General features: G+C 69.6%; 43 protein-coding genes (1 of these 43 running past the window's edge). 14 read left to right on the forward strand and 29 right to left on the reverse strand.

Features of this window, described 5'->3' with window-relative positions:
- Positions 1 to 227 precede the first annotated feature (227 nt).
- A complete protein-coding gene (locus HUA74_RS42350; protein ID WP_174459126.1) occupies positions 228 to 755 on the reverse strand; it encodes a DinB family protein in 528 nt (175 codons plus the stop codon).
- Positions 756 to 929: 174 nt separating this feature from the next.
- Between HUA74_RS42350 and HUA74_RS42355 the strand changes: the two genes are divergently transcribed.
- Together HUA74_RS42355 and HUA74_RS42360 are read left to right on the forward strand one after the other, a co-directional pair.
- On the forward strand, positions 930 to 3368 hold the full coding sequence (locus HUA74_RS42355) for a helicase-related protein (RefSeq protein ID WP_174459127.1): 2439 nt from the start codon (positions 930 to 932) through the stop codon (positions 3366 to 3368).
- Positions 3369 to 3572: 204 nt separating this feature from the next.
- A complete protein-coding gene (locus tag HUA74_RS42360) occupies positions 3573 to 4106 on the forward strand; it encodes a hypothetical protein (protein ID WP_174459128.1) in 534 nt (177 codons plus the stop codon).
- A 60-nt stretch (positions 4107 to 4166) separates the two neighbouring features.
- Here the strand turns inward: HUA74_RS42360 and HUA74_RS42365 are convergent, their stop codons facing one another.
- The gene (locus HUA74_RS42365) at positions 4167 to 5129 is read right to left on the reverse strand and encodes a TIGR03885 family FMN-dependent LLM class oxidoreductase (RefSeq protein WP_174459129.1); all 963 of its coding nucleotides are present in this window, start codon (positions 5127 to 5129) and stop codon (positions 4167 to 4169) included.
- 133 nt (positions 5130 to 5262) lie between these two features.
- On the opposite strand from HUA74_RS42365, the gene HUA74_RS42370 reads away from it, so the two are divergent.
- A complete protein-coding gene (locus HUA74_RS42370) occupies positions 5263 to 6912 on the forward strand; it encodes an alpha-amylase family protein (protein WP_174459130.1) in 1650 nt (549 codons plus the stop codon).
- A 51-nt stretch (positions 6913 to 6963) separates the two neighbouring features.
- Positions 6964 to 7644, forward strand: a complete 681-nt coding sequence (locus tag HUA74_RS42375; protein ID WP_174459131.1) for a lysoplasmalogenase — start codon at positions 6964 to 6966, stop codon at positions 7642 to 7644.
- Between the two features lie 39 nt (positions 7645 to 7683).
- Here HUA74_RS42375 and HUA74_RS42380 read toward each other — a convergent pair whose 3' ends face one another.
- The 3 genes from HUA74_RS42380 to HUA74_RS42390 form a co-directional block, all read right to left on the reverse strand.
- Positions 7684 to 9252 (reverse strand): leucyl aminopeptidase, encoded by a 1569-nt coding sequence (locus HUA74_RS42380; RefSeq protein WP_254625503.1) that lies wholly within the window; start codon positions 9250 to 9252, stop codon positions 7684 to 7686.
- Positions 9253 to 9390: 138 nt separating this feature from the next.
- The gene (gene glsA / locus HUA74_RS42385; protein ID WP_174459132.1) at positions 9391 to 10377 is read right to left on the reverse strand and encodes a glutaminase A; all 987 of its coding nucleotides are present in this window, start codon (positions 10375 to 10377) and stop codon (positions 9391 to 9393) included.
- Between the two features lie 129 nt (positions 10378 to 10506).
- Positions 10507 to 11910: a hypothetical protein gene (locus HUA74_RS42390; protein ID WP_141646457.1), complete on the reverse strand. Its 1404-nt coding sequence runs from the start codon at positions 11908 to 11910 to the stop codon at positions 10507 to 10509.
- 308 nt (positions 11911 to 12218) lie between these two features.
- Between HUA74_RS42390 and HUA74_RS42395 the strand changes: the two genes are divergently transcribed.
- Positions 12219 to 13133 carry a hypothetical protein gene (locus tag HUA74_RS42395; protein ID WP_174459133.1) on the forward strand — a complete coding sequence of 305 codons (915 nt, stop codon included), beginning with the start codon at positions 12219 to 12221 and terminating at the stop codon, positions 13131 to 13133.
- A gap of 118 nt (positions 13134 to 13251) precedes the next feature.
- On the forward strand, positions 13252 to 14325 hold the full coding sequence (locus HUA74_RS42400) for a type IV pilus twitching motility protein PilT (RefSeq protein WP_174459169.1): 1074 nt from the start codon (positions 13252 to 13254) through the stop codon (positions 14323 to 14325).
- 51 nt (positions 14326 to 14376) lie between these two features.
- Here HUA74_RS42400 and HUA74_RS42405 read toward each other — a convergent pair whose 3' ends face one another.
- A complete protein-coding gene (locus HUA74_RS42405; protein WP_174459134.1) occupies positions 14377 to 14964 on the reverse strand; it encodes a hypothetical protein in 588 nt (195 codons plus the stop codon).
- A 110-nt stretch (positions 14965 to 15074) separates the two neighbouring features.
- A complete protein-coding gene (locus HUA74_RS42410) occupies positions 15075 to 16691 on the reverse strand; it encodes an NADP-dependent glyceraldehyde-3-phosphate dehydrogenase (RefSeq protein ID WP_174459135.1) in 1617 nt (538 codons plus the stop codon).
- A 95-nt stretch (positions 16692 to 16786) separates the two neighbouring features.
- On the opposite strand from HUA74_RS42410, the gene HUA74_RS42415 reads away from it, so the two are divergent.
- From HUA74_RS42415 to HUA74_RS42425, 3 genes are all read left to right on the forward strand, one after another.
- A complete protein-coding gene (locus HUA74_RS42415; RefSeq protein ID WP_174459125.1) occupies positions 16787 to 16978 on the forward strand; it encodes a hypothetical protein in 192 nt (63 codons plus the stop codon).
- 263 nt (positions 16979 to 17241) lie between these two features.
- Positions 17242 to 19305 (forward strand): ATP-binding protein, encoded by a 2064-nt coding sequence (locus HUA74_RS42420; protein ID WP_254625507.1) that lies wholly within the window; start codon positions 17242 to 17244, stop codon positions 19303 to 19305.
- Complete coding sequence (locus HUA74_RS42425; RefSeq protein WP_217443717.1) at positions 19302 to 20186, forward strand: hypothetical protein; 885 nt, start codon at positions 19302 to 19304, stop codon at positions 20184 to 20186. Before HUA74_RS42420 ends, HUA74_RS42425 begins: the two co-directional genes overlap by 4 nt.
- A 70-nt stretch (positions 20187 to 20256) precedes the next feature.
- Here the strand turns inward: HUA74_RS42425 and HUA74_RS42430 are convergent, their stop codons facing one another.
- On the reverse strand, positions 20257 to 22131 hold the full coding sequence (locus HUA74_RS42430) for an EGF domain-containing protein (protein ID WP_174459137.1): 1875 nt from the start codon (positions 22129 to 22131) through the stop codon (positions 20257 to 20259).
- A gap of 253 nt (positions 22132 to 22384) precedes the next feature.
- Positions 22385 to 23212, reverse strand: a complete 828-nt coding sequence (locus tag HUA74_RS42435) for a PPK2 family polyphosphate kinase (protein WP_141646447.1) — start codon at positions 23210 to 23212, stop codon at positions 22385 to 22387.
- A gap of 269 nt (positions 23213 to 23481) precedes the next feature.
- Here HUA74_RS42435 and HUA74_RS42440 point away from each other — a divergent pair, with 269 nt between their 5' ends.
- Entirely contained in the window at positions 23482 to 24069 is a 588-nt protein-coding gene (locus HUA74_RS42440; protein ID WP_141646446.1) for a 2OG-Fe(II) oxygenase, read from the forward strand.
- Between the two features lie 88 nt (positions 24070 to 24157).
- Here HUA74_RS42440 and HUA74_RS42445 read toward each other — a convergent pair whose 3' ends face one another.
- The gene (locus tag HUA74_RS42445; RefSeq protein WP_254625504.1) at positions 24158 to 25747 is read right to left on the reverse strand and encodes a DUF4215 domain-containing protein; all 1590 of its coding nucleotides are present in this window, start codon (positions 25745 to 25747) and stop codon (positions 24158 to 24160) included.
- Positions 25748 to 26544: 797 nt separating this feature from the next.
- Between HUA74_RS42445 and HUA74_RS42450 the strand changes: the two genes are divergently transcribed.
- On the forward strand, positions 26545 to 27993 hold the full coding sequence (locus HUA74_RS42450) for a chondroitinase-B domain-containing protein (protein WP_174459139.1): 1449 nt from the start codon (positions 26545 to 26547) through the stop codon (positions 27991 to 27993).
- Between the two features lie 54 nt (positions 27994 to 28047).
- On the opposite strand, the gene HUA74_RS42455 is transcribed toward HUA74_RS42450, so the two are convergent.
- The 4 genes from HUA74_RS42455 to HUA74_RS42470 form a co-directional block, all read right to left on the reverse strand.
- Positions 28048 to 29631 (reverse strand): SDR family NAD(P)-dependent oxidoreductase, encoded by a 1584-nt coding sequence (locus HUA74_RS42455; RefSeq protein ID WP_174459140.1) that lies wholly within the window; start codon positions 29629 to 29631, stop codon positions 28048 to 28050.
- Positions 29632 to 29769: 138 nt separating this feature from the next.
- A complete protein-coding gene (locus HUA74_RS42460) occupies positions 29770 to 30612 on the reverse strand; it encodes a GIN domain-containing protein (RefSeq protein WP_174459141.1) in 843 nt (280 codons plus the stop codon).
- A 72-nt stretch (positions 30613 to 30684) separates the two neighbouring features.
- Positions 30685 to 32061 (reverse strand): hypothetical protein, encoded by a 1377-nt coding sequence (locus tag HUA74_RS42465; RefSeq protein ID WP_174459142.1) that lies wholly within the window; start codon positions 32059 to 32061, stop codon positions 30685 to 30687.
- 66 nt (positions 32062 to 32127) lie between these two features.
- Complete coding sequence (locus tag HUA74_RS42470; RefSeq protein ID WP_174459143.1) at positions 32128 to 33363, reverse strand: GAF domain-containing sensor histidine kinase; 1236 nt, start codon at positions 33361 to 33363, stop codon at positions 32128 to 32130.
- 290 nt (positions 33364 to 33653) lie between these two features.
- On the opposite strand from HUA74_RS42470, the gene HUA74_RS42475 reads away from it, so the two are divergent.
- The 3 genes from HUA74_RS42475 to HUA74_RS42485 all read left to right on the forward strand — a co-directional run bounded on the left by HUA74_RS42475 (position 33654) and on the right by HUA74_RS42485 (position 37681).
- Positions 33654 to 35441: a HEAT repeat domain-containing protein gene (locus HUA74_RS42475; RefSeq protein WP_174459144.1), complete on the forward strand. Its 1788-nt coding sequence runs from the start codon at positions 33654 to 33656 to the stop codon at positions 35439 to 35441.
- 42 nt (positions 35442 to 35483) lie between these two features.
- On the forward strand, positions 35484 to 36203 hold the full coding sequence (locus HUA74_RS42480) for a hypothetical protein (RefSeq protein WP_174459145.1): 720 nt from the start codon (positions 35484 to 35486) through the stop codon (positions 36201 to 36203).
- Between the two features lie 110 nt (positions 36204 to 36313).
- Positions 36314 to 37681, forward strand: coding sequence for a tail fiber domain-containing protein (locus tag HUA74_RS42485; RefSeq protein WP_174459146.1), 1368 nt, complete (start codon positions 36314 to 36316; stop codon positions 37679 to 37681).
- A 50-nt stretch (positions 37682 to 37731) separates the two neighbouring features.
- Here HUA74_RS42485 and HUA74_RS42490 read toward each other — a convergent pair whose 3' ends face one another.
- The 15 genes from HUA74_RS42490 to HUA74_RS42560 form a co-directional block, all read right to left on the reverse strand.
- Positions 37732 to 38718: a DUF2278 family protein gene (locus tag HUA74_RS42490; RefSeq protein ID WP_141646209.1), complete on the reverse strand. Its 987-nt coding sequence runs from the start codon at positions 38716 to 38718 to the stop codon at positions 37732 to 37734.
- 123 nt (positions 38719 to 38841) lie between these two features.
- The gene (locus tag HUA74_RS42495) at positions 38842 to 42918 is read right to left on the reverse strand and encodes a DUF6519 domain-containing protein (protein WP_174459147.1); all 4077 of its coding nucleotides are present in this window, start codon (positions 42916 to 42918) and stop codon (positions 38842 to 38844) included.
- Between the two features lie 9 nt (positions 42919 to 42927).
- A complete protein-coding gene (locus HUA74_RS42500; protein WP_141646211.1) occupies positions 42928 to 45120 on the reverse strand; it encodes a hypothetical protein in 2193 nt (730 codons plus the stop codon).
- Positions 45117 to 47699: a putative baseplate assembly protein gene (locus HUA74_RS46995; protein WP_174459148.1), complete on the reverse strand. Its 2583-nt coding sequence runs from the start codon at positions 47697 to 47699 to the stop codon at positions 45117 to 45119. The genes HUA74_RS42500 and HUA74_RS46995 overlap by 4 nt, the downstream gene beginning before the upstream one ends.
- Positions 47696 to 50299: a putative baseplate assembly protein gene (locus HUA74_RS42510; RefSeq protein ID WP_174459149.1), complete on the reverse strand. Its 2604-nt coding sequence runs from the start codon at positions 50297 to 50299 to the stop codon at positions 47696 to 47698. The genes HUA74_RS46995 and HUA74_RS42510 overlap by 4 nt, the downstream gene beginning before the upstream one ends.
- Before the next feature lies 1 nt (position 50300).
- The gene (locus HUA74_RS42515) at positions 50301 to 50657 is read right to left on the reverse strand and encodes a GPW/gp25 family protein (RefSeq protein WP_141646214.1); all 357 of its coding nucleotides are present in this window, start codon (positions 50655 to 50657) and stop codon (positions 50301 to 50303) included.
- A 3-nt stretch (positions 50658 to 50660) separates the two neighbouring features.
- Positions 50661 to 50984 (reverse strand): hypothetical protein, encoded by a 324-nt coding sequence (locus HUA74_RS42520; RefSeq protein WP_141646215.1) that lies wholly within the window; start codon positions 50982 to 50984, stop codon positions 50661 to 50663.
- A gap of 2 nt (positions 50985 to 50986) precedes the next feature.
- Positions 50987 to 51535 (reverse strand): phage baseplate assembly protein V, encoded by a 549-nt coding sequence (locus HUA74_RS42525; protein WP_141646216.1) that lies wholly within the window; start codon positions 51533 to 51535, stop codon positions 50987 to 50989.
- Positions 51532 to 52674, reverse strand: a complete 1143-nt coding sequence (locus HUA74_RS42530) for a hypothetical protein (protein ID WP_174459150.1) — start codon at positions 52672 to 52674, stop codon at positions 51532 to 51534. Before HUA74_RS42530 ends, HUA74_RS42525 begins: the two co-directional genes overlap by 4 nt.
- A gap of 7 nt (positions 52675 to 52681) precedes the next feature.
- Positions 52682 to 52972: a hypothetical protein gene (locus HUA74_RS42535; protein ID WP_141646218.1), complete on the reverse strand. Its 291-nt coding sequence runs from the start codon at positions 52970 to 52972 to the stop codon at positions 52682 to 52684.
- Positions 52973 to 52996: 24 nt separating this feature from the next.
- Positions 52997 to 53641 carry a hypothetical protein gene (locus tag HUA74_RS42540; protein WP_141646219.1) on the reverse strand — a complete coding sequence of 215 codons (645 nt, stop codon included), beginning with the start codon at positions 53639 to 53641 and terminating at the stop codon, positions 52997 to 52999.
- 4 nt (positions 53642 to 53645) lie between these two features.
- Positions 53646 to 53909, reverse strand: a complete 264-nt coding sequence (locus HUA74_RS42545; protein ID WP_174459151.1) for a hypothetical protein — start codon at positions 53907 to 53909, stop codon at positions 53646 to 53648.
- Positions 53906 to 55900 carry an ATP-binding protein gene (locus HUA74_RS42550; protein ID WP_174459152.1) on the reverse strand — a complete coding sequence of 665 codons (1995 nt, stop codon included), beginning with the start codon at positions 55898 to 55900 and terminating at the stop codon, positions 53906 to 53908. Before HUA74_RS42550 ends, HUA74_RS42545 begins: the two co-directional genes overlap by 4 nt.
- Positions 55897 to 57099: a DUF4255 domain-containing protein gene (locus tag HUA74_RS42555; RefSeq protein WP_174459153.1), complete on the reverse strand. Its 1203-nt coding sequence runs from the start codon at positions 57097 to 57099 to the stop codon at positions 55897 to 55899. The genes HUA74_RS42550 and HUA74_RS42555 overlap by 4 nt, the downstream gene beginning before the upstream one ends.
- Positions 57096 to 57671, reverse strand: partial view of a hypothetical protein gene (locus HUA74_RS42560; protein WP_174459154.1) — the 3' portion only. 573 nt of this gene lie beyond the right edge of the window; the window shows 576 of its 1149 coding nt (coding positions 574-1149); the start codon falls outside the window, past its right edge; the stop codon is at positions 57096 to 57098. Before HUA74_RS42560 ends, HUA74_RS42555 begins: the two co-directional genes overlap by 4 nt.

Consider the following 57671-nt stretch of genomic DNA (forward strand, 5'->3'; position numbering starts at 1 on the left):
AAGGCGGTGACGGAGTACGTGGAGCTCAAGGGCCGCTCGCACTACACCGTGGCGCAGCCGGGCTGGGAGGCCGTCGCGGACCTCGCCCTCAACTGGGCCACCGAGCACGCCACCGTCCGGAGCTGAGCATGGCGCGGCCCCCAGCGCCCCGGTCCTCGCCGAGCAGAGGGCCGGGACGCGAGAGCGGCCCGCCAGGATGAAGGCAGCAATGACAGACGGTGGCCTGGCTAGGACGCCTTGGAAACCGCCAGGACGAACCGCGCGTAGCCGAGTTCCGCCGCGTTCTTCATCAATTCGAGCGAGGCCCAGGCCACGATGTCTCCGAAGGGCTTGCCCTGCAGCGGCCAGCGCGTGCGCTCCGTCGAGCGCAGGTCTTCGTCGCCGAGTCGTTCGATGTGGGCCCGCCATTCTCCGTGCAGTCGATGGACCCACTCGCGCACGCCGTCGGCGGTGCCGGGCCAGTACACGGCCTCTTTGGTCAGGGTCGCATCCGCGAACGAGTGGTTGAGCACCATGGCCCACCAGAAGCCCAGATGCCATGTCAGCCAGGCGACGCTCGCGGGCCCCAAGTCATAGCCCTCGTGTTCGGGCCAGTCCGCGCGCCAGTGTCCGTCCGCGCCTTGTTGAACGTGAAGGCCCACCCGGCCCGGGCGGCGCAGGCACTCCTCCGTGGTCAATCCCTCGAGATGGTACTGGGTGAGCGCCCAGGCGATGTCGAGCTGCCCGAGGAGGGTGTCTCTGACGGGATGGGTCATGGGCCCCACGCTAGAGGGCACCCCCAGGCGCCGTCCATGGCGCGTGGCGCGCGTCAAGTCACCCACGTTCCGGGACGTCACGTGCCCCTGCTCGTGGAGCCGAGCGCCCAGCCATGCCCGCGAGGACCGCGCGGCCTGCGGCGCAGGGCCCCTCCCGCGGTTAGACTGCCGCCAATGAACTCCAGTCCATCCAGCCGCTCGGCCATCGTCGTGGCGGAGCTGGGGCCGACGAACACTGGAAAGACCCACCGGGCCATCGAGCGCATGCTCGAGCACGACACGGGGATGATGGGGTTGCCGCTTCGCCTGCTCGCCCGCGAGGTCTACGACCGGGTGACCGCCCGGGTGGGCGAGGGGCGGGTGGCCCTGATGACAGGGGAGGAGAAGCGGCTGCCTCCGCGCCCCGACTACTGGATTTGCACCGTCGAGGCGATGCCTCTGGACCGCACGGTCGACTTCCTCGCGGTGGACGAAATCCAGCTCGCCGCCCACCGTGAGCGCGGGCACGTCTTCACGGACCGTCTGCTGCATGCGCGAGGGCGCAAGGAGACCTGGTTCCTGGGCGCGGACACGATGCGGCCGATGCTCCAGTCGCTCATCCCCCACGCCTCGGTGAAGCGCGCCACGCGCCTGTCCCAGCTGCGCTACTCCGGGCGGCGCTCCCTGAAGAGCCTGCCTCCGCGCTCGGCCGTGGTCGCCTTCTCCGCGGACCGGGTGTACGAGCTGGCCGAGTCGCTTCGGCGCCTGCGCGGCGGGGTCGCCGTGGTGCTGGGCGCGCTGTCGCCCCGGACGCGCAATGCCCAGGTGGCGATGTATCAGTCCGGCGAAGTGCAGTACCTGGTGGCCACCGATGCCATCGGCATGGGGTTGAACCTGGACCTCAACCACGTGGCCTTCGCGGCGCTGTCCAAGTACGACGGTGCCGAGCAGCGAGACCTCTTCTCGGATGAGCTGGCGCAGATCGCCGGCCGCGCGGGCCGTCACCTCAATGACGGCAGCTTCGGCACCCTGAACACGCTGTCCGAGCTGTCCCCCCGGGTGGTCTCTTCCATCGAGTCACACCAGTTCCCCGCCGTGCGCAGCCTCATCTGGCGCAACGCCGAGCTGGACTTCGCGAGCCCGGAGGCGCTGCTGGACTCGTTGACCCGGGCACCCCGCCACAACGCCTTCATCCGGGTGGAGCGCGCGGATGACTTCGATGCGCTGAAGGACCTCTCCCAGGTCCCCGCCGTCCGGGACCTGGTGACGGACCGCGCGGGCGTCGAGCTCTTGTGGCAGGTCTGCCAGATTCCCGACTTCCGCAAGGGCCTCTTCGGCCAGCACGTCGGGCTGCTGCGGGAGACGTTCCTCCAACTCGCCGAGGGCGATGGGACGTTGGACGCGACGTGGCTCGGCAAGCAGGTGTCACCGCTCGACGACGTCTCGGGGGACCTCCACACGTTGATGGACCGGCTCGCCGCCATCCGCATCTGGACGTACATCAGTCATCGCTCGTCATGGTTGCATGACGCCGAGCAGTGGCAGGAGCGCACGCGCCACATCGAGGATGCGCTGGGGGATGCCCTGCATGAGCGACTCGTCGAGCGCTTCGTGCAGCGGGCCGCGCGCAGGAGCGCACGGCGCTTCGTGAGGGCCACGGCGCCTGTCGCTGGGAGCGGCTCCGACAGTCCCTTCGCCAAGCTGGGGCTCCTCCTGGGCGAGGTGGCGGGGGCGGATGGGCCGGCGCTGACGGAGGAGCAGTTCGTCCAGCGCGTCGTCGATGCGACGCATGAGGCCTTCGAGGTGGATGCGCTGGGAAGCATCTCGTTCGAGGGGCAGCCGCTGGCGCGACTGGTGCGCGGCACGGACCGGCGCTCGCCGCAGCTGGCCCTGGCGGAGCCGGAGGTCTGGACGGGGGGCGCGCGGCGGCGGCTCGAGCGGCGGCTGAACGCCCTGGCGAGGGACCTGGTCACCGAGGCGATGGGAGGTTTTCCCGCCGAGTCCCTCACTGGCGCGGGGCGCTCCGCGGTGACGCGGGGACTCTCCTACCGCCTGGCGGAAGGGGTGGGAGTGATTACCCAGGGCGAGGCCCGGGAGCAGTGGGGGCTGATGGACGAGGAGTCGCGAGAGCGCTTGAGGACGCTGGGCGTTCGCGAGGGGCGACGCTACTTCTACGTGGCCAACGCCCTGTCGCCTCCGGCGATGGAGCGGCGCTGCATGCTGACGGCGCTGTTTCTCCAGAAGCCCGCACCCAAGGGGGTGCCGAGTGAAGTTTCGCTCGAGGCGTCTGTGTTTGGCGCGCGGGAGGCGCGAGCCTTCGGATACGAGGTGCTGGGCTCCGCGGCGTTGCGAATCGATGTCGTCGAGCGGCTCGCCGATGCGCTGCGTCACCCGAACGGCGCGCAGCAGGCGCAGGCGCTCATGCAGGAGCTGCGGCTGGAGGCCGGCGCGCGCGCGGTGGTGCTCCGGGAATTGGGGGGCCCGTCGGGGAGCGCCGCGATGAAGCGCCGCCGCCGTCGCCGCCGAGGGACCCAGAACTCCCCCGCAGTGCAGCAGGCTGCGGGCTCGCATCCCTCCTCCCGGGAGAGCGGCACGGGTGCGCGGGGAGCCCGGGGCGGACCCAAGCCGGAGTGAGGACTGGCGACGGGTGCTGTCCATTGAGGCTGTTGGATTGAATTGAGCTGGGATTGCGGGACCTGTCCTCGGACGAACGTACGATGCCCGTGTTGAGTCGTGCGGGTGGCGCTTGGGGGATGGGTTGAATCATCGCAATCACTTCCCGCAAATACATATCGCTCGCATAAGTCAGACAAGTTCACCCGCGAGCGAGGGAGTCCCATGTCCAGCCAGCTCAGTCGTCGTGCGCAGTCAATCCCTTGCTTCCTTGTTCTCACGCTCGGAGTCGTCCTCTTCGCCAGTCCAGCGAGCGCGCAGCTCGTGGCCCTGGAGTGCCCTGGCACCATCGCGGCGACGTACAATCCAGGCATCAAGCTCGAAGCCCAGGCCATCTCCGCGACGGCGATGGGAAGCTTCGGGCCCTGCGTCGGTGTGCCGCTGACCTTGCCCTCCGGTACCTTCACCGCCACTGGCGGCGGCACCTTGAGCTGTGTGACGGGAGATTCAACCTTCGATGCGGTCATCAACTGGAATGACAACTCCACGAGCAACGCGTCCGTCACCGCCACCATCGACGTACGCCCCGGGGGCGCGGTCGTCGTCTATACGGGGACCCTGAGCAGTGGGAAGTTCAACGGCGCGACCATTGTCATCACCGTGGCCCTCCTCACGACGGACCTCGACAACTGTCTCACCGCGCAAGGCGTGACGTTCACCAGTGGCGCGGGCACCATCACCTTCGCCAAGGTCCTGTGACGGCTCGCCCCGGCACGGGTCCAAGCCCGTGCCGGGGCGGCATGCGCCCGAGGTGAGGGGTTAGCGGAGCGCTGGCAGCACCCGCGCGGCGAAGGCGTCGATGAACGGCTCCTGCCAGCGATTGACGTTGTGCAGGTACAGGCGACTGAATCCGAGCGCCACGTCCTGGGAGAGCCAGTCCACGTGGCGCTGGAGGCTGGAGGACACGCGCACGTGGCCCTCCAAATCCCTGGGCTGCACCGTGCGCGCAAGCTCCTCGAACTGGGAGGGGCGGCGCAGGTCCGTGAGCACGGAGCTGGCGAAGATGTTCGGAGCCCACTGCTCCATGGCGCCCTGGAGCGCGGCCTGCTCGTCCTCGGCCCACGACAGCTGCACCTTGAGGAACATGGGCTTGCCCTCGCCGCCTCCGCGACGAAAGGCCTCCACCATCTTCCGCAGCTCCTCGGGAGGCCTGCTCACGGTGATGAGGCCATCCGCCCAGCTCCCCACCCACTCCGCCGTCTGGGGAGTGATGGCCGCGCCCACCAGCAGGGGCGCCTGGGCCGGGCGTGAGTAGAGCTTCGCCTCCTCCACCCGGACGAGTCCTCGGTGCGTCACCGTCTCCCCCCGGAAGAGGGCGCGCATCACCTCCACGCAATCCCGCAGCCGCGCGTTGCGCACATCCTTCGGCGGCCAGGGCTCCCCCGTCACGCCTTCGTTGACGAGCTGCCCGCTGCCCAGTGCCGCCCAGGCGCGTCTTGGGAACATCTCCGCGAGCGTCCCCAGTGCCTGCGCGATGATGGCGGGGTGGTAGCGCTGTCCCGGTGCGTTCACCACGCCCAGGCTCGTCAGCTTCGTGGTGGCCAGGGCCGCGCCCATCCAGCTCCAGGCGAAGCCGCTGTGTCCTTGTGTCTCGCTCCAAGGGTGGAAGTGGTCGGAGTTGAGCGCCGCCGTGAAGCCCGCCGCGTTCGCGCGCTGTACCAGCCGGAGCAGTTCGCTGGGAGGAAACTGCTCGTGGGAGGCGTGGTAGCCGAGCGTGAGCATGCGCGCGCACGGTGGTGTCGCCTTCTTGGTTTCGCGAGTCCACCTGATGACCAAGTGTGCGCTGTCGCACGCATGTGTCACGTCGTGGCGGCGCCTCTGCCTCGGCGTCCCCACCCTGCACGCAGGGAGACGGATGATTCAGGACCTCTGGTACAAGAACGCGGTCATCTACTGCCTGGACGTCGAGACGTTCATGGACGGAAACGGCGACGGCGTGGGCGACTTCATCGGCCTCCAGCGTCGCCTGGACTATCTGGCCGGCCTGGGTGTCACCTGTCTGTGGTTGATGCCCTTCCACCCGACGCCCAACCGCGACAACGGCTACGACATCACCGACCATTACGGCGTGGACCCCCGGCTGGGGACCCCCGGTGACTTCGTGGAGTTCACGCACCAGGCGAAGCAGCGCGGGATGCGCGTCATCATCGACTTGGTCGTCAACCACACCAGCGACAGGCACCCGTGGTTCCTGGACGCGTGCAAGGGCCGCGACAGCCGCTTCCATGACTTCTACGTGTGGTCCGACAAGAAGCCCCGCGACGCGCACGAGGGCATGGTCTTCCCTGGCTCGCAGAGCACCACCTGGACCCATGTCCCCGCGGTGAAGCGCTGGTACTTCCATCGCTTCTTTCCCTTCCAGCCGGAGCTCAACGTCGCCAACCCCGCCGTGCGCGAGGAGCTGCTCAAGGTGATGGGCTTCTGGCTGGAGCTGGGCGTGTCCGGCTTCCGGGTGGACGCGGTTCCCTTCCTCGTGGAGCTCAAGGGGACGAAGGACCACGGGAACAAGGACCCGTACGCGCTGCTCAGCCGGATGCGGGAGTTCCTCTCGTGGCGCAGCGGGGATGCCATCCTCCTGGCGGAAGCCAACGTCACCATGGACGAGGTGATGAATTTCTACGGCAAGGAGGGGGACCGGATGCAGATGGTCTTCAACTTCGCCGCCAACCAGAACTTCTTCCTCTCGCTGGTGACGGAGGACGCGACGCCGCTGGTGGAGGCGCTGCGCTCCGCGCCCCGGCTACCCCAGCTGGCGCAGTGGGCGAACTTCCTGCGCAACCATGACGAGCTGGACCTGGGGCGGCTGCCAGCCGCGGCGCGCAAGCGCGTCTTCGCGGAGCTGGGCCCGGAGCCGAGGATGCAGCTGTATGGGCGGGGACTGCGCAGGCGGCTTTCCCCCATGCTCGCGGCGGACCGTCGCCGGCTGGAGCTGTCGTTCAGCCTGATGCTCTCGCTGCCGGGCACTCCGGTGCTCTGGTACGGGGACGAGCTGGGCATGGGCGAGGACCTGTCCCTGCACGAGCGGCAGAGCGTGCGAACGCCCATGCAGTGGTCCAACGAGCCCCATGGAGGCTTCACCCGGGCGCCGGAGCCCTTCCGCCCGGTGGTGGCCAACGCTCCCTTTGGCTTTCCCCAGGTGAATGTCGAGCAGCAGCGCAGGGACCCGTCCTCGCTGCTCAACTGGATGGAGCGCATGGTGCGCATGCGCAAGGAGTGCCCGGAGCTGGGCTGGGGCGCGTGGAAGCTCCTGCGTGTGAAGCCTCCGCACGTGCTCGCGCTGCGCTACGACTGGAAGGGCGAGACGCTGGTGATGCTGCACAACCTGTCTGGCAAGGCATGCGAGGTGGGCTTCTCGCCCGGCGGGCCTCCGGCTCGGCTGGTGCACCTCCTGTCGGAGGCGCACTCCGCGCCGGGCAAGGCAGGGCGACATCGGGTGACGCTGGAGGGGTACGGCTACCAGTGGTTCCGGATGGAGCCCCGCGCCGTGCCCGCCGCCACGGCTTGAGCGCTCGCGGCGCGTACCTGCCTCGGGCGGCGGCGCGCTAGGCTGCCACCCATGCTGACGGGTGGTGGGTCGAGGATTCTCGCGGGAGTCGGAGTCGTGGGCGCGGTGGGCTTCCTCCTCGCGATGGACACGGGGCGCCCCGAGGTCCGGCTGATGACGAAGGCGGTGCCCATGCTCTGCCTGCTCCTGTGGCAGTGGCCACCCCGGGAGCGTTATGCCCGCTGGGTCTTCGCGGGGCTTGCGCTGTCGCTGCTCGGCGACGTGTTGCTGGACCTGGGGCCGGAGTTCTTCCTGCCCGGCCTGGGCGCCTTCCTGTTGGCCCACGTGAGCTACACCGCCGCGTACCTCACCGTGACGCGCGGGCTCCAGTGGATGAGGGCGCTGCCCTTCCTGCTCCTGGCCGTGAGCGCCAGCGTGTTCCTGTGGCCCGGCCTGGGGGACATGGCGCTCCCCGTGACAGTCTATGTCGCCGTCATCTGCACGATGACCTGGCGCGCGGCGGCGATGCTGGGCACGCCCGGCCTGTCACGCCTGGAGCAGCGGGCCGCGTTCGCCGGCGCGCTGTTGTTCGCCGTCAGTGACGGACTGCTCGCGATCAGGCTCTTCGTGCAGCCCGTGCCCGGTGCTGGATACGCCATCATGTTGCTGTACTGGGCCGCGCAGCTCAGCATCGCGGTCTCCGCTCGCGGGCCGCGCGCCCACCCCGCGAGCGCCGGGCACTCCCTGGCTTGAGGGGGCCCGCGCGGTGGCGGGCGCCCCTCGCCGCACCTGTCAGTGGCGGGTTTCCTTGGGCGCGCTGAACGAGCGCAGGAACTCGATGAGCAGCCGCGCGCCGTAGCCCGTGGCCCCCTTGGAGCGCCACGCCTTGTCGCTGTCGATTCGCGAGGTCCCCGCCATGTCGATGTGCGCCCAGGGAATGCCGGCGACGAACTCCTCCAGGAACAGGCCCGCGGTGATTTGACCCGCGTTCACCCCGCCGATGTTCTTGAGGTCCGCGACCTCTGAATCGAGCTCCTGTCGCAGGCGCTTGTCGAGCGGGAACTGCCACACCGTCTCGTCGGACTTCTCGGCCGCGGCACGCACCTGGTCGACGATGCCCTGATGGTTGCCCATGACCCCGGCGTTGTCGTTGCCCAGGGCCCGCTCACAGGCTCCGGTGAGCGTGGCGATGTCGAGGATGGCGTCGGGGGCCGGCTTCTCCTCTGTTGCCAGGACCAGTCCGTCCATCATCACCAGCCGGCCCTCGGCGTCGGTGTTCAGGACCTCGATGGTCTTCCCGCCCCGGGCCGTCAGGACGTCGCCGAGCCGCATCGCCTTGCCTCCCGGCATGTTGTCCGTGCACATGAGATACCCGGTGACGGAGGCCTTGACGCCGAGCGCGGACAAGGTGGACATGGCGGCAAGGATGGCCGCCGCGCCGGACATGTCTGTCTTCATCGCGGCGTGGACCAGATCGTTGGGCTTCAGGCCGAGTCCGCCCGAGTCATACATGATGCCCTTGCCAATCAACGACACGCGGCCGAGGGGCTCGAGGGCCTTGCCTCGCTCGTCTTTCGGCCGATACGAGAGCTTGATGAGGCGCGGAGGCTCCGCGCTCCCGGCATTCACCCCGAGCATGCCGCCGCAGCCCATCTTCGCGAGAGCCTTCTCGTCGAAGACCTCGATGTCCAGCCCCGACGCGGCCGCCACCACGCGGGCAATCTCCTCCACGCGGCGCGCGGTGAGGAGCGTGGCCGGCGCGTTGGCGAGGTCTCGGGCCAGCTCGGTGGCCCGGGCCGTGATTCGGCCACGCTCGACGCCGCGCTTCACCTCTTCGAGGGGCAGCGACGACGACAGCAGCGTAAGGGCCTCCAGGGGCGGCTCCTGCTGGGACGTGCGCTTGAGCGGGCGATAGCGATAGCGCGCCAGGAGGACTCCCTCGACGACCGCCTGCGCGGCGACGTCGGGTGCGATACCGCCGAGGTCCGGCAGCGTGAAGCCGAGGTGGACGTAGTGGCCCGCCGCCCGTGCGAAGGCCGCCGCGGCATCGCGCAGGGACGCGAGGTCACTGTCTGCCTTTTCTCCGATGCCGACGACGACGAGCGCCGAACCCTCCGCGCGTGGAATGACGAGGGACTGGCCGACCTTGCCCGTAAATCCAGCCGCCTTGAGCTGGGCCCGGCTGAGCCCCAGCTCACGGGGGACCTCCCCATCGACTCCGACAGGGATGCCCAGGACGCCCGCCTCTTTGGGCAGGGCCCGTGAGACCTGGAGCGTGGTGGCCTCGAGCTCATCCACGGAAGGCGCGGGATGGAAGTCAGACACTGCTTCCGCATGGTACGTTGGAAACGTCATCGTCATGGCTCTGTCCTCGGGCGCTGTGCCAGCGCGGCGCTGACTGTCGAACTCGCGAAAATGTAGTCACGCGATATCCGGCGCGGTCATGCCCGCTGCCGAAGACGAGCCCCTCGTCGACTGGCCGCCAGGGAGCGGCCGGCCTCAGGCGTCGGGGCTCGACCTGAACAGGCTCAACCCGAGCCGCTGCGACAGGAAGCGCGCGGCGAGCTGCCCCTGGACGCTGTTGCCCGCGGCGTCGAGCCGTGGGGCGAACGTGCCCAACCCACCCTTGCCCGGCGCGACGGTGACGATTCCGCCGCCAATGCCACTCTTGCCGGGAGTACCCACGTCATAGAGCCAATCTCCCGAGGTCTCATACATCCCCGCCGTGGCCATCACCGCGAGCGCGTGGTGGCAGACCTCCGCGTCGACCACCCGGGTCCGGGTCACCGGGTTGACGCCTCCGTCCGCGAGCGTGGCCCCCATCACCGCGAGGTCCCTGGCGGTCACCGCGAGCGAGCACTGACGCGTGTAGAGCTCCGTCGTGAGGGAGGGCTCTGTCTCCAGGCGGCCCAGGCCATGCAGCAGCCAGGCGAGCCCCTGGTTGCGGTGGTGTGTCTTCGTCGCGGAGACATACACCTCCTCGTCGAGCACGAGGGGCCTGCCGGCGAAGCGTGACAACCCCTCGTGGATGAACCGCCACCGGGCCTCGGGGTTGGTGCCCGGCACCAGGCTCGTCGTCGCGAGCGCTCCTGAGTTCACCATGGGGTTGGTGCGCCCGTCCGGGCTCTGGTCTATCGCCATGGCCGAGTTGAACGGCAGGCCGGTGGCATTGACCCCCAGCTTGCGCCGCGCCACCTCCGGGCCCAGCGCCTGGCAGACGAGGGCGAAGACGAACGGCTTGGACACACTCATGAGGGTGAACGGGTGGTCCACGTCGCCAGCCCCGTGGCTGCTGCCGTTGATGCCGGCGACGCACACGCCGAAGAGGCGGGGGTCCACCCTCGCCAGCGCGGGGTAGACCTGGGAGCACGCTCCCTCCGTGTTCTCTCGATGACGTCGGTGCGCCTCGATGACCAGCTCCCCGACCCGCTCCGAAGCGGGGAGGTGTCCGGTGGAGATGAAGGCCGCCTCGTCTGCCGTATCCATGCGTGGCGGCCCTCCTGCTCGGAGTGGAGAGGCGAGGCGTTGCTCGCCTCGTCGGTCATCGGTCCCCTGGCGTTGGCTTCGCTGGAAGGGTTCGGTCGCGAGGGGTGGTTGTCAATGCCGCGGGCAGGCCTACTGCGCCTCGAGCATCAGGAAGCTGAAGTCCGCCGTCCCACTGCCGCTCGCCTTGGGGGCGTTGGAGTGGCAGCCCATGCAGGACGCGGTCGGCTGGATGAAGGTCTCCATCGTCGTGTTGGCGAGCACTGGCGGCGTGCCCTGGGGCGCTCCACCCGTGGCCCACTGGGTGCTGATGAGCTGGTAGTTGGCCCAGACGGAACCCTTGAGCAGCCCCCGGTAATACGCATTCAGGCTGGGGTCGGCCTGGATGGGCGTGGTGCGAGTCACCTGCACCGGCGCGTTGAGCGGCCCGCCGTCCGGAGCGAGCTCCGTGTACGGCTGGGTCGCCGTCTGCTGGTTGGGCTGGCAGTTCGTCGTGCAGTGCGGGTTGAAGAAGGACGACGTCGTGTTGTCCACCTGCTCGAAGGTGGACCAGAACCACTTCGCCTGGCTGGCCGTCTTGTGGATGATGTGCAGTCCCACCAGTCCCACGGTGACGGGGTTGGCTCCGGGACTCGGGGCGCCCGACTCGTCGTTGAGGACCCACGCCTTGCGCATGTAGAAGCGCTTTCCGGCGACCTCCTGCGCGGACAACACCTTCCACGCCGCCTTGACCTCCATGGCTCCCACTGGACCGCAGGGTTTGCCATTGCAGGGCCCGGGGTTCTGGGTGGGGCCGGTGGGGAAGGAGATGGTGGCGCTCGTCTGACCCGCCGCGTTCCAGAGGTTGTTGGTGATGAGGTAGTTGTACTCGTCCTGGTTCAGTCGCTTCTCGTAGCGCACGAACCGGCCGTTCTGGTCCGTCAGGGGTCCGCCGACGGCCTGCTTGATGTCGGGGAACCTCTCGATGACGATGGCGGACGCCTTGGAGTCACTCACGAGCAGCTTGTCCACGTTCGCGTTGACGGCCTCGAGTCGGCCGGCCTCGGTCAGCTTCGTCAGCCGCCGCAGCTTCGTCTCCAGGGCCGCCGGCGTGTTGAACGTGCACCAGGCGCCGGGCTTGCTCCCGGGCGGCACGAAGATGTCGGTGTCCTCCGGGTAGGTCTCCCAGACGGTCGGCCCCTGTCCCGTGAGGATGCTGACCTGGGTGTTGGGCGCGCACGCGGACGTCGTCGCCGGCCAGTTGAGCGCGATGAAGGTGTTCCACGAGTAGACGTCCACGTCGGATTGGAACTCGCCGAAGCGAGGGCACGCATCCACGGGCACCACTGACTGCGCGGGGGTGATGGCCGTGGCGCACGTGGAGCCGGGACAGGTGGGGTCCGGGTTGCACCCCGGCGGGAGTGCCTGGGCGGACGGAGTGTCCGTCGAGCCCACCGGAGAGGATGAGGGCGACGTGGTGGCACAGGCGACGATGACGGCTCCGGCGAGGACACCGCCCACCGTCAGCTGACGCAGGAGAGTGTGAGAGACGCTCATGGACGACCCAGGGGTAAGAGGGGACGACTGCGACGCTGCCCGTGCAAGGCGAGGGCCTCGGTCCAGGAGTGGCTGCAACCTCCCGGAAAGAGGAACGAGCCCCACCGGGCCCGCCTCCACCCGCGTCGTGCGCGGACGCTGGTGCGTTGGTGCATCACGCAGCCAGGCGCGCGCCAGGGTGCCCGTGGGAGGCACCCCGCGCCAGCCAGGGGGAGGGGAGGGGTGCTCGATTCAAGACACCGCGTGGATGCGTGGGTTCAACGCGGTGGGGCTTTCGCGCGGCGGGGTGGGCCCTTGATGATGTGGCCATGCCCCGCCGCCCAGCGCTTCCCGTCGTGCTGCTGCTCTCGTTGTCGTCCGCCCTCCTGCTGGGCGCGGCGCCTCCCGCCGCGACGGGGGCGGCGAGCTCCGCTCCGGTGACGCTCCGGTGGAAGGTGCCGCAGGAGTCGTTGGGCTACGCGTACACGACGGAGGACACGGACCCCCAGGGCGGCCGGATGCGCGTGGACCTCTCCAGCCTCAAGTCGCAGGGCGTCTCAGTGGGCAAGCGTCGGCAGCTCTTCACGATTCAGCAGCCCACGCAGGCCGAGATGGTGCTGGTGCTCACTCCGAAGCCCTCGGGTGACGTGGCCGCCAAGGTGGTGGTGACGCGGATGGACATGCCCAAGGCCAGGCGCCCGTCGAAGCAGGACCAGGCGATGGCGAAGGCGATGAAGTCCATGGAGGGCACGGTGCAGTTGCGTGGGAGCCTGACGCCCTCGGGGTTGGTGACCAGCGACCTCAAGCGAGAGCAGCGCAACCTGCTGGCGTTCATGGTGGAGCTGCCGACGAAGCCGGTCTCCGTGGGGGAGGTGTGGACCCACAGCGCGGACCTCCTGAAGATGGGCGGCCGGTGGCAGGGCGAGCATGAAGTCCTCAACCGCGTGGAGCTGGTGGCGCTGGAGCGCGAGGCGGAGGGGCGCACGGTGGCCGTCATCGACTTCACGCTCGCGGAGCGGCACGACGGCAAGTTCGAGCACTCCGACCCGTCGAAGTCGATGCCTGGGATGATGGAGATGTCCTACGTGGCGCGAGGCGAGTTCCTCGTCGAGGAAGGCCGCTGGAGGCGCATCGCCGGTCAGATGTCCACGCTCTCCAAGGGCCTGATGACAGGCAACACCGCGCAGCGGTTCGTCATGGTGCCGCTCGCGCCCATTCCCGCCGAAGTCCTCGCCGCCGAGTGACACGTGGGGGCCGGGGTTCTCTCAACCCAGGGGCTGCGAGGTCATTACCCACTCCGTGGGCAGGTGAGAGGCGTTGCCCTAGAATCCCGGGTTCTCCTCGTTGAAGTGAGGCTGTCTCCTGGACCTGGCAACGCTGAACAAGCTGCTCTCGGTGGGTGTGCAGAATGGCGCATCGGACATCCATTTCCGCCCGGGTGACCCGCCCATCTACCGGGTGAACGGCGCATTGCGCCCCCTGAAGATGGACAAGCTCCAGGCGGACCACACCAAGCAGGTGGCGTTCCACGTCATCACGGACCCCTCCATCAAGAAGCAGCTGGACACGCTTCAGGAGTGCGACGCGTCGTACAGCCTGCCGGGCGTCGCGCGCTTCCGGGTGAACATCTACCGTCAGCGGGGCTCGCTGGCGTGCATCCTGCGCATCATCCCGGATGAAATCCCTACCATCGACGGGCTGGGTCTGCCGCAGGTGCTCAAGACGATTGCGAGCAACGAGCGAGGGTTGGTGTTGGTGACGGGCGCGACGGGCTCCGGGAAGAGTTCCACGTTGGCGTCCATGATTGACCACATCAATCGCACGGAGAACCTGCACGTCCTCACCATCGAGGACCCCATCGAGTTCATCTACAAGAACATCAAGTCGTCCATCTCCCAGCGCGAGATTGGCTCGGACACGACGAGCTTCGCGGTGGCGCTGAGAGGGGCGCTGCGCCAGGACCCGGATGTCATCCTGGTGGGAGAGATGCGCGACACGGAGACCATCGACATCGCGCTCAAGGCGGCGGAGACGGGCCACCTGGTGCTCTCCACGGTGCACACGACGGATGCCTCGCGCACCATCAACCGATTGGTGTCCGTGTTCCCCGCGGAAGAGCAGACGATGGTGCGCATGCGACTGGCGGACTGTCTGAAGGCGACGGTGTCCCAGCGGCTCCTGCCCCGGGCCAGCGGAAAGGGGCGCACGGTGGCGCTGGAAATCATGGTGCAGACGAAGACGGTGGAGCAGTACATCCGGGATGACCGCGCCAACGAGCTGAAGGACGTCATCGAGAAGGGCCGCGACATGTTCGGCATGCAGTCCTTCGACCAGCACCTGACACAGCTCTACCGCGAGGGGCTCATCACCCTGGAGACCGCCCAGAGCGCCGCCTCCAACCCGGCTGACTTCCAGCGCGCGCTCGAGTTCGATTGAGCCCTGGGCACGGCCCGTCCCGTCCGAGCCGTCCGTTTCCGCTCGAGAGGGTCAGAGGGTGCAGTTCTGGTTGCCGGTCAGGGACTCGTTCGTCGCGCTGATACAGGAGCACGGACGACTCCCACGGCACTTGAACGAGTTGGACGCCTCGCACAGGTCGCTCACGCGCTTCCAGCGCCTGACGGACTGGTCGACATCGTCATACCGGGTGAAGAGCTCATCCCCACGGACCGCGAAGGTGAAGACGTCCTGGTTGGACTCCAGCGAGCTCTCGCCCGAGGCGTCGCAGGAGGTGGCCCTCGTCATCACCAGCTTTCCGTCCGCCACCTTCCAGGTCCCCAGCGTGTTGTCCCAGACCTGCTCCAGGTGGATGAAGGAGCTTCCCTTGATGAGCATGGCTTCGGTGGACCGAGCACCGAGGCCCTGCTCGAGGCGATAGAGGCCGTCCGGAAGGGTGCCTCCGGTGAGCGCCGGCGCGTTCGTCACCTCGGTGTCGTCCACGCTCATGTTCGAGCACCAGCTCACGGCATGGCACTGGAGCGCGCCCCCCTCCTCTTCCTTTTCATGGGAGTCGCCACATGCCGTGGCGAGGAGGGACAGCGAGAGGGACAGTGACAGGGCACGCAGCATCTTCTTCATCGGGTCCTCCTGCATCGAGTCGGTGGGGAACCAACCCCCGACAGGAGGAGACAGGCCGGAGCCCGCTGTTGCAGAAAATCGACGAGCCCTCTCTCTCCGTGGGCGGCTCGTCAGAAGAGGAAGTCCGTGGTGAGGAAGTCCGACTCCCGCCGGGTCAGGATGGATTGGACGAGCGTGGTGTTGGCGGGCGTCGTCTTCGTGGCGACGAGCGTACGGATGGAGAACACGCGCAACGCATCCGCGACGGACAGCGTGCCCTCGGCCGAGTCCTTCCTCCCGTTGAAGGGGAAGGTGTCGGGGCCTCGCTGGCACTGGCAGTTGAGGTTGATGCGGCCGACCTGGTTGGAGAACGCGTCGATGAATCGGCCGATGCGCGCCGAGTCCTTTCCGAACAGGCTCAGCTGCTGGCCGAACTGGGAGTTCACCACCAGCCGCACCACCTCCTCGTCCTCGTCGAACACCATCACCGGGACGACGGGGCCGAACTGCTCCTCGCTCGCCAGCCGCATGTCCTGCGTCACCGGGTACACGACCGTCGGCGCGTAGAAGGAATGGGCCGCCTGGCCTCCCGTCGCGTTCACCACGCGCGCCCCCTTGGACACCGCGTCGTCCACGAGGCCCTGGAGGTAGTCCGCCTTGCCCGGCTCGGGCAGGGGCGTGACGGAGACGCCCGGCTCCCACGGCATGCCGGGCTTGAGTTGGTCCACCGCGGCGGTGAACTTCTTCAGGAAGGCATCGACGATGCTCCGGTGCACCACGAGCAGCTTGAGCGCCGTGCACCGCTGGCCGTTGAAGGACAACGTCCCGGTGATGCACTCCTTCACCGCCTCATCCAGGTTCGCGTCCTCCAGGATGATGGCCGGGTTCTTCGCGTCCAGCCCCAGCACGGACTTCAGACGGTGGGGCCGGGGGTGCATCTTCTTCAGCTCGCTGGCGCCCCGGTTGGTGCCGATGAAGGCGAAGAGGTCCACCTGGCCACTCTCCATCAGCGCGCCCACCGTCTCGCGGCCCTTGCCGTAGATGATGTTGATGACGCCCGGCGGGAAGCAGTCGCGGAACGACTCCAGCAAGGGGCGGATGAGCAGCACGCCGAACTTCGCCGGCTTGAACACCACCGTGTTGCCCATCAGCAGGGCGGGGAAGAGCGTGCTGAACGTCTCGTTGAGCGGGTAGTTGTAGGGCCCCATGCACAGCGCCACGCCCATGGGGGCCCGGCGAATCTGCGCCATGATTCCCTGCTCCTGCACGAAGCGGGACGAGGTGCGGTCCAGCTCCTTCAGCGCGCGGATGGTCTCCACGATGAGGTCGATGGTGCGGTCGAACTCCTTCTCCGAGTCCGGCTGCGTCTTGCCAATCTCCCACATCAGGAGATTCACCACCGCCGTGCGCTGGGCACGCATCGCCACCACGAAGCGCTCGACGGCTTCGATGCGCTCGGCGACCTTCATCGTCGGCCAGACACCCCGGCCCAGGTCATAGGCCTTCACGGCCGCCGCGAGCGCCTCCAGCGACTCGCGAGAGGTGAGCAGCGGCGTGGCGCCCATCACCTTCTGCTTCAGGCCCTCGGGCGTCTTCACGTAGACGGGGCTGCGCACGGGGCTGAGGTCTCCCGCCCATGTCCGAAGCTCGCCGCCGACCAGGTACTCGCGCTGCTCGAGATAGGCGGGGAGCCGCACACCCGGGGGAATCTGCTCGTCGGTCGGAAAGAGGTCAGCCAGTGCCGTCATGGGGGCCCTTTTTAACGGACCCCTCGCGGACTGGCACGCCTTCCAGCGTCCCTAGAAGGAGGTCTGGAGGCCCCCCTCGCCGCCGGACATCCAGTGTGGCGCAGTGGAACGAGCCGCCGAAGGAGTTGAAGTTCCGGACGTCGCAGAGCAGTGGTTTGAAGCCCCACTTCTCCGACGCGGGGACCGTGGAGCGGCGCACCGGGCTGTCGTGCTGCCCGTACCTCATGGGCGGCCGGCTCCGGGGGCTGGAGGCCTGGGTGGCGCACTTCATCCGGAGCGAGGGCTGAGCACGGGCGCGTGCCTTGGGGAATCGAGCGAGGCGACGACCTCCGAAGGTGGGGGCAGGCGACCGGGGGCTGGCGGATTGCCTGGCCTGGGGGCTTCACGGTCGGCTGACCGCATGAGCCCCCGGGGCTCCCGTGCGTAGATCTGGAGCGAGTCCTGCTTCCCCCTGGAAGGGACACGGGAGCGATGGGGTTCGTGAGGGAGGGCGCGCGAGGGTGTCCGTGAGGACGCGCCGCGCAGTCGTTTCGGGAAGGAGCCGCGCGTGATGCACGAGGGGGATGCCTCCGCCGCTCGGGTGGGGGACTTGCTGGCCGGTTGGGAGAGTGAGCTGAGGGCTCGCTACGTACGCCGGGTGGAGCGGGAGCGCGGTCCTCGGGGCCTCGCCGAAAGCAGGCTGGTGGAGATGCTCCCCGTGCTCCTGGAAGCCCTCACCCGGGCGCTCTGGGAAGCGCGCGTTCCGCCGTCTCCCGCCATGCTCCATGCCCTGCGCGTCGGGCAGGCGGAGCGCTGGCAGGAACGCCCCGACGCGGACGTGGGCCTGCTGGCGCGGGAGTACGGCCTGTTCCACGACTGCCTGCTGGAGCTGCTCGAGGAGGTCGGAGCGAGAGCGTCCCTTCGTGAGCTGCGAATCGTCGAGGCGGTGCTGGCGGAGGCGACCGCGGACGCGGTGAGCCGTCACTCGGCGAACTCCCACATGCATGATGACGGCGCCTGGCTCCAGGCCATCATCGACCACGCCCCGCCCGTCATCTTCGCGAAGGACGCACAGGGGCGCTTCGTCCTCGTCAACCGGAGCTTCGAGGAGGCGCTGGGGATACCGCGCTCGCGCATCCTCGGGAGGACGGACTACGGCCTGTTCCCCTTCGATGTGGCGCACAGCAACCGCGAGCACGACGCGCGGGTGCGCGACACGCACGCGCCCCTGATGGCGGACGAGTACATCCCCGGCGTGAAGGGCGTGCGCACCTGGTTCGCCATGAAGTTCCCGCTGCCCGGCGGGGCGCGACCGGACGGGCCCTTCGTCTGCGGCATCTCCACGGACATCACCGACATCCGCCGCACGAACGCGGCGCGGGATTTCCTGCTGGAGGCGGGGAGGGTGCTGTCAGGCTCGCTGGAGCTGGAGGCGACCCTCCGGAGCCTCGCGGGCCTGGTGGTGGCGCACCTGTCCGACTACTGCACGGTGGACCTGCTGGATGGGGAAGGGAAGCTCGTCCGGCTGGAGGCCGCCGCGAGGGAGCCTTCGCGCCAGGAGCTCATCCGCCGCATCATGCCCTACGCTCCCCGCGTGGACGTGGACACGCCGCTGAGCCGGGCGCTGGCGCGAGCCGAGGCCCTCGCCGTGCCCCAGGTGACGCCGGACTGGTTGGAGTCCGTGTCCACCAACGCGGCGCACCGCGCGCTGCTGGAGGCCCTGTCGCCCCGGTCCTCCGCGCTGGTGCCGCTGGTGTCTCGCGGGCGCGCCCTGGGGCTCATCCACCTGGTGTGGACGCGTCCGCATGCGCCCGCGGAGATGGAGGCGCTGGTGGAATTGGCGCGAGGCGCGGCCGACCGCGCGGCGGTGGCCATCGAGAACGCGCGGCTGTACCGGGAGGCGCGCGAGGCGGTGCGGGTCCGCGAGGACGTGGTGGCCATCGTGAGCCACGACCTGCGCAATCCCCTCAACGCCATCCACCTGACGGCCACCGCGCTGCTCCGGCGCGCCGGGCTGTCCGAGGAAGGGGTGAAGGGAATCGGACGCATCCGCGATGCGACGCAGCGGGCCACGCGCATGATTCGCGACCTGCTGGACTTCACCCAGGCGCGCGTGGGCGAGCGCATTCCCATCCGGCCGCGTCCCATGGACCTGCATGGACTGATACGGCAGGCCGTGGATGAGCTGTTGCTCGCGCATCCCCAGCGGCATGTCCACGTGGAGCTGCACGGAGACGGGCGGCTGGACGCGGACGAGGACCGGCTGGCGCAGGTGGTGACCAACCTGGTGGGCAACGCGCTCCAGCACAGCGAGCCGGGCTCGCTCGTGCGGGTGGTGCTCCGGCAGGAAGAGGAAGGCGTGTGCCTGGAGGTCCACAACGCGGGCGCTCCCATTCCTCCGGACCTATTGCCCACCCTCTTCGAGCCGTACCGGCGAGGCCCCGAGGCGCGCACGAATAAAGGCAGCATCGGCCTGGGGCTCTACATCTCCCGGCAGATTGTCCTGGGGCACGGTGGGCGCATCGACGTGGACTCCGCCGAGGAGGGCACCCGCTTCAGGGTGTGGCTGCCTCGCCCGGTCGAACCTGGGCTTCGCCCGGAGAGGTGGGGTATTCATCCGTCAGGTACCCCATGAAAAACCCCATCATCGCGACACGAGAACTCGGCCGAGGCGCCGCACGGTTTCATGACCTTGTCTACATCATCAGCAAGGGCAAGACGCTGCTCAGGGACGAGATTGCGCATACCAGCGTGGTGAGCGTCGACGGTGGGGACTGGGCCGACGGCGTGGACACGACCTGGAACTCGACGGCCATCGCGGTGGCGCGACAGCCCTCCGAGAAGATGGTCGTGGTGGGGGAGGATGGAGAGGTCGTCACCTACGTCGGTGGGAAGAGCAAGAACGAGGCGCTGAAGCCCGCGCCGGTGATGATTCGCAACGCGCGCGAAATCGCGGGGTGGGTCTACGCCTGTGGGATGAAGCGACAGGTCTACAAGCGCATCGGCGAGGCGAAGTGGGTGGCGATGAACGCGCCTGCCGCGGAGGCCACGGAGAAGGCGGGCTTCGAGGCCATGGACGGCACCTCGGAGACCGACCTCTATGCCGCGGGCTGGGGCGGAGAGGTGTGGCGCTATGACGGGAAGAGCTGGTCGCCCTGCGAGAGCCCCACGCGCGTCATCCTCAGCGCCGTCTGCTGCGCGCCGGATGGCACCGTCTATGTGGCGGGGCAACAGGGCGTGCTGCTCAAGGGGCGCGGAAGCGCCTTCGCCGTGGTCCCCTGGGCGGAGGAAGTGACGAGTGACTTGTGGGACCTGTGCTGGTTCCGCGGCAAGCTCTACGTCGCCACCCTGTCCGCGCTGTACACGTTGGAGGGCGACAGGCTCGTCGAGGTCGACTTCGGCGAGGCGGGAACACCCACGTGCTACGGGCTGGCGACCGCGGAGGACGTGCTGTGGTCGATTGGCCGCGACGACGTGGCCTCGTTCGACGGCACCACGTGGAAGCGCTACGAGTGACGCATCGCCGCGCCCGTGGCGCGCGGGGAAGACAGCTCCCCGCGCGTCAGGGACTCATCGGCTCAGGCCATCAAGGGTAGGAGATGGACTCGACGAAGGACGGGTGGCCTGGATGGCACGCGGCCTCCACGTCGGCACCGACGATGGTGCCGCGCAGGATGCGGCTCGGCTGGCCCGGCCGCTTCACCGTGAGGGTGTAGGGCAGCGGGCTGTCGTCGCCATGCGTCGTCTCGAAGCTCGTGGTCTTCAGACAGACGTCATAGATGCCTCGCGCAGGCGCGGCCTCCTCCCCGCTCGGCGCCCGTGCCTGCTCGCCGGTGATGCCAGCCTCGTAGGTGACGAGCTCGCCGGAGGGCGTCCGGATGATGAGCTGGGTGTCCAGCGCCTGCTCCCACGTCGCGGTGAGCTGGAACGGCGTCACGCTGGTTCCGCAGACTCCGGACGTGCAGGTCCTCCCGCTGGCGCAGGTGTTGCCGCAGCAGCCGCAGTTCGCCTCGTCCGTGTTCGCGTCCACGCACCGCCCCGAGCATTTGACCTGCGGCGCCGGGCAGCTGCCGGGCACGCAGTCAAAGCCGCCGGTCTGATTCACGCACCGCTGGCCCGGGGTGCAGGTGTGCGTCCCGAGCGTGCACTCGTTGATGTCATTGCAGGTGCGCCCGTTGCCCGAGTAACCCGCCTTGCACGTGCAGTTGTAGCTGCCCTGCGTGTTGCTGCAGGTGGCGTTGACGGAGCACTGCGAGGTGCCGTTGGTGCACTCGTTGATGTCGTTGCACGTCCTGCCGTTGCCCGTGTAGCCGCCCTTGCACGCGCAGGTGTAGCTGCCTTGCGTGTTGGAGCAGGTGGCGTTGACGGAGCACTGCGAGGTGCCGTTGGTGCACTCGTTGACGTCCGTGCACGTCCTGCCATCGCCCGTGTAGCCGCCCTTGCATGCGCAGGTGTAGCTGCCCGGCGTGTTGCTGCAGGTGGCGTTGGTGGAGCACTGAGAAGTGCCGTTGGTGCACTCGTTGACGTCCGTGCACGTCCTGCCGTTGCCCGTGTACCCGCCCTTGCACGCGCAGGTGTAGCTGCCTGGCGTGTTGGTGCAGGTGGCGTTGGCGGAGCACTGCGAGGTGCCGTTGGTGCACTCGTTGATGTCGTTGCACGTCCTGCCGTTGCCCGTATAGCCACCCTTGCACGTACAGGTGTAGCTGCCCGGCGTGTTGGTGCAGGTGGCGTTGGTGGAGCACTGAGAAGTGCCGTTGGTGCACTCATTGACGTCCGTGCAGACGCTGGGCTGGCCCGAACAGGCGTACCCCGGCTCCACCTGGCAGGTGGCGCTACAGCCGTCGCCCCCCGTGCGGGCGCCGTCGTCACAGCCCTCGCCCGTCACCACCCTGCCATCGCCGCACAGCGGTCCCGTCGCCTCCACCGCGTCCACCTGGTAGAGGGCGGCCAGCCCGCCCCGCAGCTTCACGAAGCGATAGGGCGTGGCATTCGTATAGGGGACCAGCGCCGTATAGGTGCCGAGCCCCAGCTCGATGAGCCGCACCTGTCCGGTGGTGATGACCGTCATGTCGGCGCGCAGGAACTCCACCTGCGCCACCACCGCCACCGTCAGGCCCCGGTAGTGGATGCGCAGCGGGCCAGTGCCTTCCTCGCCTTCGCCCATGTCCAGGTTCAGCGAGCCGCCCAGGGCCGCGAGGAAGCTCGCCACCGTCCCATTCGGCGCGCCTATTGCGTTGTTCGGGTTGAGGACGGCGACGACACCGCCCGGTGCCACCGCGTCCGCGTAGGGGTCTATCGCGAACTCGGACACCTTGTCCGTCGAGTCCTCTTCCTCCTGCTTCGCGGACTCGTCGTTGGCGGGGGCATCCCCCTCTGAATTGACACCACAGGCGCCGAGAACGGTGAACATCAACACCGTGCTCAGCGTGTGCCACAGCGTGGCCCTTCGATTGAACTCCATGTTTTGCTCCATTCCACTCAACAGACCGACAGCTCCCGAGGTCAGTCAGCCCTTCGGGAAACCGCCGGAATCCATGAAATGCATGGAGTTCAGTTCGCGCCTGGAGACCTTGCGCTTGTCTGGCGAAGCACGTGTGCCAATCGACAGGCGCCGCGTTGAGTATCGCGGCGGTGCGTCGAACGCGACATCAGGGGGGACCTGCAAGGCACGCGCGGGTGCCTGGGCTGCGGGGTGTATTGCGGGCGAGCTTCCGTTACGGCTTCTTGCGCCAGGCCTTGAGCTCCGCCTTCTTCTTCGCGCCCACTTCATCCAGCCTGTCCTGCCAGCGTTTGCGGTAGGGCCGCAGGGCGGCGGCCACGGTGCGCGCGACGACGAGGTTGCGGTACCACTTGGAGTCGGCGGGGACGATGGTCCACGGGGCGTTCTTGGTCGACGTGCGCGCGAACACGTCCTGGTAGGCCTGGGTGTAGTCCGCCCAGTGCCGGCGGTCCTCCCAGTCCCCGGCGCTGATCTTCCAGGCCTTGCGCGGCTCCTTCTCGCGGTCCAGCAGGCGCTGCTCCTGTTCCTTCTTGCTGATGTGGAGGAAGAACTTCAGGACGATGGTGCCGTTCTCGGAGAGCATCTCCTCGAAGTCGCGGATGTGCTCGTAGCGCTTCGTCCAGAGAGATTTGGGCGCCAGGTCATGGACGCGCACGGCGAGCACATCCTCGTAGTGGGAGCGGTTGAAGATGGAGAACTCGCCCTGGCGGGGTGTATGGCGGTGGATGCGCCAGAGGAAGTCGTGCTCGCGCTCCTCGGTGCTGGGGACGGCGAAGGAGGCGACGCTGACGCCTCGGGGATTGAGGCTGCCCACCACGTGTTTGATGGTGCCGTCCTTGCCCGCCGTGTCGCGGCCCTGGAGGACGATGAGCACGGAGTTCAGGCGCGCGCCCCATTGCAGGTCCTGGAGGTCGAACAGCTCCTCGCCGAGCGCGTCGAACTCCGCCTTGGCATCGGCCTTGAGGGCCTTCTTCGGCGGAGTCGTGTCGATGCTCTCCAACCGCACCCTGGCTCCCTGTCTCGCGCTGGTGATGAGTTGCATGGCTTCCTTTCCATCCGTCCCGGGGGACTCGCGTGGGGGGCTGGCGTCGTCGCTCCAGCCGTCCCCTGGTATCGCCCGGAACGGGCTGGGGCTGAACCCTTCATGCCTCCGTCATGAAGACTCCGTGAAGATGTGAGCACAGTGGGCCGCGCACCTCGGAGGGGCCGCGGCGAGCCTGCTCCGTGCCTCCTCCGCGAGCCGCGTCTTCGCCGAGGCCGTGCCGGGGGAGGGGTGATTTACATTTCGAGGGGGCTGAATTATGGGGGCCCATGACGCCACTGCTCCCCGACCCCGATGGCGAGCTGGATGCTCGCAACCCGCTGGTCATCACCGTGGATGACCTGCTCACCGACGACGAGTGCCGGGCGCTGGTGGAGCGAATCGAGGAGGCGGGCCCGACGGCGGCGCCCATCACCACCTCCTCGGGCTTCGTGATGCGTCCCGACATCCGCAACAACACCCGCGTGATGTTCGACGACTACGAGCTGGCGGACCTGTTGTTCCAGCGCATCTCGCCGCACGTCCCGCGCCGGCTGGAGCGTCAGTGGGAGCTCTCTGGCACGAACGAGCGGCTTCGGTGCTACCGCTACGATGCGGGGCAGTACTTCGCCCCGCACTTCGACGGGGCCTTCGTTCGCGACCGTGACGAGCGAAGCCTGCTCACCTTCATGGTGTACCTGAACGACTGCACCCACGGTGGCGCGACGAACTTCCTCTCGCTCGACCGCTCCGTGACGCCGCGTACGGGCACCGCGCTGCTCTTCAACCACCACCTGCTTCACGAAGGGGCGGAGGTCACCGCGGGCCGCAAGTACGCGCTGCGGACGGACCTGATGTACCGGCGCATCCGCTCGTGAGCCGGCGCTGACCCGCGGTGCCTGGCCCTCCGCGCGAGGTGCCACGGGCTCCGGAGCAAGAGGTCCCCGGAGCCCGTTCCTTCAGGGCTCAGTGAATCTCGATTTTACAGGTGGCGCTGCAGCCGTCGTTGTTCTGGCCGTTGCCGTCGTCGCACTCCTCGCCGGAGGTGAATTGAACGACGTGGTCTCCGCAGCGAGGCCCCAGCACGCAGCCCGGCGCGCATTCGCCGTAGCCCCCATTGTTCGTGCCGTCGTCGCACTGCTCCCCTTCATCGACGATGAAGTTGCCGCAGAGCGCGCTGCACTCGGTGCGCCGGGTGGTGAAGTCGTGGAGGGTGAGTCGGTACGAGGACGCGGTGGTGTGGCGCTCCGCCTGGAACACCGCGACCTCGTAGATACCGCCTGGTGTGAGCCCGAGCCGCGTGGCCTGGTTCGACAGGCTGACGTTGCCACTCATCGCGCCGTGTACCCCGCCCATGTCGAGGGCGAGGATGCGATTGATGAACACCCAGACATCGTCATCGCCTCGGAAATCGAGGACCTCGGTGCCCTTGTATTCGAACCAGTAGCGCGTCTCGCTGGTGAAGCTGAAGTTGCGCGGCCGGGCGGGGTTGCCGTTGTCGCCGCGCAAGGGCTCCTGCCCGGAGGCGACCCAGCCCAGGTTGTCCAGTGGGAAGAAGCTCTGATTGTCGAAGATGTACGAGCCATTCGGCTGCCGGTGGAGGATGAGCGTCCCGACCTCGGGCTTGTTGACGAACGCCGTGTCGCGGAACCACTGGGCGAAAGCCGCGGCTCCGTGCGTCGTGAGGGAGGACTGGCCCTCCTTCGCGTACGCGGGCTTGCCGTTCGCATCCAGGGTGTTCTTCACGATGCCGGTCTCCGCGCCGTTCTTGTTCTCGAAGTCGATGTGTCCCCTCGGCAGGGAACTGGAGGCCGGCAGGTCGTAGCCCCGGAAGTCGCGGTAGACGATGGGGAGGGCCACCTGGGCGGGAGGTGACTCGATGGTGATGACGCATTGGAAGCCGGGTTCGAGCTCACACGACGACGAGCAGCCATCATGGGCGCGCGTGTTGCCGTCGTCGCATTCCTCGGTCGTGTCGTTCGGCAGCAGCACTCCGTCGCCGCAAACGGACTCACAGACGCCGTTGGTGCAGAGAGGCTCCCTCATGCAGAGCGGGGAGCAACCGTCGCCGGTGTCGTTGTTGCCGTCGTCGCACTGCTCGGTCCCTTCGGTCACCTGGTCGCCGCAGGTGGTGCGGCTGCACGGCTGGCCGACAATGGGGCACTTGTAACCGGACTCCAGACGGCACGAGCCGTTACAGCCGTCCGCGGAGGCGGTGTTGCCGTCGTCGCACTCCTCGTGTCCGGCGCGGATGCCGTCGCCGCACGCCTCCGCGCCGCAGGCCCCGCCGTTCGCCGGGCAGCTCCAGCCGGTCTCCACGGCACAGGTCGTGTCGCAGCCGTCGTTGCTCGTCGTGTTGCCGTCGTCGCAGACTTCCTGGCCATCCACCTGGCCGTCGCCACACACGGGAATCAGGACACATGGTTGGCCGGCCTGCTCGCACACCCAGCCGGGTTCGACCTCGGCGCAGCTCGCGGAGCAGCCGTCGCCGCTCACCGTGTTGCCGTCGTCACAGGCCTCTGGGAGGTGGCGATTGCCATCGCCACAGATGCTCATTCCGGCGTCGGGTTCAGGGGCAGGTCCCCCGTCAAGCGGCCCCGCGTCCGGCTCCGGTGCCGGTCCCCCGTCGAGTGGCCCCGCATCCGGCTCCGGTGTCGGTCCGGCGTCTGTCTGCGGTGTCGGTCCGGCGTCTGTCTGCGGTGTCGGTCCGGCGTCTGTCTCTGGTGTCGGTCCCGCGTCTGTCTCTGGTGTCGGTCCGGCGTCGGTCTCCGGTGTCGGTCCGGCGTCGGTCCCTGGGGTCGGTCCCGCGTCTTGCTCTGGCTGGGGGCCCGGCCCTCCGTCGGTACCCGTGTGGGTGCCTGAGTCCTCCTCGTTGCCGGGCGTGCCGGAGTCCTCTCCGCCGTCGGGCGGGCCCGCGTCGCCACCGCTGTCTGGGATGGACGCATCGGGGGGCCGGGTACCGGCATCCGTGTTGGGAGAGTCATCTCCGCCGCACGCGGACAAGACAAGGAACAGGGTGGCGAGCAATGCGCTCAGCGACCGCGAATGAACACGAGGAATCGGCATAGGGATGAGAGAAGGAAGTGAGGGTTGAGGCGGAACTTGGAGGGTGACTGACTCCAGATGTTGTCGCTCGGCGATGGCCCGCCTGGGCGCAGCATGATGCCCGGAACCGCTGACATCATCGGGTGTTGTCCCCCGCGCTTCGGACGTTCAGGAATGCTTGAGATTTGTACCATGGTGACAGGTGCCACCCCATCGACAGACCATGGGCCGCCCGCCCCCGGGTGTAGCCCCGGACCCACGGAGGGAGATATCCGCTAGGGTCGCAGACCCCCGTGATTGGAGTCCCCATGCGACCCTCCTCCCTGGTCCTGCTCCTGCTGCCCCTGACTGGCGCCGCCGCCGTGAAGAACGTCTCCACCGTGGCGGAGCTGCAAGCCGCACTCGCATCGGCGAAGGCCGGTGACGACATCGTGCTCGCCGATGGCACCTACACCGTGAACGCGAACCTGGACTGCAAGGCGGAGGGCACCGAGGCCCAGCCCATCACCGTGCGCGCCGCGAATCGCCATGCGGCCCTCATCCGCTTCAACGCCGTGGAGGGCTTCAAGGTGTCGGGTCGCTCCTGGGTCTTCGACGGGCTCACCATCGAGGGCATCTGCGCGCGAGACCCAGACTGCGAACACGCCTTCCACGTCACAGGCCACGCGGAGGGCTTCGTGTTGCGCCACAGCCGGGTGCGCGACTTCAACGCGCAGCTCAAGGCCAACGCGACGAAGAACACCGAGGGTGTCTTCGAGATGCCCCACCGAGGGCTCATCGAGCACAACGACATCTACGACACGCGCCCGCGCGCGACGTCGACTCCCGTCACCAAGCTCAACATCGACACGGGCGACGACTGGGTGGTCCGCGACAACGAGCTGCACGACTTCTCCAAGCAGGGCGGCATCTCCTACGGCGCCTTCATGAAGAGCGGTGGCAAGCGCGGCCTCTTCGAGCGCAACCGCGTCGTCTGCGCCAGGGACCTGCCGGCCTCGGACACCCGGATTGGCCTGTCCTTCGGCGGCGGCGGAACGGGGGCAGCGTTCTGTGCGCCAGCCTTCGATGCGAACGTGCCGTGTGACCCCGAGCACTCGGATGGCGTCCTGCGAAACAACATCGTCGCGAACTGCTCGGATGTCGCCGTCTACCTGAACCGGGCAACGCGCACGAAGGTGCTGTTCAACACCTTCATCGGCACGACGGGCGTGGACTTCCGCTTCGCGTCCTCCACCGGCGAGGCCCACGGCAACGTGTTGTCGTCCGTCATCCGGGGCCGCGACACCGGCAGCTTCACGGCGGGCACGAACTTGATGAACGTGGCCACCGCCACCTGGACGTCCTGGTATGCCGCGCCCCTCCAGGGCGACTTGACGCTCAAGGGCTCCGTGTCCCAGCTCGTCGGCGCCGCCGCCCCCAATGCCCTCGTCAGCGAGGACTTCTGCGGGCGTCCTCGGCCCTCCACCGGGGCGTACACGCTGGGCGCGCTGGAGCATTCGCTGGGCAACTGCGAGCCGGGCACAGGTGAGCCCGACGCCGGTTCCGGAACTCCCGACGCGGGCTCGGGCCAGCCGGATTCGGGGAGCGGCACCGCGGACGCGGGGCCTTCGGATGCGGGCTCTTCGGACGCGGGTCCGGGGCCGGACAAGGACGCGCCTGGGGACGACGGTGGATGCAGCGCCAGTCCGGGCCTGTGGCCCCTGCTCCTCGCGCTGCTGGTGCCGCTGAGCCTGCGCCGCCGCTTCCGCCGCGAGTGAACGCGGTGGGCCCCTGGCTTTCCCGTCAGGGGCCCGCGCGACGCGGGGACGTGCTCACCACGCGGTGTGGCGGTAGTCCTTGAAGAAGTTGCCCCACGAGAACTGGCCGGTGTTCTCCGAGAAGATGACCGGGTCCACGATGCGGGCCGCGCCGTCGATGATGTCCAGGGGCGGCTGGAAGTCGAGGTCCACCACCTTGCGCTCCGAGAACAACACCGGGTCCTCGTCGGTGACCCAGCCCGTGTCCACCGCGTTCATGTAGATGCGGTCCTTGGCGTAGTCCGCCGCGGACGTCAGCGTCATCATGTTCAGCGCGGCCTTCGCCATGTTGGTGTGGGGGTGCCGGTCCGTCTTCGTCCCGCGCGAGAAGCTGCCCTCCATCGCCGACACGTTGACGATGTGGCCCGCCGAGGAGCGGTCGCGCATCATCAGCGGCTTGAGCTTGCCGCAGAGGATGAAGGGCGCCACCGCGTTGATCAGGTGGACCTCCAGCATCTCCGCCGTCGGCACGTCCGCCAGCTTCATCCGCCACGAGTTCATGTTGCGCAGGTCCACCTGCTGCTCATCCGCGTCCAGCCGGCCCTGGGGGAAGAGGGCGCGCGTGTCCCCCTCCTGCTCCATCGCGTAGGGCAGGAGCGACAGCGCGGCGGACGAGTGGATGCCCAGCGCCGGGTCGCTGCTGCGCCAGGTCGTCGTGAGCGAGGAGGCGTCCACCGTGCCGCCGGTGCCGAGCATGGGCGTCACGGTCTCGATGCAGGCCCGGTGTCCCGCGAGCAGCGGACGCGCGGCCTCCGGCAGCTGCTCCAGGCGGAGCTGCTCGCCCTCGAGCAGGTGCGCGTAGAAGCCCGGAGGACGGCGGACCGTCTGCGCCGCGTTGTTGATGATGATGTCCAGCCGCTGGTGCGTCTGCTCCACGTACGTGGCGAACAGCTCCACGCTGGGCGCGTGGCGCAAGTCCAACCCGTGGATGTGCAGCCGGTGGGACCAGTCCGCGAAGTCAGGCTCCAGCACGTAGCGCCGCGCCGCGTCCTGGGGGAAGCGCGTGGTGGCGATGACGGTGGCGCCCGAGCGCAGCAGCATCAGCGAGGCCTGGAAGCCAATCTTCACGCGCGCGCCGGTGATGAGCGCGACCTTTCCGTCCAGGGAGGCGCGCTGGGTCCGCTTGGCGTAGTTGAAGTGCGCGCACTCCAGGCACATGGAGTCGTAGAAGAAGTGCAGCTGACGGAACTCCGCCTTGCACACGTAGCACTTGCGCGGCGTCTCCAGCAGCTGCCCCGGGTTCTCCTCGGGCGGGGGCGGCAGCATGGGCATGTTGAAGACGGGCGCCCGGCGCATCAGCCGGATGCGGGTGGACGCCCGGACCTCGCGGTCCTTGGTCTCCTTCTCCTGCCGGCGCTCCCGCCGCAGGGCCTTCTCCAGCCGCGTCTTCGCCCCACGGTCCGGGTGCACCAGGCGGCCAGCGGCGACCAGGAGGGCGAGCTTGTCCTCCTCGGGGAGCCGAGTGAGCAGGATGCGGTCCTCCGCCGCGGCCTCGAGGAGGCGGGTGCATCGACGGACGTCCTCCAACGAGAGCGAGGAGGGCGACGTGAGGTCGGTATCAGCGGGGAGTGCGGGCGACGAGGTCTCTGCGTCCTTCATTCCCGCGGTGAATATCCCGGAGGCGCCCGCGAAGAAAGGCCGGTGGTGGCGGAGGGCTCGGTAGGAGGGGAGGCGGCCGTGCTGTCCGGGGGGGGAGGGCCCCCGCCCTGGGCCGGCCCGCCCGCGACCCAACGTCGGTCAGTGCCAGTTGACCCTGCCGCTGCCATTCACGCGGATGGAGCGCACGGAGGCGTCGCCCCACAGGTCCACGTCGCCCGACGCGTCCAGCGAGACATTCACGGTGCCGCCCTCGACGGTGGCGCTCGCATCGCCGGAGCCCTCGGAGACCAGGTCCAGGTCCACCGCGCGCAGCTCGCGGGCTTCCAGGTCACCACTGCCTTCCATCCGCACGCTCAGCCGCGAACTGGTGCCCTTCAGTTTCACCCGGCCGGAGCCCTCGCTGGCGACATGCACGTCGCTCGCGGCGCCCGTCCAGCTCAGCTCGCCGGAACCGGACAGGGAGAAGTCCGCCCGCTCCACGAGCACCGAGTCCGGCATGCACATCACCACCCGGCCGGAGCCCTCCACCTTCGCCTCCACCGTGCGGGCTCCGCCGCAGTAGCGCAGGCCGCCCGAGCCCGTCGACTCCAACCGCACGTGCTCCTCGGTCTGGCCGATGAAGCCCTCCACCGTCATCGAGCCGGAGCCTTCCAGCGTCGCGCCCACCAGCCGTGGCACCGTGATTTCCACCCGCGCGGTGCCCTTGGGGTGGAGGTTGCCGTCCGTCACGATGAAGAGGGACGCATCCGGGCCCTTGAAGGTGCGCACGTTGTCCTGGAGGTTCGAGTCCAGTGTCACCTTGAGCGTGGCTGTCTCCCCTTCGCGCACCACCACGTCCAGGTTCCCTTCATGGGTCACCGACTGGAACGCCTCCACCTGGCGCTCCTCCGTGACGGTGTCTCCGTTGCCGTGTACGTCGAAGTCACTGCAGCCCGCGAGCCACCACGCCGTGAGTACACCCGCCGCCACGCGCTTCCACATGTCCTGCCTCCAGTGAAGGGGGCGCGCAGTCCAGGCGCGCTGTCCCTGGAACACCGGGGGCTCCGGAAACTGTCACTCGACCCGGACCTGGGGTGAGGGCAGTCGTGCCGAGGCCACCGCCAGGCACAGCGCCGCCACGACGAAGTAGTAGTAGTTGCAGAACGCTTGTTTGTTGAAGGCGAAGAAGGTGGCGTAGGTGAGGGCCGTGGCGGCGGCGAAGCCCGACGGCGACCGGGGCGCACGCCACAGACTCAGGCCCAGCACCAGGGCCACCGCGACGAACGGTATCCAGATGGGCGGAGGCGCATGGCCCCGGGCCACCCACGCGGCCAGGTAGCTCAGCGACTCCGTGCGAAACGGCTGGTGGATGTGCAGCGCCACCACGCTGTGGAAGAACGCCTTCACGTCCGGAAGCGCGAACGGAAGGCTCACGGCCAGCGCGGTGGCTCCCGCGCGCCAGAGCAGGCCCCAGAGCCGCCGGGGCTCGGGAACCAGCAGGAAGGCCAGCGGCACGAGGAACACCGTGTGCTGCTTCACGGCGAGCGTCAGCCCGAAGACGTAGGGGAGGGCCCGAGGAAAGCGGAAGGCACAGAAGACGCTCGCCGACAGCAGCATCACCAGGAACGGCTCCGTCCAGGACTGCTCCAGCACGAAGAAGCCGCGCGGCGTGAGCAAGTAGAGCGCGGCGGCTCCCGCGCCCAGCCGTCCCCCACGCGCATACGCCATCAAGCCCGCCGCCACCGCCGTGGCCACCAGCTGCGCGTAGCGCGGGTCGCCCGCCAGCACGCGGCCGAGCGTGGCGAACACCAGGCTCAAGGGAGGATAGGGAAAGCCGAACAGCAGACGCCCGTCCCTCGCCAGTCCCTCTCCGTACCAGAGCGTATGCCCGTAGATGTTGGGGAACGTCATCGCGAACGGATTGCCGCCGCGCAGCAGCTCGTCCGCGCCCTGGAGCTGGAACACGAAGACGTCGATGTTCGGCGACGGGGCATGCCGGAGAATCCATCCCCCAAGCAGCAGATACACCCCCAGCAGCACGGGCACGCCCACCTGCCGCAGTCGCTCCGGCCCCGCCAGGAGCGCACCCGACACGAGCGCCGCGGTGGCCAGGTGCGCATGGAAGGGCGCAAAGGGCCAGGGGCCGTTGAGCCGCAGCGCGGACGAAGGGTAGTCCGAGAGCAGGGCCTGGAGCTGCCACAGCAGCGCCACTCCCAGGAGCAACGCGAGCACCGGCTCCGCCCACCGCCAGGGACGACGAAAGCCCGGGCCGACCACCGCCAGCAGGCTCAGGCCCAGGCACTTCGTGAGGCCTTGAATCGAGTCCTCGCGGAGCGTGCCATTGGTGAGCTGGAGCGTCAGCGCGAGCACCGAGGCCGCCGCCAGGCAGAAGACGGGGAGCCGCCAGGGGTCAGCGAGAGGGAGCTGGGGGAGCGACGGCGTGGACTCCATTGCGCGCCTTATACCCCACGCGCCTGGAGCCGAATCCCCTTTGCGTTCGCCGCGAGGGCGGGGCGGTCAGCCGCAACGCGGCAGGTGGATGCTGAAGGTCGTTCCGCCCGCCAGGGTGGAGGTCACCTCGATGCGGCCTCCATGCGCCCGGGCAATCTGGTCCACGATGAAGAGGCCCAGGCCGACGCTGCGCCGCTCCACTCCAGCCTCCGTGCCACGTCGCATGGGCTCGAAGAGGGTGGGAATCACGTCCCTGGGAATCGGCGGTCCGGCGTTGTTCACCCGAAGCACCAGCTCCAGGGGGCTGCCCTCGCTCAGCACCTGGATGCGGGCGTTCGGCGGGCTGTACTGCACGGCGTTGGAGAGCAGGTTGTGAATCACCTGGGCGATGCGGTCCGAGTCCAGGGCGCCCTGTCCATCGCCGCGCGTCTCGACCTCTAGCACCCGCTCCGGCATGACGGCCCGCACCTCGTCCACCGCCTGCTGGGTCAGCTCATGTAGGTCCATGACCTGGCGCTTGACGGGCATCACCTGACCCATTCGCGCCTGGGTGAAGTCGAGCAGGTCCAGGATGAGTCGCTGTGCGCGGTCCGCCGAGTCCACGATGCGGCGGATGGCCTTGCGCGCCCGCTCGTCCAGGTCCGTGCGTCGCACCAGCGTGGACGCGGAGAGGAGGATGGCGTTGAGCGGATTGCGGAGGTCATGGCTGACGATGCCAATCAGTTGCTCGCGCAGGACGGCTGCTTCCTTCGCGCTGAAGAGCTGCGCGTCCCTGCGCTCCAACTCGTCCTGGTTCTCGAGCTGATGGCCGATGAGCTCCCCGAGGTGACGGAAGACCTCGAGCTTGTCTTCGGTGAGCAGGGCCGGGTTGGCGTCCAGCGCGCACATGACGCCGAAGAAGGAGCCGTCCCTGCGGTACACGGGCACGGCGATGTAACTCTCCACGCCGTAGAGCTTGGGCGCGGGGTGGTTGGCGAAGCGGGGGTCCTCGCTCGCGTGATTGACGAGCAGTGGTGTCGCCGACACGCGGACCGAGTTGCAGAAGGTCGTCGTGATGGCCAGCGTGTCGCCCGGATTGAGGCCGAAGTTCATCTCGTCCAGCACGGCGCAACACCGCCACTCCTGGGCGGTGACGCGGGCGACGACGGCCAGCCGCAGCCCCGTGGTCTGCAAGAGCACCCGCAGCACCGTCTTCACGGCGTCGATGCGCGCGATGGCCTGGACGTCCGCGGTGAAGCCGACGGGAAGGGCCGCGGAGTCGACCGGCGGCGGGCGGGCTGGTGCGCTTTCAAAGGCGGCCATGGGAGCTGGAACAGTGGCCTGGTCGCTCATCATTTCACCCCTTGATGCCCTTCTGATGGCCTCGGGGCCCCGAGCGCTCGCGTGCGGGCCACGCGGCGCTTGCCGGGGTGCTGGCGCGGCGGAGGGGCTTGCGGGCGAAGTGTGGAGTTCCGTGCCCTGGGGGCGGATTTGGCGCGGGGCGAGGCAACCCCGGAGGCCCGCCCAGGGAGCGAGCGAGTAGAATCCCGCGCTGTCGGCACGGAGCCAGGGGGGGCAGATGGCACGAGTGCGAACACCTCCAGGGGGCGGCCATGCGTGAGTCCCCGTCGACGTCGGAGCTGCTGCGCCAACTGGCCGGGACGACGAGCGAGGGCACTGGTGAAGGTGTCGCGCGGCTGCGTGCGCGGGCGGACCTGGTCGACGCGGCTCGTGAGGCCCTCGCGGGGGGACAGGAGCGGGAGAAGGTCCTGGCGCTGCTCGCGATGCAGGGACTGGATGCGCGCGGAGCGCAAGACCTCCTGCTCTCGGCGATGGGCGATTCCTCCGCGCGCGTCCGGGCGATGGCGGCGCGGGGACTGGCCCTGGCGCCACGACAGGTGGCCTGGAGTCACCTGGTCACCGCGCTGGCGGATGCGGACAGCGCGGTGCAACGACAGGCCATGGAGGCACTGGCGCGACTCGACGTCTCCGAAACGGGAGCGCTGCTGGGCGCGCGCTTCGGTTCCGCGACGGAGTCGGAGCGGCTGAACATGCTCGATGTCGCCAGAGAACAGGAGGCACACACCTGGCTGGCCCTGGCGCGGCAGGGGCTCGTGGACGCGGCGCCCTCCGTCCGGGCCGCTGCGGTCGCGGCGATGGCCACGGTGGAGGACCCTTCCGCGGACCGCGTGCTCGTGGAGGCGCTCCAGGACGTGGATGAGCAGGTGCGCCTGTCGGCCGTCGAGGCCCTCACCCCGCGCGCCTCCCTTCCCACCACGCCGCTGCTGCCGCTGCTCGCGGATGTCTCGCCCACGGTGCGGATGCGGACGGTCCACGCGCTGCTCCGCCGGGGAACCTCGGAGGGCTGCGAGCAGCTGGTGCGCCTGCTGGATGATCCGCTTCCCCCGCTGCGCGAATTGGCCATTCTCGCGCTCGGCCAGCTCGGCTGCGGCGCGGCGACCTCCCGGCTGGTCGACGAAGCCCGCCGCGCCTCCGACGCGGAGGAGCGCGCCGCGCTCGTCACCGCGCTCGGGCGTCTGGGCGGAGGCGAGGTGGAGCCGGTCATCCAGGAGGCGCTCGGGGACACGTCCGCGCCCGTGCGTGAGGCGGCGGTGGTGGCGTGGCCTCGCGTCGTCGGACTGGCGCGGGCGCTCGCCCCGCTGCGGGGACTGTTGCGTGCCGACCCGGACTGGCAGGTGCGTTCCCAGGCCGTGCTCGCGCTCACGGGCGCGGCCCCCGAGGCGGACGAGGACCTGTCCCTGGCCCTCACCCGCGACGTGGACCCGAGGGTCCGCACGGCCGCGGCACGGGTGCTCGCGGACAGGGCGGGAGAGGTCGCGGAGCGGGCCCTGGTGAAGGCGCTCTCGGACCCGGAGCCCGAGGTCCGGTTGAAGGCGGCGCGCTCGCTGGGGCGACGGCTGGCGGTGGAGGCCCATCCCGTGTTGTCCGCGCTGGAGGGCTCGGAGCCGCGCCGCGATGTCCGGGCGGAGGTCCGACTGGCGCTCTCACGTCTGGAGCGGGCGCGCACGGGTGGCGATGAAGAGTCACCTCCGGAGCGCGAGCTATATGACCCGGCGGGGCAGGGGGTGGCCTTCGCCACGTGGCTGAGAGACCCTGACTGGTACCCCGTCTCGGACCGCCTGGTGTTCTACCGGGAAGGGGCGCTGGAGAGCATCGACCTGGATGAGCACGTCCAGGTCCATGACTACTCCGTCGATGTCGGCCACCTGCGCCTGCGACGCGAGGGGGCGCCAGACTTGCTGACCGCGTTCCAGGTGGAGCGCACGACCTGGCCGACTCCGGAGCAAGGCGACCAGCCCTGCTACCGGCTGGAGCTGCATACCGACGTGCTCACCGGCACCGGCCAACCCCGGGTCTTCTATTGCTTCGACGTCCGCTAGAGTCACCGCGTTGCCCGCCCCGTCCTTCGTCTCCGAGGCTTCATGCGCCACGCGACTCTCGTGCTCGTCCTCCTGCTGGCTTCCGCGTGCCGATGCACCGAATCCGTGCGCAGCGAAACCGTGGGCTCCGCGGTCGTCACCCATGTGCGGAGCTGCGAGGCGCTCGACTGGGAGAACAACTCCTGCCGGACGGACTCCGTCATGGCGGTGGGGAAGGTGCGCATCACGGAGGTGAACTCCGTCTCCGCGAGTCCCTCCCAGACACGCGCGCTGGTGAGCCTGCGAAACGGTACGGCCGTCCTCGTCGACACCCGGTCCGGAGAGAGTCTCAGCCGCTTCCCCGTCTTCGCCTCGGCGCAGGAGTGGTGTGGTGACTCGGCGCTGATCGTCACGTATGCCCTGGCGAACTTTGGCGTGACGGAGGGCTACAAGGGCACCACCCTGGAGCTGGTGTGGTTCGAGAGCGACACGGAGGTCCGCCGGGCCGTGGTCCATAAGGGCCTGCGCCCCGTGCCCCGCGTCCTGTGCGGGCCCGCTCACACGCTGGCCTTCGCGTTGGAGGGCGAGAAGCGGGAGGACCCGCCGGAGCTCTACCGCTGGAGCGAGCGCGAGGGACTCCAGCTCGTGGAGACCTGGCCCGGGCCCCTCGATGAGGGGGGACCGCCGGCACTCGTCCTCTCCTGGGCCTCCTCGGGACGGCCCTCCTGGTGCGCGCTCCAGCCGCCGTATTCCCAGAACCGCTGCGTTCCGCCCGCGCGCTGACCCGCACGGTGCGCAGCGGGTCGCCCCCTGGTGGAAAAATGACCCCACCCCCGAAGACTTGAACGCGACCCCGTTCTCCCGCCGCAGGCCATCGGAAACCGGGAGACCACATGAAGACCAGGTCGCTGTTCGCCGCGCTGGGGTGTCTGTCCTTGGGTGCCGTGGGGTGTAGCTCCGAGGGGCCTCCTGCCCAGAGCTGGGAGGTGGGCTCGGGGCTTCGGCTGGATGACGACAGCGTCGTCAGCGTCGCGTACGGCTCGGGCCCTGGCACGGTGGTGGAGGGCAATGACCCCCGGCTCGTCGACGCACGCACGCCCCTTCCAGGCCATGGGAGCTACATCCAGAACGGGACGCAGGCCCAGGACGCGTCGCTGTCCCTGTCGGGCGCGGCCAGCGCGAAGTCCGGCCTGTTCGTCAATGGGGCGGCGGAGGTCCTGACGCCCGTGCCGCTCCTGCGCGTCACGAACACGAGCGCGAGCGCGCCCGTCTGGGACGCGCTTCCCCTCTTCTCCGTGGACTCGTCGGGCGGGTTGCTGGCGCGGGGTGAGCTGGGCCGCGGCCCGGTGCCGATGAGCGGCGCCGGGATGCGGCTGATGTGGTCCCCCGCTCGCGCCGCGTTTCGCGCGGGTTACGCGGAGGACGAATGGAATGAAGCCAACCTGGGGTTCTATTCCTGGGCGGGTGGGACGAAGACCCGGGCGAGCGGCTTGGCCGGCTTCGCCTTCGGTGACCAGTGCCTGTCGAGCGGCACGGGGGCGGTGTGCTTCGGCTCGAAGAACGAGGCGCCTGGCACCGTGAGCTTCGCGAGTGGCGCGAACTCCATCGCGAGTGGCTTCGGCTCCGTGGCCATGGGCTTCACCAACAACGCCACGGGCCAGGGCTCCATCGCGGTGGGATATCGCGTCTCGGCCAACGCGGACTACAGCACGGCCCTGGGGCATCGGGCGTCGTCGGGCGGCTTCTCGGGCTCGTTCATCTGGGGAGACGAGTCGACCACCGCCTTCGTCAGCAACACCGGGGCGAACCAGTTCATGGTGCGCGCGGCGGGCGGCGTCGCTCTGCGGACCAACGCCACGTTGACCACGGGCTGCAACCTGCCGGCGGGCTCCGGCGTGTTCAGCTGCACGTCGGACCGTCACCAGAAGGAGGACTTCCGCCGCGTCGATGGAGAGCAGCTCCTGGCGAAGGTGGCGCGGCTCCCCGTGGAGACCTGGCGCTACAAGGAGGAGGCCTCGGGCGTGCGTCACCTGGGGCCGGTGGCGCAGGACTTCCGGGCGGCCTTCGGACTGGGAGTCGATGACACCAGCATCGGCATGCTCGACATCGACGGCGTCAACATGGCCGCCATCCAGGCCCTGGAGCGACGCACCCACGAACTCCACGTGCGGGACGCCGAGGTCGACGCACTGAAGGCGGAGCTGGCGGAGCTGAAGCGCGGCGTGGCCGAGTTGAAGGCCGCGATGTCTCGCGACCGCTGATGGGGTTGGAGTGGGCCCACCGGCAACCCCCGTGTCACATGTCCGTCGTGTCAGAAGACGACGGTCCAACCGGGGCGACGGACCTGCTCCTTCACGTACGAGACGCCGTCCACCTTCAGCCCCTGGGCATCGAGCAGGTTGATGGAGCCGCCCTGGTTGGTGAGCTCCACGGGCTTCTGGACGCGCAGCACGCGGGTGGCGCCGGGGGCCAGGTCTCCGCTCAAGGTCTGCTGGTGTTTCTTCCGGTCCGCGAGCACCCAGCCGGAGAGGGACACCGGTGCGGGTGACGTGTTGAGGAGGGTGACGGTCTCCTGCTCGGGCGCGTGGGTGTCGTTGACGAGCGCGGCGATGATGCGCACCAGGCCGTCATGCTGTTCGGGCACGGGCGTGGTGAGGGCATGTCCCGTGCGGTCGTCGGTGTGCCAGACCTGGGACTGGAACTTGAGGAAGATGCCCACCCACTGCTCGGGCTCCGCGAAGTGGAGGAGCACACCGCCGTCCTGCCACACGCCATCCTGGCTCGCGAAGGAGGAGTGGTTGCCCTGGTTCATGTGGATGTCGTGGATGCCGCGTCCGGGGCTGAAGCCGAAGTACTTGTCCTTCGCGCTCTCCGGTCCCCACGTCTCGCCGAAGGCGTAGACGGTGGCCTGCTCGTCCGCCATGGCGCGCTGGAAGAAGTGGTCCAGCTTCTCGTTCAAGTCGTTGTCCGGCCCCGGCACGTTGGGCGACAGCGCCTTCATGAGCGAGCGGTCGAAGAAGTTGCCCCGGATGTAGTCGAGCGCGCGTCCGCCACCTCCTCCAGGCAGGGCCGTGAAGCCGAGCGGCAGGGCCTTGAGGGCGTCGGTGGATGGATGCCGGAAGTTCTCGTCGACCAGGTACTCCAGGTCCGACGGCGGCAGCTTGGAGCTGACGTTGATGGCGATGCGGTGGTCCGCGTCCTGGTCGACGAGGCGGACCTGATAGTGGGGACTGGGGCCAGAGCCCAGCCGTCGCGCGATGGCGGAGCCCTTCAGCACTCCGTAGTTCTTGAGCGGCATGCGTGATTCCTCCTCCCGGGGAAGAGGCGTCACGCGCCGGATGTCTCGCGGCCCGTGTCGAGGGCCGCACGGAGCCCGGACCGACACGGGCGCGCCTGGACGCCGGGCTCCTTGCGGCGGGGGCTACGGCAGCACGGCGCGAGGCCCCTTGTGAGGCTTCGCGGGGGCCTCCACCGTGCGCAGCGGCGCCGCGTCGCCGTGGGCATCACGGCGATACACGGTGATGGTGCCCGAGCGGGCGTTGGCCACCCGCAGCTCCTCGCCCGCCGCATCCAGGGAGACACCCGTCGGCTGGTCCAGCTCCGTGGCCTTGCCGTGAAGCAGCCGCAGCGGCTTCACGTTCTCCTTGCCCGCGAGCAGCGCCTCCACCGAGTACACGGCCACCGCGTCCGCCCCGTAGTCCGCGACGAAGAGCTCCTGGTGGGTGACATCGAGCGCCAGGCCCGAGGCGCGGTTGAGCTTGAGCTGCTCCCCCGTCCACCGGGCGAGCGGCGCCGTGTCGCCTTCCGCCGCCATGTCGAACAGGGAGAGGAAGGCTCCCCGGCCCGTCTTGCTCGCCGCCGTCAGCCCCGTCACCTGCGCCTTGCCGGAGCCCGCCACGAAGAGGCGGTGTTGCTTCACGTCCAGCGCCAGTCCCAGCGGGCCAGACAGCCCCGTCTTCCTTCCGGAGAGCACACGCGCGGACTGGAACTCGCCCTTGTCATCGCGGCGGAAGACGGCCACCGAGTCCCCGCCGCCGTTGGCCACGTAGAGCTCGTCGCGGGCCGGGTCCAACACCAGCGCCGTGGGCTGCTCCACGCCCTCGCGCAGCGTTCCCACCGTGCGAGTCGCCTCCTGCTCCGCCAGACTGAAGCGCACCACGGCGCTGGCGCTCGTGTCCGCCACCAGCAGCTCCTGGTGCTTCGCGTCTCTCGCCAGTCCCCAGGGCTGCTCCAGGCCCGACGTGAAGCGGGACTCCGGGGTGGAGGCGGGCAGCACCTGGCTTCCACCCTGGCCCGGGAAGGGGCTGGGCGGAGAGCCGGTGAAGCACTGAATCCAGAACCACAGCTCGAAGTCGCCGCCCTGCCTGCCGTCGCCCCGGTTGGGATAGCCGATGGCGAAGCGCCGCTGGAGCGACTGGGAAATCACCTCGCCATCGAGGACGCGGAAGCCATCGCGCGAGTGGATGAAGCCGCCCTGGACCCGCAGCTTCGCGAGCATCCGGGCGTTGGCGAAGTTGTCGATGTTGTACGAGCGCAGCAGGTCCATCCACCGGTAGGACTCCAGGAGGGGGACCCAGACGATGTCGGTGCCGAAGATGCGCGCCTCGCCCCTCATGTGGAAGGTCTGGTGACCCACGAAGCCCGGAGCGCGGCCCATCTGCTGCGTCCAGTAGGTCACGTCCGGGGTCGTCAACGGATAGACGACATCCAGTGACAGGGTGACGACCGGCGGTGGCAGGGGCAGGGGCGCGCCCGAGGGAGCCAGAAAGGGCGCGAGCTCCTCCGTGCAGATGATGCGAATCCCCTGACGGAAGAGGCCGAAGGGGTCGAACCCGAGCAGCCCATCGTTCTCCAGCACGAACTGGGGATTGGCGGCCAGCTCCACCCGGGCCACGTGGACGGAGGCCTCTTCACCACTTTCCAGGCCGGGGCGTGCGCTGAACACGATGGGCGGAAGCCGGGTCGGCTGCTGAGCGTCCTCGACGAGCACCGCCGTCACCTGCTGGGCTTCCGCCCGGGAGATGACCCAGCGCACCGCCGCGATGCCTTGCGCGTCGGTGCGGATGAGCAACGACGGCCCCTCCAGCGCTCCGTCCAGGGAGCGCAGGCGGGCTCCGTCCTGGGGCTGGACCAGGCGGAAGTGGACGATGGCGTTGGCGACCGGGTTCTCTCCGGTCATCACCGCGACGATGAGAGGCGTGGGCAGCACATCCCCTGAGTGGGCCTGCTGACCGTCTCCACCGAGGTACAGGAACGTGCGCTGTCGGCACAGCGTGTCCAGCGCCTCCTGCACCGTGTCCGCGCTGAACAGCGTCTGGCACCCTCCGGGCTGGTAGGCGACCCGGTCGGCGAGGCTCAGGCGCGCGGTGAAGACCAGGGGAAGGTGGACCTCGCGGAGGTTGCCGCCGCCGTCCGCCACGAGCAGCCGCGCCTCCACCTGTTGCGTGGCGTCGTTCTGGTTCGGCAGCCACTCCACCTGGGCGATGCCGTCCGCGTCGGTGGGGACGATGATGCTCTCCGTCCAGGGGTTGCCCGAGCCCGCGAGGCGCACGCCGTTGTACTCCCCCCGGGCGTCGCCCAGCACCCGGAAGCGCACCGTCTGGTTCGCCGCGCGGCGCTGGTGACGGGCCACGCCCACCCGCAGCGGGCGCGGGAGCACTTCACCGGGCATGGCCTCCTGCCCGTCGCCCCCTTCGTACGTGAGCACCAGCTGCCGGCTCAGCGTGTCGAGCGCCTCCTGGACGGTGTGCGTCTCGTTGAGGATTTCCTGGGCCGTGTCCGGGGCATACGCCACCTTCGAGGCGACGCTGAGGCTGGCGCTGTAGCGCAGCGGCGCGTGGACCTCCTCGTTGCCATGGTCCAGCAGCCGCGCCTCCACCACCTGGCTGTGCCGGGGGTGGTCCACCGTCTGCCACCCGTCGATTTGCGGCGTCCACCAGGCCTCGGCGATGCCGCTGACGTCGGTGTAGACGACGATGGTGGTGCCGGTGTTCGCCGGCCTGCTCACGTCCTCCAGCGTGCCGTTGCCCTCGGACGTGACGACACTGAACTGGACGCGCGCGCCCTCCACGGGAATCCGCCCGTTGAACACTCCGGCGCGCAGCGGACGCGCGAGCCGCGCCGGAGGAGCGGGCGCCCTCGTGGGCATCACCTCCTGGCCATCGCCTCCGGCGTACACCAGCGTCTTGTGCTCGGTGAGCGGGGCGAACAGCTTGCGGCAGTCATGCACCGTCCAGCCGAGGTTCGTGCGCTCCATCACCGCGAGCGCGCAGTAGTGGTGCCGGATGCCGTGTGCGGACTCGAACGTCGGGACGCCCGCGCGCCGCGGCCAGAGCACGGTGCGCGTCACCGTGCGCGCGGGGATGAGCCAGTAGTCGCCCGTGCGGTAGTGGCCCGCGGTGAAGCGCACCTGCACGCCGCTCTCCAGCGGAATCCAGCCGCTGTCAGGGCTGGTCGGGTCGGCGGCCGGAATGACCTCCACCGTTCCCGTGGTGCCCACCGTGTCCCAGCCGCGCACCGTGAGCGCGCCGGAGGGCAGGGTGACAGGCCACGTCGCCGTGTCGATGGTGATGCGATTGCCCGTGACGGCCTCCACCCGGACCAGCTCGCCGGGTTCGCCGCGCAGCACGCGCGACTCGTTGGTCAGCTCCAGCCACTGGTTCGGCTGGAAGCGCCGGTAGCCGTCCTTGCCCGGCTCGGCCACCACGAGGAGGCGGTCGTCGACGTCCACCGACTCGACGCGGGTGTAGAGGATGCCGTTGTCGCGAGACCACTTGAAGGTGGCCCGGCCGCCGCTCGTGTTGGCCCGGTGGACCTCCACCCGATAGAGCTGGTTCTCCAGGCGGCGGTAGCCCGCCTCCGCCGCGACGATGCACGGGTTGTCGCTGACCTGCTCGGGCTCGCCGCGCGCCGCCAGCGTGCCGGTGCTCGTCAGCTCCGCGGGCGTCCACTCGGGGGTGCCGAAGGTGTGGCACGGCACCGCCTCCACCGGCCCGGAGGCCTGGTCGCCCGTCAGCGGATACAGCCGCGCCTGCCACACCGTGCGGGTGCGCGTGGCGGTGTCCGGTCCGCCCAGCGCCACCTCGCGCAGCTCCGAGTCCTCCAGCGCGGTGACGTGGCGCCGCCACACGTCCAGGAACGCCAGGTAGCGCCCGTTCACCTCGGGCAGCGGCTCGCCGGGCAGGTCCGGCTGCGCGCCCAGGGCCTGCTCCTGCTCGTTCTCACAGAGGATGCCGTCTACGTAGTAGTGGCCGCGGCGGACCAGCAACTGCCCCTCTATCAGGACGACGGCGAACCCTGTCTGGTCCGCGGGCGTGCCCGGCTCCTGGGGCGTGCCGCTGGAGCCGATGATGTCCCGCCAGGTCGTCTCGTCCAGATACCGCTGGATGTCGACGTGCTCGTTCCAGTCGGCGTCGAGCTGGACGCGGCCCTGCTGCATCCGCACGCCGGAGTAGTGCTTCGCGGGCCGGAAGGTGTTCCGGCTGAAATCACCCTTCATGGCGTCTCCTCAGGTCACGAAGAAGAACCCGGCTTCGAGTCCGAAGCGCAGGTAGTCAGTCAAGCTGGCGCGGAGGTTGGCCTCGCGCTGCGGTTGTTGAAGGTGGTGGAACACGCCCATCTCCCCCTCGTCGCTCGCGCCCCGGCGGATGCCGGAGTCGGTGTCATCCCGGAGCTGGCAGTAGCCGGGGTCTCCATAGCGGTCCGACGTGAAGACGGGCTTCACGCGCCGCTCCACTTCCAGGCGCACGTCGTCGGGCGCGTCCTCGGCGTAGGCGGGCTGGCACCGGAAGCGCTGGGGCACGCGCGAGCCCGGCGGCACGTACGAGAAGCGCACGCAGCCTTCCTGCCGCTGCACCACGTCGACCCGGCCGGTGAAGAGCGAGTCGCTGCCGAGTACCAGCACGGTGGCCTCCACGCCCCCCAGCACCGTGCTGGCCAGCACGTGCAGCGCGCCCGTCCTGCCGGCGCCTTCGTAGGACTCCACCGGCGGATCCTCCACTGGCCCCGGCAGGGGTGGCAGCGGCTGGAGCGCCAGGCCTCCCAACCCGTCCACGATGCAGTCCTCCAGCCGGAGCGTGGAGGCGCGGCCCGTTTGAATCGGCCCGGTGATGCAGCGGCTCAAGAGGACGGTGCAGTCGCCGTCCTTCGCTCCTCGCACGACGAGGCTCGGCGCCTGGGTGCGCGGCTGTCCGTCGGGCATCAAGTCCCGCCCGGGGACCAGCGTGCAGTGCCGCAGGTCCAGGGTGGCGTTGTCGGCGGCGTACACCTCCAGCACGCCACCGCGCACCAGCAGTCCGCTGAGCACCAGCGTGGCGCCCTTGCCCAGCCGCACCACGCACCGTCCGCCCTGGAGGTCGAGGACCGGGCGCTGGAGGTTGGCGGCCCGCAGCTCCAGGCGCGCGCTGGACGCGACGTTCAGCGTGGTCAGCGGATAGCGCTCACTGTCGAGCACCTCCACCAGCGCGTCCGCGCTCGCGGCGCTCGTGTCCGTGGCCAGTTGCACGGAGGTGAAGGGGCCGGCCCGCGTGTCCACGCGGTAGGCGTCACGCTGCTCCAGGGGGAGGAGCGTCTCCTGCCGGTCATAGAAGCCGCCGCCCACCTCGCTGCTGAAGCCGTAGGCGTAGCTCACGTACAGCGTGTCGGGCACGGGCCGGCCCTGCGCGAAGGCCAGCCGGCCGAGGACCGGGTCCACCGCGACGAGGATGTCCCGGTTCACCGGTGGGGCGTTCGGGTCGGTGCCTGGATAGGGGAGGGTGGCGGCGGGGCGGTGCCAGGTGGACAGGTCGCAGATGACGATTTCATCCGGGGACACTTCCTCGAGCGTGTCCGGCGCCGTCTCGCGGTGGAGCGAGAAGGGGGGCGCGGCGCCAAAGGCGAGCTGCTCCGGCGTCCGGTCCTGCGCGAGCGCGGCGCGGCGGGCCTCCAGCTCGTCGTACAGCGGGCGGCGGCGCAGCGGGCCGGGCACGTTCAGCTCTCCGGCGAGCGAGCTGAGCGTGGTCTCCGACTGCGGCAGGTTGAACAGGTGGGTGTCGCTGCCCAGGACGTTGAAGCGGAAGAGGCCCGCTTCCGTGGCGCCGGGCTCCGAGCCGGGGAGCACGCGGAACGCGGGCGCGAGCACCACGGGATACGCCTCCAGTCGCCACAGGAAGAGGCCGACGTTGGGGAGGTTGTGCTTGCCGCGCTGGTTGTCGATGTGGCGCACGTCCACCGTGCGCGTCGCGTCCTCGAAGGGCGAGCCCACCAGCTCCAGCGCGTTCGAATCTCTCAGGTCCGGGGTGCGCAGGCTCGTGGGGCGCGGGTGGTTGACGTGCTGGGTGGTGCCCACGCGCTGGAAGAACTCCACCGCGCGCGCGGGCCAGCCCGTCACGTCGCGCGCGAGCTGCTCCAGCATGGCCGCGGTGCCCTTGCGCCGCCGGTAGGCCAGGGAGTTGGCCACATAGGCGCGCTGGCTGAAGAGGCCCGGGTCCACCGGCACCAGATCGCGCACCTTGAGCAGGTCGCCGATGTACGGCACCACCCACTCCTGGCACGTCTCGATGAACCAGTTGTCGTGGAGCTGGCCGATGTCCTCCTCGAGCGCCAGGAACTCGCGCTCCATGACGGCCAGCAGCGCGCGCAGGGGCTCGCCCTGGAGCGTGTCCTTGGCGCGGTGGATGGCCGGCAGCAGCTTGTACAGCCTGTCCTGCGGCGAGGGGCTCACGGGCTCACCTCCGACTCCACGACGAGCGTCACGCCCCGGTTTTCACCCTGGAGCGAAGGGTCCAACAGGAGCAGCTGCGCGGGCCGGAGCGTCGTGCCCTCCCACCGCGCGCCCCGGGCCCTGAGCAGCGAGAACAGTTTCTGGGCTGGCACCGCGGGCGTCGTCGGGTGCAGCCGCTCCAGGTCCACCATCACCACGCCGGGCACGTCCTGGAGGACGCGGATGATTTCCGCGCCGCTCACCGCCTGGGCGAACTTCCGCCGCTCGAACGAGAAGGCGTCGCGCAGCGCGGCCTCCGCGCGAGCCAGCACGTCCTCGGGCAGGTACCGCGCGTCCAGCCGCAGCCGGGCCTCCATCGCGAAGTAGAGCTGCTCGTACGAGGAGAGCGCGAACTGGCGGACCGGGTCGTGGTGCGTGCGCAGCGCTTCCTTCAGGCTCTCGTAGAGCAGGGAGTCCTCGGCCACCGGCCCACCGCTCTTCGCGGCGACGGTGACGTGGACGAGGATGCGCTCGCCGTTGGTCAGGTCCGCCGCCTGGGCCTTGCCGATGCCGGCGAACGTCGCGGCGAAGTCCTCGTAGTCCTGCAGCGACACCACGCGGCGCAGCGTCAGCACGGAGGCCGGAGCATTGGCGCGCGCGTCGTCGCGAGACTCGGGCGCGGCGGCGCCGGTGGCCGGGAGCGGGTTGGTGACCTCGCGGATGCCCAGCGGCCTCACCTTGAGCAGCGCCAGTTGTCCCCGGTCCACCTCGCCCTCCGGGCCGATGCCGGAGCGGTACACCGCCGTCACGTTCTCCTGGCCCGTGGGCAGCCGTGCGCCGGACACGCCGTCGCCGAAGGTCACCACCACGGAGCTGTCGTCCTGGATGCGCACCATGTAGACCTCGGCGCGCGCGTCCTGGCCGAAGAGGGTGGGCACCTCCTTCCAGAGCACGCCGTTGACACGGACCTCCAGCGTGCTCTCCCCACCCGTATCGGTGGGCGCGGGCACGTGGGTGAGAGGAGGCTTGCGCAGCACGAAGCGCTGGAGCATGCGCGAGCCATCTCCGCCCCCGAGCACCTCGCGCACCGTCTCGCCATGCGTGGAGGGCAGCACGTTGCCGTAGATGCTGACGGTGGAGCGCACCAACTGCGTGGACAGCTCCTCCGTCAGCACCAGTCGCGTGCGTCCATTCGCCAGCGGCTCCGCGCGGTCCAGCACCACCACCTCGCGGACCCATTCCCCTGACTCGGAGGTCTCCCGGTAGGGGCGGCCCTCGACGAGCAGCACGTGACCCGGCTCCAGGCCCTCCACCGCGCGGTCCAGCTCGATGTCATTGCCGCCCACCGGGTCCGTCCGGGGCATCTCGCCAATGGGCAGTTCCTCGCTCTGCGCGAGGACGACGGTGCTGCGCAGCGGGAAGTAGGACAGGTGCTCGTTGGTGTCGAACGTGAGGCGCGACACCTTGGCGTTCATCGTGAAGTCCTCACGCGCCCAGGGCTGGATGTCGGTGATGCGATACAGCTCCATGTACTTGGACTTCCAGAGCGCCACCCAGCTTCCGAGCACGAGCGTGGGGTACTCGCGGTCCAGGTCGACGATGCCCTGGACGGCCGTCTGGTTCTCGAAGTGGGGCCACTGGGTGAAGCGATTGTCGCCGGGCCTGTAGTCCGGGTTGTAGAGCTTCTTGATGTCCTCCGGCATCGCCTTGAAGGACGGCGCGTTGTAGCCGAAGAGGTTGCCTCGCAGCCGCAGCACATAGGCGCGCGGATGGTCCGCCGGGTCCACGCGAGGCGTGTCGCTGCCCAGCCCCGGCTCCCACTGCACCACGGTGTGGTTGAGCGCCGGCTCCGTCGGGTTCGTCACCCGGGTGACGCGCGTCACCCAGCGCAAGTCCCACTGCTCGCTGCCGGGAACCGTCTCCCGCTCCTCGCCCACGAGCAGCAGGGCGTCTCCCGGTTGGATTCCGGGCTGGATGCCCTGGAGATAGAGCGTGTCCTCGCCGCGCAGCAGCTCTTGAGGCCGCGTCCTGGGCACCTTGAGGACGTTCCACTCCGCGCGCGCCTCCATCGCCTCCGTCGTCTCGAAGGTCTGCGGCCTCGCGTCCTGTCCGGGGATGCTGAGCACCTGCACGCCCACGGGCACCGTCACCCGCGTGGGCGCGCCGGGCGCCGTCTCCACGGTGAAGACCAGGTACGTGCTGGCGGCGACGCCGGGCTTGAGCTCGTAGCCAAGCTGCCGCGCTAGCTCCAGCACCGAGCGCCGCTCCGTGGCGGTGCGCAGGAAGCCCTCGTTGGCGATGCGCTCCTGGTAGAAGGTCAGCACGTCCGCGGCCGTGGCCCACGCATCCAGCAGCGCGATGGACAGGTCCTCCGGACTGCGCGTGGACAGCGAGGCCAGGGGCCGGGTGCCCTGGAACTCTCCGTCCGGGAGGAACTCCGTCGGCAGTCGCGCCAGCATGCGCTGGAAGAAGCTGGAGTGCGTGCCGATGCGATACGCGAGCGCGGGTTGTCCCGGCCGGTTGTAGAGCGGCGTGGGCTCCGGCGGGCCCCGGTCCTCACACGCCTCGCAGTCCCCCGGGCCCTTGGCTGAAGTGCTCACAGGCCCCCCTGCATGAAGAAGTCGAGCTGCCCGTTCTCGGGCTGGCTCGGGTCATTGTCGAGCCGGGCGATCTCCAGCCGCTCCATGGCGATGAGCCCGTCCTTCCACTCGTCGCGCGGCACCTGTCCGAAGCGGCGGAAGCGCTGCGGCTTGCCCGGCGCGTCCTCCGTCTCCACCCACGCCACCCCGGGGACCTTCATGGCCGTGGCGACGAGCTGGCTCAGGTACACGGGCTGGCCGAAGGAGAAGTTGTCCGGGTGGAAGAAGCCGCGCTGTCCGCCCGGCAGCTCCGCCGTGCTGAAGGCCTCCAGCAGCGCGGCCTTCACGTTGGCGGCGAGATATCCCGGCGACACGCAGACCGTCATGGCGATGTCCAACGGGACGAAGAGGGGCGCGTCGACGCGCAAGTCGTAGCCCGCGAGGCGGAAGCGCTCCAGGAACGCGGTGAGCCGCTCGGAGAAGTCCGCGTCCACGGGGAAGCCGCCGCGCCGGTCCACGGTGACGAACATGGTGTGCCAGCTCCCCGTCCACCGCAGGCTGCCCACCGCGCGCTGCACCTCGGGGTGGCGCTGGGCCACCTCCGCGTAGTCGTCCTCCGTCACCGCGCGCTGCTGGACGCGGAAGGCCTCTGGCGCGTTGACGCGCACCCGCTCCACGGACTCTGGCTCCACGCCGCCCCGGGCGGGCAGCGGGTTGCGCACGCGCAGGATGGCAGCGCGCCAGTCGCCGCCCACCGGCGAGTACAGGTGGGAGATGGACTCCGAGCCCACGTTCCCGGAGGTGCCGTTGCCGATGCGATATGTCGCCGACACCGCCACGTCGGGGCTGGGGCGCTCGCCGAGCACGTTGTCCCCGAAGCGCAGCCGGGCCCGGCCGTCGTCCTCGACCTCGGCGACGAACTCTCGGCTGAACCGGCCGCTGTTGAGCAGCGTGCGACGGGGCGTCCACACCCGCCCGCTCTCCGCTTCTCGCAACCAGATGGCGGGCAGCGCCTCTTCGGCGGGCGTGCGCAGCGCCGCCGCCGCCGCGGAGGCCGTGGGGTCCACCGCGCGGCGCCCATCCACCCGGGACACCTGGGTGAGCGGCCCACGCGCGAGCCTGGGACGGTAGCGGCCCTCGACGGACACGGTGGGCAGCTCGTCCGTCAGCGTGCGGCCGTGGTCCACCAGCACCACGTTGCCGCGCGCCACGCTCACCGGCGCGGCCTGTCCTGGTGGGTCCTCTGTCTCACCCGTGGAGTCCAGCGGAACGCCCACGCTCCACAGGCACAGCTCGAAGGGCAGCGCGTCCTCGGGGCCCCACGCCACCTCCACCACGTCCAGGTCCATCAGCGGGTCGCGGGTGAACTCCACCTGCGTCAGCCGCACGGCGTGGCGGCGCGACGGCTCGGCGTCCACCACGCGTCCGGTCTCCGGGCTGCGCACCTCTTCCAGCAGCAGCACCAGCCCGGGCGTGAAGTTCTTCGGAGTCATCACCCGCTGCGCCGGGTCGGAGTCGAAGGGAGGATTCAGGAGCGTGGCGGCGGTGGCGCCCTGGGGCAGACAGCACCGGTCCTCGCCCCAGGTGTGGAAGACGATGCGGCCATGGCCGGAATGGAGGGTGGCGGGGTGGAGCGACTCGAACACCTCCGCGCCCGCCGTCACGGCCGCCTGGAGTTGCCGTGCATCGAGCACGCGAGGAGCATCCACGGTGGTGACGAACATCGCGCCAGGCGTCACGTCGGTGGGCCCGGGCAGGGCCCAGCCTTCCGCGCCGGAAGCCACCTGCACCGTCACCCACGCGCGCGCGTTGCCGCCGTCGTGCATGGGGTAGTCCAGGAGCTTCGCGTGGCGACGCACGGAGGTGCGCTTCCGCGCGGTGCCCAGGTACGCCTCGGTGGCCACCGCGTCCTGGTAGTAGCTGAGGTAGTCGGCCGAGTAGGCCATCAGCTCCACCAGCGTCACGCCCAGGTCCGCGGGGTTGCGCTCCTTCCACTGCGGCGTCACCTCCGACAGCCTGTCCAACAGCAGGCGCCGGAAGCTGGCGTAGTCCCGCGTGAGGTAGTCGATGGGCGGGTCCTCGCCCGAGGGTGCGTCGGGGTGCTTCGGCGGGGCGCAGTCGAACTCGCTCGGACACTCCACCTTGAAGGTGAAGTCCACGCGGGACAGGGGCGCGTCGAAGTCCGCGGGCGGCACCGTGTCCAGGAAGCCCCGGAGCAGCGCCAGCGTGTACGTGGAGAAGTCGCCCGAGGAGGTGGTGCGCACCACCAGCGTCTGCTCCGTCTCGTGCGTGCCGTTGGCCTCGTCCAGCTCCTTGCGCCGCGTGTACTCGGCGCGCTCGGCGGCGGTGGTGAGTGGGTCCGGCGGCGCCTGGTCCATGCGGAAGGCCAGGGCCACGCCGATGTCCTTGAGCCGCACGCCTCCGGTGATGGAGACGTTGTCCGCGTTCAGGGTCGCGGGCAGCGGCTTGTAGCAGCGCACCCATAGCGTCCGCTGGCGCTCCAGGCCGAGCGCCTCCGCGTCCTCGTCGAGCACCTCCAGATAGTCGATGCCGTTGAAGGTGGCGTGGGCCTCCACCAGCCGGCGTCGCTGCTCGCTCTTGCAGATGTAGCGCGCGCCCATGTCAGAGCTCCCTCGTGAACCGGGCCGTCTGACGCTGCTGCGTGCGGCGCACCACGTACCGCACCGTCACCTGGAGGGTGGCCTCCACGCTGAGCGTCTCCACGGCCTCCACCTGGATGAGGTCTCCTAGCCACTGTTGGAGCGCGCCCTGCACCAGGAACTGCGTGGCGGTGGCCAGCTCCGAGCTGTTGGGCGCGAAGACGAGCTGCCCCAGTCCGGTGCCGAACGTGGGCCGGTTGACGCGCTCGCCCGGCGAGGTGAAGAGCACCTGCTCAATCAGGTGCCGCACGTGCGTGTCCAGGTCCGCGTCCGCCGTGCGGCCCCGTCCATCCAATCGGTATGGGAAGGCGATGTGCATGGCTCAGGTTCCCTTCACCCGGACCTGCGTCATCACCACCTGGGGCGGTCCCAGGGGCGCGGCGCCAATGGACATCCCCACGCTGTTCTGCAGGATGACGAACTGGCCTCCCGCGCGCACGCGCACGGCGGGCACCAGCCACTTCACCTGCACGCAGGGGCCACTCGTCTGCGGCGGGAAGGGGCATCCGGTCACGAGATACTGGTCCGCCATGGTGGCCACGGGCTGGCCGCCCACCTTGACGCGGGGATTGCCGGGCGTGGTCTGCATCTGGCCCCCGTGCGGACACATCACCGTGGCTCCGACGTGGAGGAAGAAGGCTCCCATGGCTAGATGACCTCCAGCGCGCCGTTGTTGACGTTGACGCCCGTGGGACCGAGCTTGATGTTGGCGGCGCCGAACGACAGCTCGATGCCGGTGGCGCTGAGCACCACCTTGGCCGTCCCCCCGTGGTCGATTTCGATGCCAGCCGCCGTGAAGGTGGCCTTGAGCGGCATGGGCACGGCCGGAGGGCTCACCTCGATGGTCAGCCCGCCCGCGCCGGGCAGGTCGTCGAGCTTCAGGGTGATGGCGTCCGTCTTCCACACCTTGGTGGTGGGCAGGCCGGGGGTGGCCGGGGCCTCGCCCTCGCCCCAGAAGCAGCCGGCGACGATGGGGTAGTTGAGGTCTCCGCGCTCGAACTCCACCCAGACCTTTGCGCCCGTGGGCGGCACCGCGAAGAAGCCCTTGCCGCTGCCGCCATAGGGCATGCACGGCATGGCCCAGCCGAGCTGGCTGTCGCCCAGCACGGTGGGGACCTTCACCTGCACGCGGCCCATCATCAGCGGGTCGATGTTGTTGACCACCTCGCCGCGGTACTTCCCGAAGTACGTGCTCATGGCGGCACCACTGGGGTGAGCGCTCCGGTCCCCTCACGCGTGAGCGTGAAGCGCTGCTTGTATTCACCGGGGCGGATGGAGTGCGTGACGTTGCGCACGTAGAAGAAGCCGTCGTGTTCGAAGCCCGCGCCGCGCACACCCACCAGGCCTCGCGGGCGCAGCATGTCGCCGTAGCGCGTGGCATCCAGCTCCCCGGAGCCCGTGAGCACCTGGTCCGTGGACGCATCCGTCTGGCCCTGCGCCTGGGCGAAGGCCGCGATGTAGCCCGCCCCGTCCGGCACGTCCTCGAGCAGCGAGGTGCGCACGCGGGACTGCGACAGCAGCGCGGGCCGGCTGGCCAGCGGGGGCACGCGCAGGCTCGCGAAGGTCTTCACCGGGAGCGCCCGGCCGAAGGCGATGGCCTGCCCGCTCACGGACGTGGACGCGAGCGCGTTGTACTGGAAGTTGATGGAGTCGACGTTCGTCTGCGCGCCCAGGTTCACCGACAGGGCCCGCTGGGGAATGCCCAGCCGGTTGGGTGGGCCCCAGTACGCGGTGTTGGTCAGCGGCGCGGGGCCGGGCGTCACCTGGAAGACGTAGCCGTAGCGGCTCGCCATCTCCTGGAGGTAGGCGTAGTCGGTGCCTCGGAAGACGGGCGTGCGGTAGATGGGCAGCGGCACGTCCAGCGAGGGCGGCGGGATGATGACGGGAATCAGGCCGTACTGCGCGTAGCTCAGGACGAGCTGCGCGATGATGATGGGCTCCACCTGGGCCGGGTGCTCGTGGACCTTCTGGTCCAGGTCCATGGCGGTGCTGATGTCCTCTCCTGTGATTGTGAGCGTGGAGGCGCCGGGCTGCTGTGACGGGGTGAGCGTGCGGTGGGTGATGAGCCCGTCGAAGAGCACCTGCGGAATCACGTTGAAGGTGACGAGCAGCACCACGCGGTTCATGGGCTTGAGCAGCGGGTGGCCCACCAGCCCGTAATCCAGGAGGTGCATGGGGCCCGAGCGGCCCACGCCGAACGTGAGCTGGAAGCCCGAGCGGCCCTCGTCGTTGTGGGTGACCTCCACGTTCTGGAGGGACTCCATGAACGACGCGGGCGCGGGCACCGCCACGGTGGGGCCCAGCATCAGGGTGAGGTGGATTCCCAGCAGGCTCATCGCGCGCTCAGAATTCCGGCATGGCGATGCGCACCACGGAGCCCGTCTCGCGCATCAGGTCGAAGGGGTTGAGCGTGTCGTTGGCGTCGCAGACGCGCCAGAAGTGCTCCGGGTCTCCCAGCGTGCGGTGGGTGAGCAGGTCGAGCCTGTCCCCTTCGGTGACGGTGACTTCGGCGAGGACCTTCAGGGCATTGCCCGCGGGGATGAAGCGGCGGCGCTTGTAGGCCGCCACGCGCCCGTCGGGGAGCGTGAGGGTGGCGGTTTCCAGGGAGGCGTAGCGGCTGGTGGGGTCGAGCATGAAAGCTCCCGTGAGGCGTGGCGCTCAGCGTGGCAGCGAGGCATTGGCGACGCCGGAGATGCTGCCGACGACGGCCATGGCCTCCTTGACGACCTGGTGCGTGAGGAAGAGGGCGTAGCCGGGGTGCAAGAGGGGCAGGTCGTTGTAGGAGAGGACGCGCAGCCCCAGGGACACCTTGGCGCGGATGGGATTGAGGTTCGGGTCGAACGCTTCCTCGGTGATGGTGAACTCCGTGAGCTTCACGGGCAGCACCCGCTTGGGGCCCCAGATGAAGAGCGTCAACGGCGCGGTGGCGGGCACCACTTCCAGCGTGCCCACCTGCATCAGCACCGCGTTGAGGATGACCTGCGCCGACTTGGGGTAGATGAGCATCTCCAGCGAGGAGAGCTGGGGGTAGATGCCCAGGCTCCCTGCGATGGGGTCGCCATTGGCGAGCTGGTCCGTGGCGTCTATCTCCACGTCCACCCGGATGTTCTCCACCGGAGGACCCGCGAGCCGCAGGGCCTCCGTGCGGTCATTGCCGCCGTCGCCCGACATCTGGGGCGTCAGCGTGCGCGTCATCGTGTCCGGGTTGTATTGGAACACCACCAGGCTCGCGACGGGGTTGAACGGGTCCACCGCGACGATGGCGCCTCGCTGCGTGCGGGGTGTGCGTGGGAACGAACTCATGCCGTCACTTCCCCTGTCCCAGGCCCGAGTACACGGCCCGCGCCACCTGCGCGCCCAGCGACTGGGGCGCCGCGTGCGGCGTCACATGCACCGCGCCCGCGTCCAGCCGGGCCACCTCGCCGCCGGCAAGCCCTTGTGGCAGCCCCTCTGTCGCGAGCAGCCGCGTGAGCTCCTGTCGCACGGCCTCTCCCACCTGCTCGCGGTGGGCGGGGGCGATGCCGTGGAGCACCAGCTCGTCGATGTGCAGGCGGATGCGTCGTGGCGTCATGTCCACCCCGAGACCTCGGCTTCCGCCAAGGGCTTGTCGAGCTTGCTGAACTCCGAGCGCACCGCGCGCTGGAGGTGGCCCATCCGCACCGGCTCGTTGGCGTCGGCGGCCAGGAAGGCGGCGTTGAGGGCGATGGTGCGGATGTTTCCGCCGGTGACGCTGAGCCGGGCCAGCCGCGTCATGTCCAGGCCCTCGGTGGGCGTGGCGGCGGGGAACATGCGCCGCCAGATTTCCGCGCGCTGGGCGGCGTCCGGGAAGGGGAACTGCAACACGAAGCGCAGCCGGCGCAGGAAGGCCGTGTCCAGCGCGTCCTTCATGTTCGTGGTGAGGATGGCCAGCCCGCTGTAGGCCTCCATCTGCTGGAGCAGGTAGCTCACCTCGATGTTGGCGTAGCGGTCATGGCTGTCGCGCACCTCGGTGCGCTTGCCGAAGAGGGCGTCCGCCTCGTCGAACAGGAGGATGGCGCCACCTTCCTGGGCGGCGTCGAACACGCGGCGCAGGTTCTTCTCCGTCTCGCCGATGTACTTGCTGACCACCTGGCTGAGGTCGATGCGGTAGACGTCCAGCCCCAGCTCCAGCGCGAGCACCTCCGCCGCCATCGTCTTGCCCGTGCCGCTGGCGCCGGAGAACAGCGCGCTGATGCCCAGGCCCCGCATGCCGCGCGCGGCGAAGCCCCACGTCTCGTACACGCGCGTGCGCTGCCGCACGCTGGCGCAAATCTCCCGGAGGATGGCCTTCTTGTCCGCGGGCATCACCAGGTCGTCCCAGCCCGCCATGGGCTCCAGCCGCTGCGCCAGTTCCTCCAGGCGGGGACGCGACTGCACGCGGCAGGCGGCCCACAGCGCGGCGCCCAGCGAGGCCTCCTCCTGGAAGGGGCCTCGCTCGTGGACCTCGAGGCTGGCGGCGCGGATGGACCGCAGGGGCAGGTCGAACTGCGTGGTGACGCGCTCCAGTGCGCCATTGAGCGGGACAGCCGCCTCCGCGCCGAGCGCCTGCATCCAGAGCACCTGCTGCTCTCCACGCGTGGGCCGCTTCACGTCCAACTGGAGCGAGGCCCGGTGGCGCAGTCGCAGGGGCTCCCGGGCGGAGATGAGCACCATGCCCTGGAGCCGCTCCGCGAAGGCCGTGGCCAGTCGGAGGGCTTCGGCTCCGGTGCTCTCGTCACACTCCAGCAGCAGGCCGCTCCCCAGGAGCAGCGCCTCGCGCTCCCACAGTCGGGCGAGCGTCGCCCGCTCCTCCGCGCCCGAGGGAAGCAGGCCCGCGCGGGCCACGTGGAGCTGGAGGCCCAGGGACGCGCACGCGGCGCTGGCGATGGCCTGGGCTCCTTCCGGCTCCACGCCACAGAGCTGGACCACGGGAGAGGGCGCGCCCGCCGAGGGCTCGCGCTCCCACAGCCGACGCAGGCGCTCCGCGAGCTCCTGGTGTGAGGGCGGCAGGGCTCCCGGCACGGGCACGGGCGTGAGGAACTCCTGCAGCCTCCGGTCCAGGTACGACAGGCCCGCGAGGTAGTGGAGGATGCGCTCGTCGATGCGCAGCGGGCTGGTGGTGAGTTGCTCGCCCGGGGCCAGGGACACCAGCTCCCAGCGCCGCAGCGCCGCCACGGGTGTCAGCGCGCTCCAGTGCGCTCCGGGCAGCGCGGCCAGGGCCAGTCCGAAGGTCGGCCACGTCCGACGCGGGTCCCCGTTCATCGCGGCGAACAGGGGACCGAAGCCCGTGCCCAGCTCCAGGCTGGCGCAGCACAGCAGGAGGTCGCGCTCGAAGGCCGACAGCCGGAAGGCGTCGCACAGACTCTCCAGCGCGGAGGGCGCCGGCATCATCGACTCGGCCTCGGTGAGCGCGGCGAGGGCGGCCTCGACGTCCCGGACTTGCTCGGGCGGCCCCTCTTGCTGGACGAGCGCATGCTGGAGCAATCGCGCGCGCACCACGGTGAGCGCGGCGGCGAGCTGTCGCTGGTTGGCTGCCTGCCAGGAGTGCGGGAGCGGGAGGTTCATGTGACGGTCACCCGCTGGGACACGTCGAACACCGGGGGCGTCTGGGTCCGGTCGATGAGGAGCGAGTCCACGCCGTCCACCCGCAGCCGGACGAAGTGGTCACCGGCGGAGACGTCCCGCGCGGTGAAGCTGATGCTGTCCACCGGCACGGCGCGCTCCGGGGCGGGCACTTCCTTGCCGCCGAGGAGCAAAGAGACGCGCTGCTCCGGGCGGGCCCGAGGCTGGAAGGTGAGGGTGAGCGTCACCTCGTCGCCGGGTCCGCGCGGGGCGGGGTTGGGGGTGATGGAGGTGAGGCGGGGCGCGAGCGTCAGCGGCAGCGCGGAGGTGGTGTGCTCCACATTGTTCGCGTCGGTGATGACCACGGACACCCCATAGGTGCCCGAGGGCCAGCCGACAGCGTCGTTCGGAATGGCCACCGTCAGTCGCGAGGCCGTGACGTCCGTGGCGGGCCGGGTCACCGGCGCGGTCCAGCGCGGATGGGAGAAGCGCACCCCCACGGTGCCCCCTGCGAGGTACTGCCCGGTGAGGACCAGCACGTCCCCCAGCCGCGCGCTCGCCTGTTGCTGCGGCGGCGTGACGGCTTCGAGGAGTGGAAAGGGCGGCAGCGTGTCGGGCAGGACGGTCAGCACCGGCCGCAGCACGGGCAGGGGCGCGCGGTGCGGGCGCGTGCTCTCGATGAGCACCACCGAGGCCTGGTAGACGACGGACACGCGGTACTGCGTCTGGAACATGGTCCAGAGCTTGGAGAGCTCCTCCAGCGAAAGCGGCTCCGAGGTGATGCGCACGCGTTCAACCTGTCGGTACAGGTCATTGCCGGGCACCGCGACGCGCAGCTCCTCGGACCCGAGCAGCGGATGGTCGTGAAGGACGTTCATCGCCTTGCCCAGCAGCTTGTGGCTCTCCACGTCGTCGTCGGACGGCGCGTAGGGCGTGAGCACGTACGTCAAGCGCAGGGCGAGGGGCGGGAAGCCGGACTCGCCGGGCTTCGACTTCGGCGGGAACTCCATGTTGCGCAGCGAGACGTCGTGGCTCACCTGGAAGAGGAAGAGGTTGAGCTGGTGGTGGGTGGCGTCGCGGGCCCGAGCCTTGTCCGGAGGCAGCGTCGTCACCGCGACGTCCGGGGTGTCCACCTGGAGGTGGTTGAAGAGGAGCGTGCGGAGCGTCGCCGTCACCGTGGCGATGGAGAGGGAGTTGCTCACCGTCCACCTCCGTTGCGGCGCGCGAGGTACTCCTCGAGCGACGGCGACGGTGAGGGCCGCGTGGGCGCGCTCCTGGCGGGCGCGGCGGGCGTCACCGCGCGGACCTCGATGCGGCCGATGGTGACCTGGATGACCGGTTCTGCGGGGGCCAGCGACGTGTTCCTCGAAGCCGGACTCTCGGCCGACTCCTGCCGCGTCGTCCCCGTGGAGGACCGCGCGGACGGAGCGGGTGCCGACGTCTCCAGCGCCACGCTCAGGGCCCGGGCGCGCCCCACCGCCGACGTGACAGGTCGCGCGTCGAACGGACCCTGCTCCGAAGTCGTGAAGGTGCGCGAGCGCTCCTGCTCCAACGGGGACTCCGCCGGTGCGCTGGAGGGCCGCGCGACAGCCCCCTGTCCGTCCCTCGCGTGCTCCACCTGCACCGCGGCGAATGCGTCAGGGCTCCTCGTTGGAGTCACGGCCCCGGGTGTCGTCGGCGCCACGGAGCGAAGGTCCGCGCGCGGTGCCGCACCCGCAACGAGTCTCTCGGTGAGAGGCGACGCCGCGTGCGCTGGCGAGTCCCCATGAGCGAC

It is taken from the genome of Myxococcus sp. CA051A, from assembly GCF_013336705.1.
GTDB classification, from domain to species: domain Bacteria; phylum Myxococcota; class Myxococcia; order Myxococcales; family Myxococcaceae; genus Myxococcus; species Myxococcus llanfairpwllgwyngyllgogerychwyrndrobwllllantysiliogogogochensis.

Excerpts from the sequence above, each read along its gene's own strand:
- HUA74_RS42350 (WP_174459126.1), bottom strand. The coding sequence starts at position 755 with ATGACCCATCCCGTCAGAGACACCCTCCTCGGGCAGCTCGACATCGCC.
- HUA74_RS42355 (WP_174459127.1), top strand. The coding sequence starts at position 930 with ATGAACTCCAGTCCATCCAGCCGCTCGGCCATCGTCGTGGCGGAGCTG.
- HUA74_RS42360 (WP_174459128.1), top strand. The coding sequence starts at position 3,573 with ATGTCCAGCCAGCTCAGTCGTCGTGCGCAGTCAATCCCTTGCTTCCTT.
- HUA74_RS42365 (WP_174459129.1), bottom strand. The coding sequence starts at position 5,129 with ATGCTCACGCTCGGCTACCACGCCTCCCACGAGCAGTTTCCTCCCAGC.
- HUA74_RS42370 (WP_174459130.1), top strand. The coding sequence starts at position 5,263 with ATGATTCAGGACCTCTGGTACAAGAACGCGGTCATCTACTGCCTGGAC.
- HUA74_RS42375 (WP_174459131.1), top strand. The coding sequence starts at position 6,964 with ATGCTGACGGGTGGTGGGTCGAGGATTCTCGCGGGAGTCGGAGTCGTG.
- HUA74_RS42380 (WP_254625503.1), bottom strand. The coding sequence starts at position 9,252 with ATGACGATGACGTTTCCAACGTACCATGCGGAAGCAGTGTCTGACTTC.
- glsA (WP_174459132.1), bottom strand. The coding sequence starts at position 10,377 with ATGGATACGGCAGACGAGGCGGCCTTCATCTCCACCGGACACCTCCCC.
- HUA74_RS42390 (WP_141646457.1), bottom strand. The coding sequence starts at position 11,910 with ATGAGCGTCTCTCACACTCTCCTGCGTCAGCTGACGGTGGGCGGTGTC.
- HUA74_RS42395 (WP_174459133.1), top strand. The coding sequence starts at position 12,219 with ATGCCCCGCCGCCCAGCGCTTCCCGTCGTGCTGCTGCTCTCGTTGTCG.
- HUA74_RS42405 (WP_174459134.1), bottom strand. The coding sequence starts at position 14,964 with ATGAAGAAGATGCTGCGTGCCCTGTCACTGTCCCTCTCGCTGTCCCTC.
- HUA74_RS42410 (WP_174459135.1), bottom strand. The coding sequence starts at position 16,691 with ATGACGGCACTGGCTGACCTCTTTCCGACCGACGAGCAGATTCCCCCG.
- HUA74_RS42420 (WP_254625507.1), top strand. The coding sequence starts at position 17,242 with ATGCACGAGGGGGATGCCTCCGCCGCTCGGGTGGGGGACTTGCTGGCC.
- HUA74_RS42425 (WP_217443717.1), top strand. The coding sequence starts at position 19,302 with ATGAAAAACCCCATCATCGCGACACGAGAACTCGGCCGAGGCGCCGCA.
- HUA74_RS42430 (WP_174459137.1), bottom strand. The coding sequence starts at position 22,131 with ATGGAGTTCAATCGAAGGGCCACGCTGTGGCACACGCTGAGCACGGTG.
- HUA74_RS42435 (WP_141646447.1), bottom strand. The coding sequence starts at position 23,212 with ATGCAACTCATCACCAGCGCGAGACAGGGAGCCAGGGTGCGGTTGGAG.
- HUA74_RS42440 (WP_141646446.1), top strand. The coding sequence starts at position 23,482 with ATGACGCCACTGCTCCCCGACCCCGATGGCGAGCTGGATGCTCGCAAC.
- HUA74_RS42445 (WP_254625504.1), bottom strand. The coding sequence starts at position 25,747 with ATGAGCATCTGTGGCGATGGCAATCGCCACCTCCCAGAGGCCTGTGAC.
- HUA74_RS42450 (WP_174459139.1), top strand. The coding sequence starts at position 26,545 with ATGCGACCCTCCTCCCTGGTCCTGCTCCTGCTGCCCCTGACTGGCGCC.
- HUA74_RS42455 (WP_174459140.1), bottom strand. The coding sequence starts at position 29,631 with ATGAAGGACGCAGAGACCTCGTCGCCCGCACTCCCCGCTGATACCGAC.
- HUA74_RS42460 (WP_174459141.1), bottom strand. The coding sequence starts at position 30,612 with ATGTGGAAGCGCGTGGCGGCGGGTGTACTCACGGCGTGGTGGCTCGCG.
- HUA74_RS42465 (WP_174459142.1), bottom strand. The coding sequence starts at position 32,061 with ATGGAGTCCACGCCGTCGCTCCCCCAGCTCCCTCTCGCTGACCCCTGG.
- HUA74_RS42470 (WP_174459143.1), bottom strand. The coding sequence starts at position 33,363 with ATGGCCGCCTTTGAAAGCGCACCAGCCCGCCCGCCGCCGGTCGACTCC.
- HUA74_RS42475 (WP_174459144.1), top strand. The coding sequence starts at position 33,654 with ATGCGTGAGTCCCCGTCGACGTCGGAGCTGCTGCGCCAACTGGCCGGG.
- HUA74_RS42480 (WP_174459145.1), top strand. The coding sequence starts at position 35,484 with ATGCGCCACGCGACTCTCGTGCTCGTCCTCCTGCTGGCTTCCGCGTGC.
- HUA74_RS42485 (WP_174459146.1), top strand. The coding sequence starts at position 36,314 with ATGAAGACCAGGTCGCTGTTCGCCGCGCTGGGGTGTCTGTCCTTGGGT.
- HUA74_RS42490 (WP_141646209.1), bottom strand. The coding sequence starts at position 38,718 with ATGCCGCTCAAGAACTACGGAGTGCTGAAGGGCTCCGCCATCGCGCGA.
- HUA74_RS42495 (WP_174459147.1), bottom strand. The coding sequence starts at position 42,918 with ATGAAGGGTGATTTCAGCCGGAACACCTTCCGGCCCGCGAAGCACTAC.
- HUA74_RS42510 (WP_174459149.1), bottom strand. The coding sequence starts at position 50,299 with ATGGGCGCGCGCTACATCTGCAAGAGCGAGCAGCGACGCCGGCTGGTG.
- HUA74_RS42515 (WP_141646214.1), bottom strand. The coding sequence starts at position 50,657 with ATGCACATCGCCTTCCCATACCGATTGGATGGACGGGGCCGCACGGCG.
- HUA74_RS42520 (WP_141646215.1), bottom strand. The coding sequence starts at position 50,984 with ATGGGAGCCTTCTTCCTCCACGTCGGAGCCACGGTGATGTGTCCGCAC.
- HUA74_RS42525 (WP_141646216.1), bottom strand. The coding sequence starts at position 51,535 with ATGAGCACGTACTTCGGGAAGTACCGCGGCGAGGTGGTCAACAACATC.
- HUA74_RS42530 (WP_174459150.1), bottom strand. The coding sequence starts at position 52,674 with ATGAGCCTGCTGGGAATCCACCTCACCCTGATGCTGGGCCCCACCGTG.
- HUA74_RS42535 (WP_141646218.1), bottom strand. The coding sequence starts at position 52,972 with ATGCTCGACCCCACCAGCCGCTACGCCTCCCTGGAAACCGCCACCCTC.
- HUA74_RS42540 (WP_141646219.1), bottom strand. The coding sequence starts at position 53,641 with ATGAGTTCGTTCCCACGCACACCCCGCACGCAGCGAGGCGCCATCGTC.
- HUA74_RS42545 (WP_174459151.1), bottom strand. The coding sequence starts at position 53,909 with ATGACGCCACGACGCATCCGCCTGCACATCGACGAGCTGGTGCTCCAC.
- HUA74_RS42550 (WP_174459152.1), bottom strand. The coding sequence starts at position 55,900 with ATGAACCTCCCGCTCCCGCACTCCTGGCAGGCAGCCAACCAGCGACAG.